Raw genomic sequence first — 57,431 nt, 5'->3', positions numbered from 1 at the left:
GCGCTATCCCTGTAGGAGCTGGCGAAGCCTGCGATCTTTTGATTTTTATCAGAAGTGGAACTTCACCAGGAAGCTCGTAGTGCTCTGATTGGTCTTGAACGCGCCGGTATCGTCGATGCCGTACTTGTCTTTCCAGTAGTCGTATTCCACACCGACATACAACTGTTTCTCGCCGAAACTCAGCGCCTTGCCCAAGTCATATTTGATCTGTGGGTTGAAGTGCAGGTTGGCGTGGTAATCGCCTTTGGAGTTGGAGTCGTTGTCGGTGACCCAGTCCATGAAGCCGTCGATCAGGATGTCCGACTTGCCAACCGGGATGGTGTACGACCAGACCGGGGTGATCTGCCAGACGTTGTCGCCGGCGCGAGCACCTTGGGTGTGGCGCTGGTAGAAGTTCAACTGGAAGTAGTCGAAGCCCGGGATCGCCAGGTCGAAGCCTGGACCGATCAGGTACGACTCGGTGTCGCCTTCGCCGAACTCGTAAGTCATCGCCAACAGGACATCTTTGATCGGACCGAACTCGATCTTCTGGTCGAGCACCTTGCCCAGCGAGATGCGCGGGCTGAACTCGCCGTAGTAGGTATTAGGGCCGTTGCTGAAGTCCTTGCCACCGTTGTAGAAGATTTTGTCGAGGAAGAAGAAGTTGTCCCCGTACTTCCATGCATCGGCGTGTTCGAAGGTGACGGTCTGCTGGATGCGCGGGTTGACCTGGAAGTCCTTGCCATACAGGTAGGTCAGGCTGTTGTTCTGCCATTGCAGCAGGCCCTCGGCCATGGCCTGGCCGCCGGCCAACATCGATCCCGCGAGCATCAGGCTGGTGCACATACGTTTCATTCGGTTGCTCCCAAAGTAGGTGTTCCACGTTATTTTTTTAAGATCGGCGCTCTGGTGTGGCGCCTTTTTTCGTTACTGCAAAAACTCATCCGATCGGTCAGCTTCGTTGCTGTTAGCAAGAGCTGAGCCAAGGCTTTCGAAAAGCAAAAAAACACCCGCTCGGCTGCTGAAAAACAGTCGATTGAGTGTGTTTTCGGGATGCCTCGGTACTGACCGGGGCCGGGATAAGTTGGCTTTTCGGTCAGGAATTAAATCCGGGCTTTTTTTTAGACCGAATTCAGAAGGCCGCGGAGAATACTGACTCCTCGGCCCGCTCTCAAGTGCCCCGCAAAAGAGCACCGACGACAGGCATGGGGCACGGTTGCGGGCCATCCTAGAAATGCACCTTTACCAGCAGGCTGGCGGTGTTCTGATGGGTGTCGAAGTTGTGCGTGTTTTCGACGCCGTATTTATTTTTCCAATAGCTGTACTCGGTACCGACATACAGCTGTTTGTGGCTCCAGCCCAAGGCTTTGCCCAGGTCGTATTTGATCTGCGGATTGATATGCAAATTGGCGTGGTAGGTGCCGCGCGAGTTCTCATCGTTGTCGACCACCCAGTCGAGGTAGCCGTCGATCAGCACATCGGAATTGCCCAAGGGAAAGCTGTAGGACCAGGCGGGCGTGATCTGCCAGACGCCGTCGCCGGGACGCGGGCCTTCGGTGTGGCGGCGGAAGATGTTCAGGGTGACGTAGTTGAAGCCCGGCACCTTGAGGTCGAAGCCGGGGCCGATCAGGTAGGCCTCGCTGTCGCCTTCGCCGTACTCGTAAGTCATGGCCAGCAGGACGTCTTTGATCGGGCCAAACTCGAGTTTCTGGTCGAAGATCTTGCCGAACGAGAAACGCGGGGTGAATTCACCGTAGAACGCGTGCGGGCCTTTGTTCGCGTCTTCCTTGCCGTTGTAGAAGATCTTGTCGACGAACAGGAAGTTGTCGCCGTACTTCCACTTGTCGGCGTGCTCGAAGGTCAGCGTTTGCTGGATCGATGGGTTGATCGCGAAGTTCTTGCCGTACAGGTAGCTGAGGCTGTTGGTCTGCCACAGCAGCAAATCGCCGGCCATGGCCTGACTCGCGGCCAGCAGGCCGCCACTCAACAGAACGTTGGTTTGCGTGCGAATCATCTGTTGCTCCCTCTTGTTTTTATTTTTAAGGCGCAGAGCTGTTGCTTGCCCCCTGTGGGAGCGAGCCTGCTCGCGAAGAGGGCGTGTCAGTCGCCATCACTATTGAATGACACAGCGCTTTCGCGAGCAGGCTCGCTCCCACATGGGAATATCGTGTTGTCAGTGCTGGTGTGCGTGGCAGTCGTTGATCGCTGCGCGCTCTTTGCCGCCGAGAATGTTGAACAACAGGTTCAGCGTCAGTGCGCTGAGTGTGGCCATGGCGATGCCGCTGTGGGTGATCGGGCTCATCCACAGCGGCAGGTGCGCGAAGAACTCCGGACGCACCACCGGGATCAGGCCCATGCCGATGCTCACCGCCACCAGCAATTGGTTGCGACGGTCACCGATGTCGGCTTCCTGGAGAATCTTGATCCCGGTCGCGGCGACCATGCCGAACATCGCAATCGCTGCGCCGCCCAATACGGCCGGTGGAATCGACGCCACCAGAAACGCCGCTTTCGGCAGCAGGCTCAGGACGATCAACAAGCCACCGGCAACGATGGTCACCGAGCGGCAGCGCACGCCGGTCATCTGCACCAGACCGATGTTCTGCGCGAAAGAAGAGTGGGTGAATGTGTTGAAGAAACCCGCCACAAACGAGGCGCCGGCATCACACAGCAGGCCACGGCGCAGCATGCGCGGGCAGACTTCCTGGCCGGTGATTTTGCCCAGGGCGAGGAACATCCCGGTGGACTCTACGAAGATGATCACCACCACCAGACACATCGACAGGATCGGTGCCAGATCGAATTTCGGCATGCCGAAATGCAGCGGGGTGACGAACTGAACCCATGGCGCGTTGGCCATGCCGCTCAGATCGACCATGCCGATCGCACCGCACAGCAAGTAGCCAAAGCACATGCCGATCAGCACGGAGATATTGACCCAGAAACCGCGCATGAAGCGGTGAACCAACAGAATGGTGCCCAGCACCAGAGCGGCGATGGCCAGATAAATCGGTGAGCCGAATTGTGCAGCAGCGGCGCCGCCACCGGCCCAGTTCACGGCCACGGGGAACAGCGACAAACCGATCGAGGTGATGACCGTGCCCGTCACCAGCGGCGGGAAGAAGCGCACGACCTTGGACATGAACGGCGCGATGAGCATGCCGAAGAAACCGGCGGCAATCGTTGCGCCGAAGATGCCTTGCAGGCCGATACCGGGCATGCCGGCCATGGCGACCATGCTGCCGACGGCAGCAAAACTGGCGCCCATCATCACCGGCATGCGGATGCCCATCGGGCCTATGCCCATGGACTGCACGATGGTGGCGATGCCGGCGACCAGCAGGTCGGCGTTGATCAGGAAGGCAATTTCTTCACGACTCAGGCCAGCGGCCTGTCCAATGATCAGCGGTACCGCGATGGCACCACCGTACATCAGCAGAACATGTTGCAAACCGACCAGGATCAGTTGCAAAAGGGGCAATCGCTGAATGGCGGGTGCGTCGGGGATGCGCGCTTTGGAAAGCTCGGACATGCAACACCTCGGATCTTTTTTATTCTTGTGATTGAACAGCTGTCGGGTTGCTCACAGCTGTTTCTTTGCATCAGGTAAACCGCGTTGCGGTCAATCGCTGGCAAGCCAGCTCCCACACAGGCCGTACAAAACCCTGTGGGAGCTGGCTTGCCAGCGATGCTTTTACGGCTTAGTTGGTCTGTGCTCCCTGGGCGATCCATGCACCGATCAGGTCACGTTCCTGCTGGGTCATCTGCGTGATGTTGCCCAGTGGCATGATCTGCGTGGTGATGGCTTGCGCCTGGATGCGTGCCGCGTTCTGACGGATCTGCTCTGGGGTATCGAGCATCACACCCGCCGGAGCTGCGCTGAACAACGGGCTGGTCGGTTTGGCCGAGTGGCAAACCGCGCAACGTTCTTGAATCACGTTGTGCACTTTGTCGAAGGCCGGACCTGCATTGGAGGCTTGCGCCGGTGCTGCTGCGGGTTCGGCAGGGGCTGCCGGTGCCGCTTCAGCCGGTTTCGCGCCACCGCCCAGTGCCGTTTCCGGCAGCGGTTGGTACTCGATTTTGGCGGGTGCCTTGGCCACTTCCGGCGCGGTCGACATCGGCATCGGGCCGGTGACGTACGCCAGACTGATCATGCCCACCGCCGCAACCGGCAGGGTCCAGGCAAACTTGTGGCTGTCGTGGCGGGTGTTGAAGTAGTGACGCACCAACACCGCCAACACCGCGATCCCGGCCAGGATCAACCAGTTGTACTGGCTGCCATAGGTGCTCGGGAAGTGGTTGCTGATCATGATGAACAGCACCGGCAGGGTGAAGTAGTTGTTGTGACGCGAACGCAGCAAGCCTTTGGCTGGCAGCGCCGGATCCGGCGTGCGGTTCTCGGCAATCGCGGCAACCAGTGCACGCTGCGCCGGCATGATGATGCGGAACACGTTGCCGACCATGATGGTGCCGATGATCGCGCCGACATGCAGGTACGCACCACGACCGCTGAACACTTTGCTGAAGCCATACGCTGCGCCGATGATCAGCACGAACAGAATGAAACCGAGCAGAGCAGGGCGTTTGCCCAGGGCCGAGTCGCACAGGAAGGAGTAGATGAACCAGCCGATAAATAGCGAGCCGATACCGATGGCCACGCCTTCAGGGCCGCTCAGGGTGCTGCCCGGAGCCAGCAGGTAGAGCGTTGGATTGGAGTAGAACACCACGCACAGCAGCGCGATACCCGACATCCAGGTGAAGTAGGCTTCCCATTTGAACCAGTGCAGGTTTTCCGGCATCGCCGGCGGGGCCAGTTTGTATTTTTCCAGGTGATAGATACCGCCACCGTGGATCGCCCACAGGTCACCGGCCAGACCGGTTTTCGGGTTGACGCGGTTGAGGTTGTTCTCCAGCCAGACGAAGTAGAACGACGCGCCGATCCAGGCCACGCCAGTGATCATGTGAACCCAGCGCACGCTCAGGTTCAGCCATTCCAACAGATGTGCTTCCACAGTCTTTACCTCTCGCCTGTCACTCTTGTTGTCGAGTGATCAGACCTTCTCTTATTGGTGGGGGGCGAGGATCAAACGCTCATCCTCTTTGAAAAAATGCTCATCGCAGTTATTGCCTGTGCCACTGCGATCAACCACCAGGAAGTCATCCCGCTTTTCGATCGTCAGCACCGGGTGGTGCCAGACGCCGCGATGGTAATTAATGCCCTGCCTGCCGTTGGTGACGAAGGCGCGGACCAAGCCTGATACAGGTTCATCGCCAACTGGCGCGACCACGATCAGAAAGGGGTTGCCGAGCAGCGGAATGAAAGCCTGGCTGCCCAGCGGATGGCGTTCCAGCATGCAAACGGTCAGCGGCATGTCCTGCGCGTCGGCGCGGAATATGCTGATGATCGCGTTGTCCTCAGGCTGAGCGGTTTCGACCGTCGCCAGTTTATGGAAGCGCATGGTCGAACCGTTGTTGATCATGAAGTGATCGCTGCCGTCGGTTTCGATCACGTCACCGAAAGGGGCGAAGGCTTCTTTGGTCAGCGGTTCAATCTGTAGTGTGCGCATGCTGTTCTTCTTATCCGAATTCGTTGTCTGTTCACTGCATTTCCCTGTAGGAGCTGGCGAAGCCTGCGATCTTTTGACTTTGTTTTTAAGATCAAAAGATCGCAGCCTGCGGCAGCTCCTACAGGCTCAGCATTATTTAGCGACCTTGCCCAGAACGCGCAGGCGGCTCACACCACCATCCGGGAACACATTCAGGCGGATGTGGGTGATCGGGCCCAGTGCCTTGATCTGCTCGACGAAGGTGTGTTCGGCGTGCATTTCCAGCTTCTGGCTCGGCAGCAGTTCACGCCAGAACAGCGACTGGGTTTCGATCTGGCTGTCAGTACCGCCTTTCACGAACGCGCCCTGGATCGAGCAGGTGTCCGGGTAGTTGCCTTTGAAGTGCAGGGTGTCGACGACGATCTTCTCGATCTCGCCCGGATGACCCAACGCGACGATCACCCAGTCATTGCCCGGCGTGCGACGACGTGCGGTTTCCCAGCCGTCGCCCATGTTGATGCCACGGCCCGGGTTGAGGATGTTGCTCATGCGGCCGAAGTGTTCGTCGGAGCAGGCGAGGGCGCGGCCACCGTTCAGGGCTGCTGCCAGATCGACTTGCTCGTTGTCACCCACAGCGGACCAGTCGCGGAACGGAATGCCGTACACGCGCAGACGGGCGACACCACCGTCCGGGTAGATGTTGAAGCGCAGGTGGCTGAACGCCTGGTCGTTGCTGATTTCGTGGTAGTGGTGGCTGTTGCCCTGCAACTCGACGGCCGACAGCACTTCAGTCCACTGGGTGTTTTCATCAGGCTCGCCCGAGGCCAGGAAGCACGCTTCCAGAGAGGCCGATGGCGGGAAGTTGCCGGTGAAGAATGAAGTGTCGATGTCCACGCCTTTGATCGAGCCCGGTACGCCCAGACGGATCACTGCGCTGTCGAAGCCTTCGAAGCGCTTGCGGCGCGATTCCCAGCCGTCCATCCACTTGCCGTTATCATCGAACACGCCCTCCTTCCATACGGCCGGGGTCGGTTGGAACAGACGATTGGCGTCTGCGAACCAGTCATCGGTGACCGAAATGATTTTGGTGCCCAGACGGGCATCGGCCAGGTTGACGAATTTTTCGAAAGGTACGGCGTAAGCTTTCATTCTTCTTGTCTGCCTTTAATAAGTTGGCTGGGGATGCTTGCAAGACCCTGGGTGCTCTCCGCGTCTGATGCACTCGGGTCAGGCTTCGCTAAAGAGTCAGTAAACGGAACAGGGCGATCTTGTTGATCTCCGCCAGCGCGCATTTGAACTCGGTGTCGACCGAATTGTGAATACGCGTTTCGAACGCCGCGAGGATCTGATGCCGGTTGCTGCCTTTTACCGCCATGATGAAGGGAAACTTGAACTTGGCTTTGTAGGCGTCGTTCAGCTCGGTGAAGCGCTGGAACTCTTCGGCCGTGCATTGGTGGATACCGGCGCCCGCCTGTTCATTGGTGCTGGCTTCGGTCAGTTGGCCCTGGACGGCGGCTTTGCCGGCCAGGTCCGGGTGAGCGTTGATCAGCGCCAGCTGGCTGGCATGATCGGCGCTCAACAGGATGTCGCTCATGCGCTGGTGCAGGGTTTCGATCTCGTCGATCGAGGCATCTGCGCCCAGGTCGTAGGCCTTCTCGGCCACCCATGGCGAATGTTCGTAGATGTCGGCGAAGGCGTTGACGAAAGCGTCTCGGCTCAGGCTCGACGGTTGCAGGGTTTGAAAGCGGCTCATTGGGCGGCCCCTTGGTACGGGTGGGTTTCGTGCCAGTGACGCGCGATGTCGACGCGACGGCTGAACCACACCTGTTCATGACTTTTGGCGTATTCGATAAAGCGTTTGAGCGAAGCGAGACGGCCCGGACGACCGATCAGGCGGCAGTGCAGACCGATCGAGAGCATTTTCGGCGCTTCGGCACCTTCGGCGTAGAGCACGTCGAAGGCGTCTTTGAGGTATTCGAAGAAATCGTCACCCTTGTTGAAACCCTGCACCTGGGTGAAGCGCATGTCGTTGGTGTCGAGGGTGTACGGGATCACCAGATGCGGCTTGCCGGTCGGGTTGTTCGGTTCCCAGTAGGGCAGGTCGTCGTCGTAGGTGTCGCAGTCGTAGAGGAAACCACCTTCTTCCATCACCAGACGACGGGTGTTCGGGCCAGTGCGGCCGGTGTACCAGCCCAGTGGGCGCTCGCCGGTGATTTCGGTGAGGACGCGGATCGCTTCGAGCATGTGCTCGCGTTCCTGCGCTTCGTCCATGTACTGATAGTCGATCCAGCGGTAGCCGTGGCTGCAGATCTCGTGGCCGGCATCGACCATCGCACGGATTACATCCGGGTGGCGCTGAGCGGCCATGGCGACGGCGAAAATGGTCAGCGGAATGTCGAATTCCTTGAACAGTTTCAGGATCCGCCAGACGCCGGCGCGGCTGCCATACTCGTAAAGCGATTCCATACTCATGTTGCGCGCGCCTTGCAGCGGCTGAGCGGCAACCATTTCGGAGAGGAAAGCTTCGGACTCTTTGTCGCCGTGCAGGATATTGCGCTCGCCGCCTTCTTCGTAATTGAGCACGAACGACAGGGCGATGCGGGCATTGCCCGGCCAATGTGGGTGAGGAGGGTTACTGCCGTAACCGATCAGGTCGCGTGGGTAGTCAGCGCTCACTGCAGTCTTCCTTCTTGTTCATGACTGTTTCAAAGTCGGGATTTTGTGGCGGCCTGGCGGTGAGTTAACAGGCTGGCGTCACAGCGATGGGCTGATTGTATACAACTTTATTCGCAATTTGTAAGCCTGAATTTTCGCATTTTTCACCGACTGTCATCTTTTGCTGCTATTGGCGTGAGCCTGCAAGAAACCTGCCTGACCAGTCAGCTAATGGATGGGACGTGCAATGAATAGGCGTGTTGCTGACAGAACGCGAGGAAACCCCCGAATGGCGGGGGTGATATGAAAAATGTCGTTTTTATTGTGTACAATTTTTTTGAAAAGTGTCTTAATCAGTCGCTCGCCGCAGCTTTTCGTGCTCCGAATCGGTGCGGTCTCCTTTTTATCTGACTTCGGGAGGCGCGAGGTCTGACTGCTTCCAACGCAGGCAGGCGCGCAGAATCAATGGGACGTTTGACAACACACGTTTTGGACGCTGCACACGGTTGCCCGGGCAGTTCGATCAAGGTCGAGCTGTACCGCGTTGAAGGATCGCAGCTGGAATTGGTCGCCAGTGCGATCACCAACAGCGATGGCCGTGTCGATGCGCCACTGCTGCAAGGTGATGATTATCGTACCGGTGTTTATCAGGTGCAGTTCCACGCCGGCGATTACTACCGCGCCCGCGGCGTGCAGTTGCCGGAGCCGGCATTCCTCGACGTGGTGGTGCTGCGCTTCGGCATCTCTGCCGAACAGGATCACTACCACGTGCCATTGCTGATTTCGCCTTACAGCTATTCCACCTACCGGGGCAGCTGACCCCCAAGCAGCTGCCCCCACCGGGAAGCGACTGCGCATATAGCTTCTTTGGTCTTTCGCCCGCTCACACTGCGGGCTTTTTTTATGCCAGGCGCTCAGCTGCCTGCCGTCCGGGGGCACGAGATCTGTTGATCGCCAAGGTGTCGGGCGAAGCAGGGCGGACTGTGGTCCTGGTGGGTTTGGTCATTGAAGTGTCTCTAAGCGGTTCATGTTTTTTGCTTCGCTGTCCTGCGCGGTCATTGGTCTTTGAAAATGAACAGCGTTGTCTGTCCCAGAACATCTGTTTGGGTGCCGCCGAGCAGGTAGCTGAGCTTCTTTTCTGTGCGGTAAGTCGACAGAGGTTTTGGTTCGCTGCCGGATGTTTGCAGCACGACTTCACTGTGCTCAAAACGCTCAAGCCGAAATCGCTGCAGGCGCCCGTCGATAAGCGGCGGCAGTTTCAGCACGAATGCGTGATCGATTTTCTTGCGGTGAAACAACAGTTCGTTTTCCGCAAGCATGCTTGTCGGGTTGCTCACGACGTAACCGTCATCCTCCAGAACCTGCCTGAACAGCCTTCGCAGATTGGCCGCAGTGGGCGTTGTGGCGTACTCGTTCCAGTGGCGAGAGAAGCGCCCGGGATCAAAATCCAGGCGCATCAGGCCTTCACCCAGCGAAGAGGGAATGGCCAGGGTTTGTTCCGGTCCGGACGCCGGGCGCAACATGAGTAGCGGGTCGGCCAGCTCTCGATTCGGTGCTCTGCGCCGATCTCTGTTGGCCCAGTAACGAAACACCTGGTTCATCAGCGCCAGACCGGGAGCAATGATGATTTCCGATCGGTTCGCCTGATTGAACATGGCCCGAGCGAGTGAGTTGACCGATTGATCCGACAAGTATTTGAAGGTTCTGGCGATGTACTGAGTGATCGGCATTTCGAAAGGCACGACATTGTCCATTACCGTCCATTGGTTGTTTCGTTTAACCGCCCACTTGGGCTGTAGCGACGGGTTGTCCCGCAGCATGTATTCGAAGGCGTCATACAGGGCGGGTGAGAACAACGGATGCTGCAGGTAAACCAGGCGCGGGTTGGCATTCAGGCCTTGTTGCATCACCCGGTAATACTGCCCGTCGATCTCGATATGCTGGCCCAGCGCTGGTCGGACACTGTGTCCCCAGTTTCGCCATAAGCCGAAGCTCAAGTTGATCGCGTCGGGGTTGTCCGAGAGCAGGCTTTCAGTCAGTGCCTGGGTGGCGTCTGTTCCTTCTTCCTGATGCAGGCGCTTGCTGTCGCGGGCCCTGGAGTCCGATATCTCGGTCGAGGCTTTGCGTTTTTCCTGCGGTGATCGTTGCGCTGCAGAATCGGTTTGTCCGGTCTTGCGGCGCCACAGCCGCGTCCCGGGAATTTGTTCGAACAATAGAGTAGATACTTCGCGCGCCGTCGCGGAGGTCTGCTGGTACTCACCGTTGGCGTTTTTACGCACCATGACGGTTCCTTCTGCAGTATCGATATAGGTTTTGCGGTGCTTGTCGTAGCGAACGCCATCCGGTGTCTGCAGGCGCGGGGAGAGCAGGGCGGCTACATCGGGGGCGAGGTAGATCGGCTGTTCCCCGGGAAGACGCTCAGCGGCTGCAGTTGCCCCGTCATTGTCTGGGTTGTGCGCCAGCCAACTGGGTCGTTCGAAGATCCAGACGGGCTGGCGCTCGGTTTTGATCAGGAAAGGACCCGCCAGATGCGGAGTGAAGTTGAAGGGAATCTGGTAGCGGCCATCGTGATGGATTTCGACCAGCAGATGCCCTTCGTTTTCAACGTGGGCGTACAGCTTTCCATCCGGACTGGTGAACAATCCGCTGTCGGGATCCAGCCGTTTTAACAGGTGTACTTGATCGGCAGGCCAGGTGATTGAACGCAGAGCGGCCTCTACCGACAAGGGGTGGACGACGGATGCGTTGTGAATCTGCACTGACGGTTGATGCCCGGAAGTGCTCGGCAGGTCTGCAAAGGATTGCGTGTTTTCGCCCAGCATTCTGGGGGAAGTGCCAGCGGTATTTGTACGTGTATCAGGCGCAGTAACACCGGCCACACGCTTGGGTGGTTTGACCATTAACTGAATCTCGTAATTTGAATTGTGGGGTGTGCAGGTGTTCGGACTTGCGCCGCACCGTTCAGGCGTTCGGCAGCGGCTCAGCCCTCTCTCACAATGAACAGCGTCGGGTTATCAGCGGATAAATGTTGTATCCCCCCCACCAGATAGATGACTTCGGTATGAGCCAGCTGGCTCTCCAGCAACTGTTTTTGCGGCACGCTGAGCCTGGTCAGATAGGTGGGGTCGGTGAGTTCGGTCCCTGCGGGGGTGGTGCGAGGAACCTGATTGCCAGCGATGCGTGGCAGCTTCAATACGAATACAGCGGCAACGCCCGGGCGGTGAAAGAACAATGCGCCTTCACTGAGTCGGCGCGTGCTCGGATTAATGCTGTAGCCGTTGTGTTGCAGGAGGGTCACCAGCAATCCCCGCAGGTTTCCTGGTGTAGGCGCCGCTGCATAGTGGGCCCATTCCTGAGGAAACCGTTGTGGATCGAAATCCAGGCGCTGCAGCACGGCTGAGTTGTAAGCAGGCAACGTGAGCAAACCGCCGCCGGCGAGATGCCCGGGCGGCGTCGGCAGTATTGGCAGCATGACCAGAGGATCCGACAGGCTATGCAGAGGGGGCTCGTTATTCACCCTGTCCAGCCAGTGGCGGAAGGTCAGCGCCATCGCCGAAAGTCCATGAGCGTTGATGCCCTGAGGCAGTGAAACCCGATCGAATACCGCCCGCGCGAGGTTGCTGGTCGACTGCTCAGACAAGTAGTTGTAGGCGGCGGAAACATACTGGGTGGTGGACATTTCGAACGGTGGAGCGTTGTCCACAACCTTCCATTGGCCTTGGCGTTTAAGTGCCCATTTCGGTTGACGCGAAGGCTCATGACGCAGCATGGTTTCGAACGCGTCATAGCGGTCCGGTGAAAATCCCGGGTGTTGCAAATAGACCAGTTCGGTGGTGTCACTGACGCCTTGGGCGACAATCCGAAAGTATTGCCCGTCGATTTCTATCGACTCGCCGGAACCGGGTTTTGCGGCTTTTCCCCAGTTTCTCCATTGCCTGGCGGAAAGATCCAGAGCACCGCTCGGCTGGGCCAACAGATGTTCGATCAACGTGCTGGCACCGGTCGCGACATGAGTCTGTTCGTCCAGGCGTCGGCTCGGGCCGGGTACGGCATCGGTCGCTTCGGTGGGCAGTGGATTGATTTCGACCGGGTGGCCTTGCTGTGGCGCGTCGATTTCACGCCAGAGTTTTGTCCCCGGAATCTGTGCAACCCTTTGTCCCGTCGGTGTTGATTCCCCGGCATATGTCTGACGCCAGCCTTCTGCTGTTTTACTCACCATGACCATGCCGCCGAGCATTTCGACATAGGTTTTTTTGCGCTTGTCGTAGCGGAAGCCTTCTGCGGTTCCAGGCTGCAGCTTCAGATGGTTTGCCGACTCGGGGTTGATATAGACCGGATGCGAGGGTCTTTCGCTGCTGTAAGTACCGGACAGCGGAGACGGCCCGGCTTCGCTGGATTGCTGCCTCACCCAATCAGCGGTTCGCGCTTCGCTCAATTGGCGTTCCCGGGGGAGCGGGCGACTGACGATAACGCTGGGGCGGTCGGCGGGCGCTTCCGACAACGCGTCTGAGCGCGGATTGACGGTCATCATGCCCGGATCGGAGTAACCCGGTTCAACGGGAAGTGTTGCGAGTGAAGCAGGTAGAGGATTGGCGTCTGGGCCTGACGCCTCCGGTGACGCCTTGCGAGGAATTTTCCTGGGTGGTTTTGCCATTGACTTGCTCCGATGAATCGCTGATCAGTGGTGCGGCCGGATATTCGGGAAGCGGATTCGATGTGCAATTTCGCAGCATCGTGCTTGCCTGGCCCATTGGCTTCAAAGGAGTGATGTTCGGCAAAAAAACGCCACGGTGTGCGGTATATATGTATTGCGATGAGGGTAAATGCTGCAGGGTGTTGCGAGACTTACGAGGGCAATGCCAACTCGCGCTGGCAGGGCCGGCGCGAGTTGTAGCGGGCTCTCAGCGTTCCCTGATCACGAACACCGAATCCGGAGTCGACTCAACCTTCAATACGCCTCCGATGAGCCAGACCACTTTGTTTTCCAGGGTCGCGGTGGTCAGGGCGTGAAACGCCTCGTTGCCTATCCTGGCCGGCAAGCCGGGGTCTGCCAGTTCATTGCCCGGGGTATGGGACAGGCCGACATGATCCACCGCACCCAGTTTCATAAAATAAATCCGCTCACTGGTTCCGCGCCTGAATACCAGCGTTGGCATGCGGTGTTCGTATGTCAGGGGAAATATGTCATAGCCGCTGCGAACCAATAGTGCGCCCAGCAGGCGTCTGAGGTTCAGATCGGTCGGGTAGGTTTTGTAGTGGGTCCACTCGACGGGAAAATGCTTGGGATCGAAGCTGAGCCGTTGCAGTTCGCCGTCGACCTGGGAGGGCATGCGGATGAGTTTTTTTCCCTTGAAATCGATGGCGGGTGCCACTGCCAGCATGTTCAGCGGGTCGGCGTACGCAGGTGACGTGGGAAATGGCCTTTGTTTCCACTGATGCAGGACTGCCTGAATGTTGACCAGCCCGGTGCCGGTAATCATCGGTGAGTTGTCCGCGAGTTCGAACAGCCTTCTGGCGACGGCCCGTGCAGTGTCGTCAGAGAAGTCGGGAAACGTCTTCGCAACCGAGTGCGATATCGGTTCATCAAAAAAGCGTTTTCCGGGGTGTATTTCGCCCGGATCGTTACCGATGCGGAAGGTTGCAACAGGCTGTATCGAGGGCGCCGTATGGAGCATTTGTTCAAACGCATCGAAGTGTGTCGGCACAAAGTCAGGATGTTGCACAAAGTAGACTTTGGGGGTGGGGGTGGAGCCAGTCGGCACAATTGGATAGTGAAGCCAGCCGAGCTGCACCGACTCCACCAGTGGTGGTTTGTTCAGATGGCCCCAGGGTAGCCAGAAAAACGGTGTTTGCTCGGCTGGAGCGCTGGTGTCCGGGGTTCTGGGGGGTAGTGGTTGCTCGGGGGCGTTGATCCGCGCGCGTTTGCTTGGGCCAGGTTGTGGGTCGTCTGCTTCGGCAATTGGCCGGGATCTGCCTGCTGCAGGATGTTCGGGGATTGGCAAGTGCGGATGCTTGCGGCGCCAGAGTACCGTTCCTGGAATCTGCTCAAAAAATACATCGGGCAAGTCTCTGCTGGTTGCCGAGGTCAGTTGATATTCACCTTGCTGGTTTTTCCGAACCATGACTGTGCCGTCTGCGGTATCGACGAACGTATGTTTGAGTTTGTTGTATCGGATTCCACCCGATGAGAGTTCTGCTCTGGTCAGCGTTTTTGCGTCATCGGGCGCCAGGTAAGAGAGGGACGGCGGCGTGGCAGGGGTGCCGGGTCGAGACTGGGTTGATTGCCAGCCGGGGCGCTGGATGTGCCAACTGGCCTGACCTTCAATCCTGATCAGTACCGGGCCGGGAACACCGGGTGCAAAGGTCAGCGGAACGTAGTAGTTGCCTTGCAGATCCCGTTCGACAACGAACCGGCCTTCGTTGCCGATTTGCGCATAGGTTCGCTGGTCCGGACCCGTGAACAACCCCGTGTTTTCTCCGCTGGGTGTCAGCTCGCTCAATCGATCCTGTGGCCAGGCGATTGCACTGCGGGCGGCGCGGTAGGTATCGGGCATATCACTGACGATGACGGCGGGCGGGCGAGTGGTGGAGGTGCCGGGGGCTGAGGATCCCGTGGTCGAGTCGACGCCAGACAGCGCTGGGTCAGGCATGTTGGCAGTGACGCGAGTACCCGAGCCTGACTGTGCAGGTCTTGTTGTAACAGTGGTATCCGCTGCCGCCGTCACGGGAATTTTTTTGGGTGGTTTGGCCATGTGAAGTTACTCGTTGAGTGGTGATGCGCAGGCACGGAAGTGCCTCAGCGCATTTTTCAGGCGCACTCGTCCGCCTCCCGATGGAGATGTTCGGCGACTGCAACTTCGGAGTGCGCACGTGGTTATCGGTTTTCGACTGGCGTGTGGCGCGTCAAGCCGCAGGTGCGCTTATCAACGGAGGTGGCGCAAAGAGGGTGAGGTCTTGATGGCTGCAACGATTGATCACGTGCAGTGCTGAGTATTCAACACGAGATTTGTCGCTGCGCAGAATCCAGCCGTACGCAGGAAAGTTGTAACTAAGCGCCCCGGGACGGTTGTCGGCGAGGACGATGTTGCTCGCTTTGATCTCTTTATTGGCCATCGATGCAAAGACTTCTGGCAAGGCTTTCGCCGGGTCGGGTTCTTCAAAGAACCGTGCATCCAGACCGTCCTGGTAAATCCTGTCGAAGGAAAGATCGACGGTATGGACGACACCTTGCTCGGTAATCACGCGTACCTGATCGATCAGGTCTTCGCTTTCGTATTCGGGCAGATGAATAATGCAGGTGCCGACGAGCAACTGGTTGTTTTCCAGCTTGATCTCGACTTTGCCAAGTTTTGTCGCATCGAGGTCCCAAGTGGAGGAGTAGGGCAGTCTGGCAGGGGCGTTTGCAAGTGCTCCCGGGGTAGACAATCTGATCGCTATATCGGCAACCAGATGAATCAGGTAGGTGGAGCCAGTACCTTCAAGATTCTGGATCGAGGTTTGCTCGGGGTAGGAAAAAAGCGAACCACATCCTGCTCTGTCGAATTTGAAGGGTTTGGTGTCAGGTAATTCAAAGGGGGTCTGGTCTGTGCGACGTCGCAGCGGCAGTGAAAGCTGCGTTGTCCAACGATCAAAGCCATACCGATTATGTTTTGTAAGGGGGCAAACATCAGTTTCTGGTGTTAGTCGTGCATTGACGGTGACGCCGCCCTTGAAAATGAGCACGACTCTGTAGTTGGGACGGACGGCCATGGTTCTCAAGATCCTGGTCATGTTTCTGGGATCAATTCCACCCTCCGCATAGGCGAATTCTTTAAGCTTCACTGTGTTTTGGCCAAAGTGATAAAGCAGATTACATCCAACGAAGAATTCTCGATTTTCTTTCCACTCGCCTGAGCCAAAGTGCGCCTCAACTTTTGTCAGTTCGTTGATGTCGTAATCCAGATGCAAACGAATGACCGCCTCGGTACGTTTCACCGCCCAGAGTGTCGTGTCTTTCCTGGATCTTGGCAGGTAGTAACTCACCTCGCGCTGATGATTGATCGAACACTCGGGTGCGTGAAGGATAAGAGGTCTTTCTGGTGTTCCTTTTTTTACAACGACGACTTCGATTTCGAGGTTGTGGCCATTTTCGAGACTGTCGGGCAGGTCAGGCGCGTCAGGCAGTTTTAACGAGTAACCGTCGCCGGTCATGAACAGGAAATTATTATTCTGCAATACGAAGTTGTTTGCGTTTTTCTTATACAGGCCTTGAATGATCACTACGCTTTTCGGGTTGTCCGCGAATGCGAAGCGGGAACTGATGATCAGCGCGCCATTCTCGATCGTCCAGCTTTCGATCAGTTCGTATTTCCAGTTGAGCAAAACAATACTGTCATCTGCGCCGTCTTCGATGATGGCGATTCGGCCTCGTTTGTGGCCGATGATATATTCGTCAATGCCTGCCTCACCCGAGGCTGTTGCGCCGGGATACGACAGATGGATCTGATCATTCCCCGGCCCCGCATTGATGGTGTCTTCGCCGCGCGAATAAATGATGTTGCGTTGATCCGAACCGGTCACAACACTACTCGCCCCGCTGACCGTTTCAACATTCTCGATACCTTCGAGGAGGCTATGGAGGGTATATTTTTCGCCCTCTTCGGCCGATGGGTCGGTTGCGATTATCTGCAGGGTTTGTGCGAGCAGATCAACGTCATAACCTTTTTTATCGGTACGGCCTGTGTAATTGCTGCCCGCCAGAACAAGGGTGTCGGTGCCCGCGCCGCCTTTTAGTGTCGAGTACTCGGAAACCTGAATATCCTGTTCAAGAAGATCTCCAGCCGCCTCAAACACGAAACGGTCGTCTTTTTTACCTCCGGTCAGCTGTTTTTTCCCTGTCCGAAAATGAAAGCTGTTGGGTTTGTTTTCAACGCCCACGATTGAGTCCTGACCTTCGCTGATGAACCACAGAATGCCTTTGTTTTCGCCCGCTGTTCCCAATTCCGCGCCGGGCGTGTCCTTGGTAACTCCGTTGCGAGCGTCAATGACGTCGTCGCCTCCTTTAATCTGGGGGACTTGTATCGTTTCCCAGTAATCCTGTTTGGTCCACCAATTGCGCTTAAATACGCGGGTAGGTTTGAGGTGGACTTCGAACTTGCCATTAACGATGGCTTCGGTTGTGTCCTTTAATTGCCCAGTCAACAGTTTTCTGGCTGTTTCTTTCAATTGTTTAGTGTTTTGGAATCTGGTTTTCGCCAGCAAATAGCGGTTTTGCACAGCTTGATCAGGTTCCATCATGCAGAATGAAAACCAGCCTGTGCGCCAGCGCTCGTCCAGCGTCAGTTCGATGTAGTCATCAATGTCGTCGACCACGCGCACTGCGCCATAGACTTGCGATCCGATGGCCAGGATCGCTCCAGCCGCAAGCCCGACGGGACCTGCGAATGAAAAGCCTGCCAACGCTGCCGCGCCGAGGATGACCGTCATGGCGGCGCTGGTAATACTCAATCCAGCGCTCACGTAGTGATCCATGGCTTCTTTTCCGACGGTATTGTCAGCGGCATTGATCGATCTGACCGCAGTGAAGATATCGAACGGCAATGTCAGCGCACCGCCGATCAAACCGCCGGAGCGACCCAGCCTCAGTGCAAACCGGGTTTTGGCAAAATCCATCAGAGCACCTTGCCCGGCCGAGAGCATATTCGACGCAATTTTGCTGACGGCGATGTCCACAACGATGGACCCCACTTCCGTACCAATGCCCACGCTGTTGATTACAACCTCGGTGGTGTTGTTTGCTTTGATAGCATCCACCACACCGCGCAAACCCATGAATATGCCGAAACCCTGAATGCCGACACTCGAACCAAGCGCGGCGTAACTTTTTGTCAGTGACACCCAGCGAGGGTTATGTTTGGGCAGATTCGCGTGATACAGGTCCAGTTTTTGTGCGGAGCCCAGTAGTTTTACCAACTTGCTAAGGTAGTTACCTTCGTCTGTCGCGGCTGGCGAACTGTCTCTTATCAGATGGGGTGATGTCAGCGGGCGTTCGCTGGCCATTTCAAACAGTAGTGCCGGCAACAAGTAACGGTCCTGCCCCGTTGACGATTTCATGTGGTGTTCAATAGCGACAGCGTCGAATTGCAGCGAGTTGATAAACGATCGCTTGGGTACCCGCAAGTAAGTGTTCCTGCCGTTTAGCGGCTGCCCCTCAAGCGTTGCGCCCAAGGCATCGAGGGAAACTCGTGTGATTGAAATGCTGCCGATCTGCAGCGGGCCGAACACCGAGTCGGCGATTTGCAACTGATCTGTTTTGCTTTTGCTTTTTGGACTTGTTGTTTCATCGGTGATGCGTTTGAGGTCAATGGTCGAGGCATGATGCTCATTGCTTTCAAAACGCATGTCTGTAATGACGACAGCGTCGGTGATTTCCGCAGTTTCCAATAACGCGTTGCTTATCATGGTGGCCATCTGAACTTCCTTGTTCTGGCAGGTTTTGTTGATGCAAGTTGTGATAGTACGGTCGCTTTTCTAACGATGTACATCAACGGGTTGTTGCTGTGTATTGCGCGTCAGAGAGGCAATTGTTATGGCGGGGATATGTAACGAGCAACACGCAAGGTTGCCGGGAATGCCATCCTCGACTTGAGTTTCTCAAGTCAGGATGGCGACAGATAGACAATAAAAGCTGACTCGGTGATTCAGGTGTTTTAGTGGCTGCTGAGCAACGATGCCGCGCCCGCGCCACCGAACAAACCGGCACTGATGCGGTTGAACCAGCTCTGTCCTTTGCCGCTGCGTAAATAACGCGCTGCGCCGTGGGCGCCGAGTCCGTAGGCCAGTTTGCACAGCAGATCCAACAAGGTCCAAGTGGCGATCATCACCAGCAATTGCGGTAGGAAAGGCTGTTCGGCGCTGAGGAATTGCGGCAGGAAAGCGGCAAAAAACAGGATGTCTTTCGGGTTGCTGGCGCCCAGTACAAAGGCGCGTCCGAACAACGCGCGAAACCGTGGAACGGCGGCCGCTTGTGGCACGACGGCGCCCACCGATGGCTGACGCGATTGCTGCCAGCTCTGCCAGGCCAGGTAGAACAGGTACAACCCGCCGACGATTTTCAGGGCACTGAACAGTTGCTCCGATGCCAGCAACAAGGCGCCCAGCCCCAGCGCCGAAGCACTGAGCAGGCAGATCGAGGCGAATACACCACCGAGAAATGCCGGATAAGAACGGCGCAACCCATAGTTCAGACTGTTGCTGATCATCAACAACGACAGTGGCCCCGGAATCAGGATCACCACCAATGCAGCGCCGCTGAACAGCAGCCAGGTTTCCAGACTCATCACTTTCCTCCTTTTTTGTTGTACTCAAGAATGCGCAAAAGCCCCACCCGATCGGGTGAGGCCGTGTTGAAGCCAGAACCGCGTGACGCTTACAAGAAGATGAACTTGGCGATGAAGATCGCGCAGAGCACCCACAGGCTCACGGAAATTTCCCTGTACTTGCCGGTACCGGCCTTCAACGCCACGTAGGTGATGAAGCCCAGCGCGATGCCGTCGGCGACCGAGAAGGTCAGTGGCATCATGATCGCAGTCACGATCGCCGGGATGGCGTCAGTGGCTTCGTCCCATTCGATGTGGGCCATGCCGCCCATCATCAGCATCGCAACGTAGATCAGTGCACCGGCGGTGGCGTAAGCGGGAATCATGCCGGCCAGCGGTGCGAAAAACATTGCCGCTATAAATAGCACACCTACGGTGACTGCGGTAAGACCAGTCCGACCGCCAGCGGCTACGCCAGCGGCACTTTCTACATAGCTTGTTACGGGAGGAACGCCGACCACAGCGCCGAAGACGCTGGAGGCACTGTCGGCTTTCATCGCGCGGGAGAGGTTTTCGATGCGGCCGTCAGCGTTGACCAGATTGGCGCGCTGGGCGACGCCCATCAGGGTGCCGGCGGTGTCGAACATGTGTACAAAGAGGAAGGCGAGGACCACGCTGATCATGCTGACGTTAAACACGCCGGCGACGTTCATGGCCATGAAGGTCGGGGCCAGACTCGGTGGAGTCGACATGATCCCTTCGTAGTGCACGATGTCCAGCCCCCAACCGGCCAGGGTCACGGTGATGATGCTGATGAGGATTGCGCCGAACACGCGGTGATAGCTGAGGATCGCGATCATCAGAAAGCAGATGGCCGCGAGCAGCGGGCCAGGTTCGCGCAGGGAGCCGAGTTTGATCAGGGTCGCTGGACTGTCGACGACGATGCCCGCGGTTTTCAGGCCGATCAGGCCGAGGAACAGACCCACACCCGCACCCATCGCAAAGCGCAGACTGACCGGAATACTGTTGAGCAGCCATTCACGAATCCGCGAGAAGGTCAGGATCATGAACAGCACACCGGAGACGAACACCGCACCCAGCGCCGTTTCCCAGTTGTAGCCCATGGTGCCGACCACGGTGTAGGTGAAGAAGGCGTTGAGGCCCATGCCCGGTGCCAGGCCCACCGGCCAGTTGGCGTACAGGCCCATCAACAGGCAGCCGAGTGCGGCGGCGATACAGGTGGCGACGAAGGCTGCACCATGGTCAATCCCGGCATCGGCCATGATGTTCGGGTTGACGAAGATGATGTAAGCCATGGTGATGAAGGTTGTCAGACCGGCAATCAGCTCGGTCTTCACCGTGGTGCCGTGCAAGCTGAGTTTAAACAGACGTTCCAGCAGGCCACTGCGTAATGGTGGCGAGAGGTCTAGCGTCGATGCTTCGGATTTGCGGCTTTCCACAGCGAGTACTCCTCAAGAGTTTTATTGTTATTTCCAGGGCCGGACCCATGAGGGGTGGCAGCGACCCTTTGAGGTATACGCGAATTTGTTGACCATAAGGTCAGGAACTCGCACGCTGTGGATTATGCTTTTGTGTACAAATAAAGCAAATATTGTTTTTGATTTTGTTTACGAAAGTTCCGTCGATAGGGATATATCGCCCTTGATGGCCCCGATCTCTGGTGTCCACAAAACCTGTGGGAGCTGGCTTGCCAGCGATGAGGCCCGAACAATCAATCAATAACTGTCTGGGTATTCCCCAGAGCCAAATTCACCGCCAACCAGCCATTCACCGCCGCCTCGCCAGCCTCGGCAAACACCCGCTCCAGTAACTTCACCTGTTCACGCCGCAGCGCCTGTTCAAACTTCGCGCCTTCGGCCGTCAGCTCCAGCAGACGCTTTCGCTTGTCGGCCTCCGACGCGACGCTGTCGACCAGATGCATTTCCTGTAACTGCCGCAACGGCATGTTTAAGGCCTGCTTGCTCACGCCAAGCAATCCCAGCAATTCCTTCACGCTCAAGTTCGGGTATCGGGCGATGAAAAACACAATGCGCTGATGCACCCGCGACAGCCCACGGCGCTCGAGCATTTCATCAGCCTTGGCGGTAAACGCCTGGTAGCCGAAGAAAAACGCTTCCATCGCCTGTTGTTGGCTAGCGGGGTTTTTAAGGTCAAGCATATTGACGTACTCGCTCAAGCTGTCGTAATTTCAGTCAACCAGTTTGACTCATTTTTCCCATGCCTTGCTACCGGTGACTTCCATGGCTTTTTCCGAACGTGTCGCGCGCCTTAAAAGTTCTTTGATCCGTGAAATCCTTGCCGCCGCCCAACGTCCGGAGGTCATGTCGTTCGCGGGCGGCTTGCCGGCCGAAGCCATGCTGCCGAAGGTCGAGTGGGCCGACATGCCACTGTCGCTTGGCCAATACGGCATGAGCGAAGGTGAGCCGGCATTGCGCGAAGCGTTGGCAGCGGAGGCGAGGGCGCTTGGCCTGGCGTGCACGGCGAGTCAGGTGCTGGTGGTCAGCGGCTCGCAGCAAACCCTCGATCTGGCGGCCAAGCTGTACATCGACAAGGGCACGGAAATTTTGCTTGAAGCGCCGACCTATCTCGCCGCACTGCAAATTTTCCAGCTGTTCGGCGCCGATTGCCTGACTGTGCCGCAAGAGGCCGACGGCCCGAACCTGGCGCAATTGCGCAGTCGTCTTGAACAGCACCGGCCAGCATTCATCTACCTGATCCCGACGTTCCAGAATCCGTCCGCCGTGCGCTACAGCGAAGCCAAGCGTGCAGCCGTAGCGGCATTGCTCGATGAATTCGGTGTCACCCTGACCGAAGATGAACCCTACCGCGAACTGACATTCGATGGCGATAGCGCGAAACCGATTGCCGGGCGTCTGCAGAGGGCGAGCTGGATCTACACCGGCACCGTGTCGAAAACCTTGCTGCCCGGTTTACGCGTCGGCTACTTGATCGCCAGTCCGGACCTGTTCCCGCATTTGCTAAAGCTCAAGCAATCGGCAGATCTGCACACCAACCGCATCGGTCAGTGGCAGGCGTTGCAGTGGATCGGCAGCGACAAGTATCAGCAGCATCTGAGCGAGTTGCGCGCCTTCTATCGACAGCGGCGCGATGCCTTTCAGGCGGCGCTGGAAACACACTTTTCTGATCTGGCCGACTGGAACATGCCACAGGGCGGGCTGTTTTTCTGGCTGACGTTGAAGCAGCCGCTGGACACGCGAACGTTGCTCAATGAAGCGTTGGCCAATGATGTGGCGTTCATGCCGGGGGAGCCGTTCTTTCCGGAACCGGATAACAACCTTGGGCATTTGCGCTTGAACTTCAGCCACATCGATCCGGCGCGACTGGATGAAGGATTGAAGCGATTGGCGGCGGTGGTGCGCCAGGCGCAGCTAGAGAAAGCGGCCTGAAAAAATAAACCGGCTCACAGGCCGGTTTATTTTTGACTGGGATTTGCCGTGGCTGAGAGGGCCTCATCACTGGCAAGCCAGCTCCCACAGTGATCCGTGGCGTTCACAAAACCTGTGGGAGCTGGCTTGCCAGCGATGAGGCCATCAGCATCACCACATAATCATCAGACCGTCGCGAAGCGCTTATCCAGATAATCAATAATAACCTTGGACTCATACATCCACGTCGTCTGACCATTCTCTTCAATGCGCAGGCAAGGTACCTTGATCCGGCCGCCCTGATCCAGCAGTGTCTGACGATCCTGCTCGTTGTTCTTCGCATCCTTGAGCGCTACCGGCACATTCAAACGGCGTAGCGTGCGGCGGGTTTTCACGCAGAACGGGCACGCATGGAACTGATACAGGGTCAGGCCTTTCGCGGCGGCATTGACCTGCGCCTGAGTTTCGGCAGGGCGCTGTTTCTTGCCCGGTCGAGTGATGAAGTCGATGAAGATAACCAGTTGGCCGAGGCCGACACGAAGCGCTTTGACGAACACGTTTAAAGCCTCACGGTGCAATTGAGAAAGGCGCGCAGCTTACCCGATTTTTCTCGGGCGAAAAAAACCGGCGATGAATGCCGGTTTTCTTCACAGCGCAAATTACTTGATGAGGCTGAGGAATTCGCTGCGGGTCGCTGCGTTTTCACGGAACTCACCGAGCATCACCGAAGTGATCATCGACGAATTCTGCTTCTCGACACCGCGCATCATCATGCACATGTGCTTGGCCTCGATCACCACGGCTACGCCCAGCGCGCCGGTGACTTGCATCACCGCATCGGCGATTTGACGGCTGAGGTTTTCCTGGATCTGCAGACGGCGGGCGTACATGTCGACGATCCGTGCGACCTTCGACAGGCCCAGCACTTTGCCGCTCGGGATGTACGCAACATGCGCCTTGCCGATGAACGGCAGCAGATGGTGTTCGCACAACGAGTACAACTCGATGTCCTTGACCAGCACCATTTCGCTGTTGTCGGAGCTGAACAGGGCACCGTTGGTGACCTCTTCAAGCGTCTGTTCATAACCGCGGCAGAGGTACTGCATGGCTTTGGCGGCACGCTTCGGCGTGTCGAGCAGGCCCTCGCGGGACACGTCCTCGCCCAATTGGCCGAGAATCGCGGTGTAATTCTGTTCCAGGGACATGAAACTACCTGTGGGGGATTTTCGCAAAGGGCAAGGGTACGGTGGCGGACACAACCCTGCAAGTTCGGTGTAACGCGATTATTCGTCGCGGCCTTCCATCATGGTGCGTTTGAGCATCACGTAAACCGCGCCGGCGCCGCCGTGTTTTGCTTGGCACGAGCAGAAGCCCAGCACTTGGGCGTGCTGGCGCAACCAGGTGTTGACGTGGCTTTTGATCATTGGCCGCTTGCCGTCCAGGCGTACAGCCTTGCCGTGGGTGACGCGCACGCAGCGGATTTCGAATCTGGTCGCTTCGGCGAGAAATGCCCAGAGCGTTTCCCGGGCCTTTTCCACGCTCATGCCATGCAGGTCGAGGCTGCCTTCGAACGGAATCTGGCCGACCTTGAGCTTGCGCATCTGACTTTCCTGCACGCCGTCGCGTGACCACATCAACTCGTCTTCCGGGCCGACGTCGATTACGAACTGATCAGACAGACCATCCACGGTAGCGGTGTCGGTGCGCACGGTGGCGGACTGGCGCAGCTTGGCGATCTGTGCGCGGTCAGCCTTGGGTTTGCCGGTGTCGGCGCGGTCGTGCTTGATCGGCTTGACGCCTTGGATCGCACTTTTGAACAGGGAAAAATCGTCGTCTTGCATGTCAGCCTCCGCGAAGGGCGGCCAGTTTACCCAAGTCGAAACAAAACGGCCCGGCAAAAAGCCAGGCCGGTGATTCAGTCGTGTTTTTTCATCAGGTGCGGGGACATGTTCAGCTCCCGCGATTGCCGGGCGCGCCGGCGGCAGCGACGCCACAGGGCGACACCGAAATACAGAAACAGCAAGCCGACCGCCAGAATGATCGCCGACCCCATCGGCGTGGCATTCAAATCACCGAGCGCCGGCGGGCGCCCGAGCAGGCTGGCGGCCCCGGCCATCGCCAGCAGCACGCCGAACGTCGCCAGAATGGCGGCGATCGCCGCGCCGAAGCGAAAACGCCAGTTGCTTTGGCCTTTGGGCCGCAAGCGGCGTGCGTCAAATCCATCGGATAACTTCATTCCGACCTTCCTCAATGGGTATCGGCCCTTCGACCGGGAGTTGACCGGGTTGTTCCTGAGGCTATGGCATTTGCGGCAAATGAGAGGATTTTGCAGATGAGCGGCGCCGTGAGCCGCTCATCAGGGCAGATCAGATCAGGTCTTGAGTCAGCGCGAGGGTGGCGAAGTTGTCCGCCATGATCGCCATTTCGGCTTCCTGCACTACGGCGGCGCTGAGCACGCGGCCCTTGAACGGCAGGTCGCGGGTGGCGCAGGCGTCTTCGACCAGGGTGCAACGGAAGCCCAGATTCTTTGCCGCACGTACGGTGGTGCTGACGCTGGAGTGGCTCATGAAACCGCAGACGATCAGGTCCAGCGAGCCGAGGTTTTGCAAACGGTCCAACAACTCGGTGCCGTGGAACGCGCTCGGCAGCAGTTTGCCGATAATGGTTTCATCGCCCTGTGGCTCGAGGCCGGGGATGAATTCGCCGCGTTCGCCCTGCGGGTCGAACAGGCCGCCGACGGTGCCGAGGTGACGCACGTGCACGATCGGCCGACCGGCTGCACGGGCTGCGGCAACCACTTGCTTGATGTTCGCGACGGCCGCGTCCATGCCGCTCAGGGCCAGCGGGCCACTGAGATATTCTTTCTGGGCATCGATGATGACCACGGTGGCATGGCTCAGTGTGGCCGCTGCGTAACCGCGACCGCTGAGTTGAAACATCGTTTTTGGAACGGACATTCTGGGGCTCCTTGGGGTGGGGCTTTTGCGACATTGTCCTCTGGCTGAGCGGTTCTGTGAATCGCTACCATCGTAAGCACCGTCGTTATTGGCCTGCAGCCTTGTCAAGTTACACGTTCTGTTCAATAGCTGATGCAAAAAACAGAAAACTCCTACCGTTGCCGCGATGTTTTTCCTGCGTCGTCGTCGCGCGTTTTGGCTGCTAGAATCGCCAGTCGTTTTTTCTGGAGTTCTGCCCCGTGATCACTTCCCGACTTCGTACCCTGCGCGACCACATTCGTTGGGCCGTCAGCCGCTTCCATGGGGAGGATCTGTTTTTCGGCCATGGCACCGACAATGCCTGGGACGAAGCCCGTCAACTCGTGCTCGGTGCATTGCACCTGCCATGGGAAATCGCCGACAGCTACCTCGATTGCGCGCTGGAAGACGACGAGCTGGTCAATTTGCAGCGTTTGCTCAAGCGCCGTATCGAAGAGCGCATTCCGACCGCTTACCTGTTGGGTGAGGCGTGGTTCTGCGGCATGTCGTTCATCGTCGATGAGCGTGTGTTGATCCCGCGTTCGCCGATTGGCGAGCTGATCGAAAACCGCTTTGCTCCGTGGATCGGCAACGAACCTGCTCGAATTCTCGACCTGTGCACCGGTTCCGGTTGCATCGGTATCGCCTGTGCTTACGAGTTCCAGAACGCCGAAGTGGTGCTGGCCGATCTGTCGTTCGAAGCGCTGGAAGTGGCCAACCAGAACATCGAGCGGCATGGCGTCGATGAGCGCGTCTACACCGTGCAGGGCGATGGTTTTGATGGCCTGCCGGGCCAGCGTTTCGACCTGATCGTGTCGAACCCGCCTTATGTGGATGCGGAAGATTTCGCTGACATGCCGGACGAATATCAGCATGAACCGGAGCTGGGCCTGGCCTGTGGCGACGATGGTTTGAACCTGGTGCGACGCATGCTCGCTGAAGCGGCCGATCATCTGACCGAGAAGGGGTTGTTGATTGTCGAGGTGGGCAACAGTCAGGTACACGTTGACGCGTTGTACCCGGAAGTCGATTTCGCCTGGCTGGAATTCGAGCGCGGCGGGCATGGTGTGTTCATGCTGACGGCCGAGCAGTGCCGCAACCATCAGGCGCTGTTCGCTTCCCGCGTCTAAAGCCTAAAAGCAAAGATCGCAGCCTTCGGCAGCTCCTATAGGGTGTACACCAATCCCATGTAGGAGCTGCCGAAGGCTGCGATCTTTTGATCTACCGGTGCGTAGCAATCCAGATCAGAAGCCCCGCCTGAAACACTGCAAACGCCACCAGACAGGTAATGGTGAAACGCAATCCGGCGTCTTCACGCTTGAACTTGCTGACCTTCTCTTCCTGCTTCTTCAGCTTCACTTCCTGCTCGGCCAGATTCTGTTCGGCCTGCTGAAGCATCTGCGCCGCTTCAAGAATCTCGACGATCTGCAGCTTCTCGCTGTTCCAGTCGCCGAGCAAATCGCCTACCAGCACATCCTTGACGCTGCCTTTCAAATGCTGGGCATCGGCGTACGCCACATCAAAACCATGCACCCGCAGGAAATGATCGCGACGCAGGCGCGTGTCTTCGTTCAGCGCGTCCTTGTTGTTCAAGTCCATGCCGTCGACGGTGTAGGTCGGCCAGCGTTTTTTCGCCCAGTTGATGCCTTGCGCGGCCATGTATCGGCCGATGCCACGGTTCATGGGTTCGATCTGCAAGCCGCTGTCGGGGCCGAAGTGCACACGCTTGCTGGCGTGATCGGCCCAGACATCCAGATGATTCTGTTCTTTGCGCACCCGCTGGCCGGGCAGTTTGATCGCCATACGCAGCAGGCTTTTTTCTTTGCTGTTGCGCTCGGCATAGCCGAATTCAACGAAGCGCAAAGGGCGGCCGCCAGTGTTGCGATCGGTCTGCAGCGGGGCCAGGCGGAGCATCTTGTGGTGCTCGACGTGGACATCCGCCCACGGCAGCTCGACCGCTGGCGGTGCGTCTTTTTCAGCGGTGGTGTCGGGTGAAGTCTGGGTATCAGTCATAACGGCGAGATCCTGTCCAAGCCCTGCTTGTCGCCAGTCGTTGCGCTGGCGACAAAGGCTTATCGGCCGTTTTTTGCAGGACTGGAGGGTAAAACGCGCTTAACTGGAGCGAAGTCCGTCAATAAACTCGATGATCTTCGCGCCAAGTTCTGCGGCCAGCGGCAAATTTGGATCCTTGTACGAAGCCAATTGCCGCTTCATATCGTTGTGGACGATTCGCATGACGTGGTTCATGCCGTCGATCACTACAAGTTCGGCGTCCGGTTTGGCAACCTTGAGCATCTTCGCGTCTTCGGTACCGACCTGGATGTCGTTGCTGCCCTGAACGATCAGTGCCGGCATCTTCAATTGCGCAAAGGCTTTCGCTGGATCCTGACGGAACAGCGAAATCAGATACGGCTGCACGCTCGGGCGGAAAATCACCTGCAACGGTTGCGGCACATTTTCATCAGTGTGGCCGGCCTTGAGGCTGTCGAGCAGTTCATTACTGCGCAACATCAGCGGTGGTGGCAGGCTGCGGGCCAGTTGCTCGCGGATCACTTGATCGACCGGTCGGGCGCTGCCGGACAGGGAAATCACCGCTGCGGCATCGACTTTCGGTGCAGCGAGGCTGGCAATCAACGCGCCTTCACTGTGGCCGAGCAGGATCAGCTTGCCGAAACGCGGGTCGGCCTTGAGCTTTTGCCCCCATGCCACCGCGTCCGCCGCATAGGCCTCGACCGACAAATTGCGCTCATCCGGCGTCGCCGCGAGGCTCGCCGCAACACCGCGTTTGTCGTAACGCACGCTGGCGATGTTGTGTTTGGCCAGCACCCACGCCAGCCGTTTCAAGCTGTCGTTGCGCCCGCCGTCAGGGTTGTTTCCGTCGCGATCCGTAGGGCCGGAACCAGAAATGATCAGGACAACCGGCACCGGACTGTCGGACTTTGGCAGCAGCAGCGAGCCGAAAAGCTCGCCAGTGCCGGTATCCAGAGTTACCGGGCGTTGTAGGACCGTCGCTTGGGCAAAGCCCGTAAACAGGGTAAGACTCAAGATCAAAACTCGCAGCATCATCACGCCATCATTCGCCAAGGTGCCGGTTGGACTCGCCAGCACCACTAAGGTTCGAGGATGAACTACTCGGTTAGCCTGCGTATACTGGCGCGCATCACGAATTTGGGTTTGATTTCACGGAGCGTCCTGCATGTCCGGCAATACCTACGGCAAGTTGTTCACTGTCACCACCGCTGGCGAGAGCCATGGTCCGGCGTTGGTCGCCATTGTCGACGGCTGCCCGCCGGGCCTGGAGATCTCCCTCGAAGACCTGCAGCGCGACCTTGATCGCCGCAAGCCCGGCACCAGCCGCCACACCACCCAGCGTCAGGAAGCCGACGAAGTCGAAATCCTCTCCGGCGTGTTTGAAGGCCGTACCACTGGCTGCTCGATCGGCCTGTTGATCCGCAACACCGACCAGAAGTCCAAGGACTACTCGGCGATCAAGGATCTGTTCCGCCCGGCCCACGCCGACTACACCTACCACCACAAATACGGTGAGCGCGACTACCGTGGCGGCGGCCGCAGCTCGGCGCGCGAAACCGCGATGCGGGTGGCGGCGGGTGCGATTGCCAAGAAATACCTGGCAACCCAAGGCATCGTCATTCGTGGCTACATGAGCCAGCTCGGCCCGATCGAAATTCCGTTCAAGACCTGGGATTCGGTGGAAGAGAACGCCTTTTTCAGCCCGGACCCGGACAAGGTGCCGGAGCTGGAAGCCTATATGGATCAGTTGCGTCGCGATCAGGACTCGGTCGGGGCGAAGATCACCGTGGTCGCCGAGGGCGTCATGCCGGGTCTGGGCGAGCCGATTTTCGACCGTCTCGACGCCGAACTGGCCCATGCGCTGATGAGCATCAACGCGGTCAAAGGCGTGGAAATCGGCGCCGGTTTCGCCTCGGTTGCCCAGCGCGGCACCGAGCACCGCGATGAAATGACCCCGCAAGGTTTCCTCAGCAACAACGCGGGCGGCATCCTCGGTGGCATCTCGTCCGGTCAGCCGATCGTTGCCCATCTGGCCTTGAAACCAACGTCGAGCATCACCACCCCGGGCCGTTCGATCGACATCCACGGCAACCCGGTCGATGTGATCACCAAGGGCCGTCACGATCCGTGTGTCGGTATCCGCGCCACGCCGATTGCCGAAGCGATGATGGCGATCGTGCTGATGGACCACCTGCTGCGTCACCGTGGCCAGAACGCCGATGTGCGCGTGAGCACGCCGGTGCTGGGTCAGCTTTGATGGTTGATCGCAAAGCCGTCGCGGCATAACCGGCGTGGCGGCGCTCCCTTACTGGCGGCTGTCCAGTTTCTATCTGTTCTATTTCGCCTTGCTCGGTTCGACAGCGCCGTTTCTGGCGCTGTACTTCGACCACCTCGGCTTCAGTCCGGCGCGGATTGGTGAACTGGTCGCGATCCCGATGCTGATGCGCTGCGTGGCGCCAAACATCTGGGGCTGGCTCGGTGATTACACCGGCAAACGCCTGGCCATCGTGCGTTTCGGCGCGGTGTGCACGCTGCTGACTTTTTCGTTGATCTTCGTCAGCAAGACCTACGCCTGGCTGGCGATGGTCATGGCGCTGCACGCGTTCTTCTGGCATGCAGTGCTGCCGCAGTTCGAAGTCATCACCCTGGCGCATTTACAAGGCCAGACCTCACGTTACAGCCAGATCCGCTTGTGGGGCTCGATCGGCTTCATCATCACCGTGGTTGCACTGGGGCGGCTGTTCGAATGGCTGAGCCTCGACATCTATCCGGCGGCGCTGGTGCTGATCATGGCCGGCATCGTCCTCAGCAGTCTGTGGGTGCCAAACGCGCAACCGCCGCAAGGCAATCGGCCAGGCGGGGAGGGCTTCCTCAAACAACTGCGCAATCCCGGCGTGCTGGCGTTTTATGGCTGCGTCGCGCTGATGCAGCTGAGCCATGGGCCTTATTACACCTTTCTGACCCTGCACCTTGAACGGCTCGGTTACAGCCGTGGCGTGATCGGCATGCTCTGGGCCGTGGGTGTCGTTGCCGAAGTGTTGATGTTCATGGCGATGAGCCGGATTCTCGCGCGGTTTTCGTTGCGTCGGGTGCTGATGGCGAGTTTTCTCCTGGCGGCGCTGCGCTGGGTCCTGCTAGGTTCGTTCGCCGAATTCCTGTGGGTGCTGTTGTTCGCGCAGGTCTTGCACGCGGCGACCTTCGGCAGTTTTCACGCCGCTGCCATCGCGTTCGTGCAACGTAGCTTCGGCGCGCGTCAGCAAGGGCAGGGCCAGGCGCTTTACGCCGCGCTGGCCGGCACTGGCGGTGCGCTCGGCGCGTTGTATGCCGGTTACAGCTGGAATGCCCTTGGCGCGACATTGACCTTTAGTATTGCCAGCCTCGCGGCGCTCGCTGCTGCCGTTATCATTGCCACACGTATGCAAGAGGACAGGCCATGAGCCTCGCTGCTGATCGAGGCCTTTGAATTTCTGTTTGAATGCGAGTTGAAAACCCGCAGCGCCATGAACCGCCAAGGCTGACTTCACCAGAAGCAGCACCTTTGCCTGATGAAATGCTGTGCCCGACCGGTCTGCAAGAGCCGGAAGGCAAGGCCGATACCGAGGAATTTCCCCAATGAGCAGCCTGTCCGTCTATCACGTCTCAAGTCCCGAGATTCCCAACAAGGTCCTGACCCACTTCGAAGACATCGCCTCGACTCTGGCCGAGCAGGGCGTGCGTTTCGACCGCTGGCAAGCGACTGCGAAGATCCAGCCGGGTGCCACCCAGGAAGAAGTGATCAGCGCGTATAAAGAGCAGATCGACACACTGATGACCGAGCGCGGTTACATCACTGTCGACGTGATCAGCCTGAACAGCGATCACCCGCAAAAAGCCGAGCTGCGCGCCAGGTTCCTTGAAGAACATTGCCATGGCGAAGACGAAGTACGCTTTTTCGTCGCCGGCCGTGGCTTGTTTACTCTGCACATCGACGATTACGTCTACGCCGTACTCTGCGAAAAGAACGATCTGATCTCGGTGCCGGCCGGCACCAAACACTGGTTCGACATGGGCGAGCATCCGCACTTCGTGGCGATTCGTCTGTTCAACAACCCGGAAGGCTGGGTCGCCAACTTCACCGGCGAAGACATCGCCGGCCGTTTCCCGCGGCTGGAGGACTGAGCCGGTGTCGATCAAATCGAGGCCGTGCGTCGTGACAGCAATGCGCCGCAAGCCGATTTGATCGGGTTGTTGAAATTCTCTGGAGCTGGATTGAGGAAGATCGCAAAGCCACGTCACTCAAGGCCTTGAAGCCACATGACCGTCGACACCTTCACCGGCATGGAACCGGAAGCCTTTTGATCACACCGATTTAGTGTGGGAGCGAGCCTGCTCCGCGCGGCGTTCCGACGAAAGTGTCCGTTCAGCCAGCCTTTTCAGTGGCTGACACACCCATTTGCGAGCAGGCTCGCTGCCACAAGGTTGTGCGCAAGCCACAAAAAACCGGCCGTGAAGCGAAAGCTCCACGGCCGGTTTTGTTTAAAGCGCTTTAAAAATTACAGCGAGTGATACGTCGGCAGAGCAAAACGCTGCTGGCTCTGCAGCATGGCAATTTGCGGCAACTCGCTGGCTTGTTCAGCCAGGTCGCGGCGAATTGCACTGATCGCCCACGACAGTTGGTCGCCGGCATGCAGTTGCTGGTAGGTCAGTGCGCGTTTAAATACTTTGCCGTCGCTGCTGCGCAGCGTCAGCAGGATCCCGCCATCGGGACGTGGCGCAGTGGTGACGTCGAAGTTGGAGAACAGGGAGGTAAATTTTTCTTGGATCAGGCTCATGTTTTTCAGCTCCGTATGCACTTGAATGGCAAGCATGCAGAGGAGGTTGCAGCGATTGTGCCAGCATTTGAAAATAAAAATATCTTTGTAAATCAACGAGTTAAAAATAATCAAAATTCAGGTCGTCGTGCAAACTGCATGAATGGCCATCGTGCATCCTGCATTTTGCGTGATCGATGTCGAATCGATGGAACCAATCGCTGATCCGCAGATCACCTGCGCTCCGTAAAGATCAGCGGATACAAAACATTGCAAAAACCGCGTGTACAGCCCGAGAAGCGCTGACGTATTTTCGATCTCGACCCGCGCTCCAAGGCGCCGGTTGCTTCAAGCCAAAGCCCGAAAAATAAAAACATCGACCTGCATGCCAAGGTCGAACGGGGAGCTTCCATGAGTCACGCGCCAAGCGACACGATTACCTGGGGCATGATGCTCCGCAAACTGCCGATGATTGCCAAAGCCATCCTGCGGGTGGTCAAGGGCATGAAGGTGGCCAATGTCACGGATCCGACCCAAAGTTGTGGCCTTGGCTGGACATTCGAGCAAGCGACGCTGCGCAATCCCGAGGGGCCGGCGTTACTGCACGGCGATGTGCGATTGAGTTATGCGCAGGTCAACCAGTGGGCCAACCGCATCGCTCACTATCTGAACGGGCAGGGCATCGGCAAGGGCGACGTGGTCGCGGTGTTTATCGAAAACCGCCCTGAATTGCTGGTGACCATTCTGGCGCTGGCCAAGGTCGGCGCGGTCAGTGCGCTGCTCAATACCTCGCAAACCCGCGATACGCTCATCCACAGCGTGAATCTGGTGGCGCCGGTGGCGATCGTCGTGGGCGAAGAACTGTTGGCGGCGTATGCGGCGATTCGTGATCAAGTGGCAATCAGCGCACCACGCACCTGGTTTGTCGCCGATCAGGACACCTACAGCCATCCGGGCATTGCGCCCGACGGCTACGTCAATCTGATCAGCGCCAGCGCCGATGCGTCCAGTGAGAATCCGCCGAGCAGCCAGCAGATCTTCTTCGACGACCCGTGTTTCTACATTTACACCTCCGGCACCACCGGCCTGCCTAAAGCCGGAGTTTTCAAACACGGGCGCTGGATGCGCAGCTCCGCCAGTTTCGGCATGATCGCGCTCAATATGGGCCCCGACGACGTCGTCTACTGCACCTTGCCGCTGTACCACGCCACCGGTCTGTGTGTGTGCTGGGGTTCGGCGGTCAACGGTGCTTCGGGTTTCGCGATCCGGCGCAAATTCAGCGCCAGTCAGTTCTGGAACGATGTGCGCCGCTATCGCGCGACCACCATCGGTTACGTCGGCGAGTTGTGCCGTTATCTGGTCGATCAACCGGCCAGTGCCGATGACAGTCGCCACGGCGTGCGCAAGATGATCGGCAACGGCTTGCGCCCCGGCGCCTGGGCCGAGTTCAAGACGCGTTTCGCGGTCGAACACATCTGTGAGCTGTACGCAGCGAGCGACGGCAACATTGGTTTCACCAATATTCTCAACTTCGACAACACCATCGGTTTTTCCCTGATGGCCTGGGAATTGGTGGCCTACGACCATGACAGTGGCGAACCGATCCGCAGCCCTGACGGATTCCTGCGCAAGGTCGGCAAAGGCGAGCAGGGTCTACTGTTGGCGCGGATCGACGAAAAAGCCCCGCTGGACGGCTACACCGATCCGCAGAAAACCGCCAAGGTTGTGCTGCACGATGTGTTTGCCAAAGGTGATCGTTTTTTCAACACCGGCGACCTGCTGCGTAACATCGGCTTCGGCCACGCCCAATTTGTTGATCGTCTCGGCGACACCTACCGCTGGAAGGGCGAGAACGTCTCGACCACCGAAGTCGAAAACCTGTTGCTGCAGCATCCGCATATCTCCGAGGCGGTGGCCTATGGCGTGGAAATCCGCAATACCAACGGCCGCGCCGGGATGGCGGCGATTACTCCGGCGGAATCCCTCGCGACCCTGGATTTCGCCGAGTTGCTGACCTTCGTCCGGGAACGCATGCCGGCCTATGCGGTGCCGTTGTTTCTGCGAGTCAAAGTGAAAATGGAAACCACCGGCACCTTCAAATACCAGAAAACCCGATTGAAAAATGAAGGCTTCGACCTCGGCCGGACAGGCGATGACCCGATTTACGCCTGGCTGCCCGGCACCCAGACTTACGTTCGCGTCACCGATGAAGTGTTGGCGGAGATTCATCAGGGCAAGCATCGTTATTGAATCCAACTATGAGCTGACTTGAGAAAAAGGGGGTGACAGCCTGCGTCTCGCTCGGGAAACTGTCGGCTTTCCGATTGACCGAAAGTGGAGTTGCCCCATGTCCGACCAAAGCCGCCAGATGACCCCTGAAGAAGCTGCCGAATTCACCGAGCAGGTTTTCAACAAGGCGCGCGAAGGTGATGCCGAGATGCTTGATCGCTTGGTCACGGCCGGTTTGCCGGTGAACCTGAAGAACAGCAAGGGCGACACGTTGTTGATGTTGGCTAGCTATTACGGCCATCTGGATGCGGTGCAGGTGTTGCTTAAACACAAGGCCGACCCGGAAATGCGCAATGGCAACGGCCAGAGTCCGATTGCCGGCGCCGCATTCAAGGGCGATTTGCCGGTGGTCAAGGCGCTGGTTGAAGCGGGCGCCGAGATTGAAGGCTCGTCGTTTGATGGCCGTACGGCGCTGATGATGGCGGCGATGTTCAACCGCGTTGAAATCGTTGATTACCTGATCAGCAAAGGCGCAAATCCGCAAGCCAAGGATGCCAATGGCGTCACGGCGCTGGACGCGGCGCGCACGATGGGTGCAGTCGACACCACCGCGCAGCTGGAAAAACTGTCGGGTTGATAGGATCAATAGGTCGCAGCCTGCGGCAGCTCCTGCACTGATGCGTTCGCCGCCAGTTTCGCGGACGAATGCTGAGTCGGTAGGCGCTGCAGAAGGCTGCGATCTTTTGCTTTGTGCGCTATCCTCCGCGCCCTCGAAATTCACCTTCGCCACAGGATCCGCCCTCATGAAAGCCGCACTCGTCGAACTCATCAGCAAAATCAGCTCCGGCTGCATGGGCGAGGACGAGATCCTGAAAGTGGCCGACGAAGCCGCGCAGGCCTACGCCGATGCCGATGCCTTTCTGGCCGCCAACCCGGATATCAACTTCGACGATACCTTCCCGATTCCGCTGGGCGAGTGGGTAGTGGTCGGCAGTCTGCCGGAAACCGTGTTGTTCCAGGCGGACACCTATGTCGACCTGTTCGCGCAGATCGTTGCCTCGTTCGGTCCGGGCGTGGATTTCAACCTCAAGCCCAAGCAACTGGCCAAGACCGAAGCACTGACTGCCCTTAACCGCATTCAGGTGCAGATGAGCAGCCTGAACAAGGAAAACGGCGGTTACACGCTGATGAACTTCAGCCAGTTGCTCGACGACGAACTGCAGGTGGTGCTGGTCTACGGCAACGACGTGCCACGGGTGCTGGAGCTGTGCGCCGAAGTCGGCATCGCCGCTGCGCCATCGCTTGAAGCGTTGAAGATCGCCGTTCACGTCTGAGCGAGTTCGCAATAAAAGGGAACCCTGCGCGTGACCGTCTATCCTAAAAGTGCATGCCACTATTCTGGAGCGACACCATGGGTTCCACGTTCAACGGTCTGATCGGCCTGATCATCCTCGCCCTCGACATCTGGGCCATCATCAATGTGCTGAAAAGCGGCGCGTCCACCGGGATGAAAATCGTCTGGGTGCTGCTGATCATCCTCCTGCCGGTGCTGGGCCTGATCATCTGGGCGATTGCCGGACCGCGGGGTAACGTGCGGATCTGACCCCGCTCTCATGGACAACCCATAACCTGTGGGAGCTGGCTGATGAGGTGAGGTTCCACTGGTCATCTTCGGCAACGTGCTGCAGGCGATCACCAAGCCAGGCAACGATTAAAAGAACACTGCAAACCCCCTGTGGGAGCGAGCTTGCTCGCGAAATCGGACTGTCAGCCAACATATTTGTTGAATGATAAACCGCCATCGCGAGCAGGCTCGCCCCCACATTTGTCCGGCCAATCTGAAGATGTCGCTTTTTTCATCTTCCCCCGCTGTAATCCTTTTGAACCAACCCCCGGCGTCCAAAGTCGAGATAGGTGTAAGCCCATTTGCGGGTTTGATCGAGGAGGCACTGATGCAAAAGTGGAAAGTCACTTTCGTGGATGATCACGGTGAAATTCTTGATGAAGTCTTCGAACGTGAGGAATGCCCGTCCGATGATGAAGCCGCGCGTCTGATCAAGGAGCGGCTGCTTCCGGTTGCCGCGAAGCTGGATCTGAACGATCTGGAAGGGCGCACCGCCGATGCCGGGGTGAAAAACCTCAAGACTCAGAACGGCATCGAAATCCGCAGCATCACACCTGTCTGAACACTTCCTGTCATCTCGTAAACCAGGCCTTGGCAGCAGCTCTATCTTGGGGCTACTCTGCAAGCGAGATCAGCGAACGGATCGCTAAGGTCTGGTCTTGTCAGCTACATGCTTGTTCCCGCGTGCAACCACGTTGCCGTCGTACTTTGGCCAAAGGCCCGGGGCGGGAATACGGAAAGTCTATCCATCTATGCGAGGGGGACGATTCATGAGCACAGCCTATCAAGAAGACATCAGCAGCAATGTTCTGCGCCGCATGAAAGAAGGCGGTTTCGATTTTTCCCGATTCCATCCCATCGAGTTCTACGCCATTTTCCCGGACGAGGAGCGGGCGCGCAGGGCGGCAGGCAAATTTCGCGGTGAGTCCATCAATGCCCAGGTCAGCCTGCGTGAGGACGGTGCGTGGGCACTGGAATTGAGCAAAGTGATGTACGCGACGTATGACGATATCGGCGACTTCGAGCAGGGTTTTTCGGCCGTGGTCGAACCGTTGGGCGGCATCATCGAAGGCTGGGGCGTCAAGCAGGAGGTGCGCAACCGCCATCGTTTGAACTGATCTCTGTTTTCATTTATCGAGCAACGGCTGACCTTTGGGTCGGCCGTTGTTTTTTAAAGAGCAAAAGATTGCAGCCTCCGGCAGCTCCTACAGGTGATCGGTATAGGAGCTGCCGGAGGCTGCGATCTTTTGCTTTTGCTTTCAAAACATTTCCAAAAGGCAAAAAAAAGCCACCGGAGAGGGTGGCTAAAAGGGAAGACCGATAAGGAGAGGAAACCGGTCAGGGTTACAGCGGGGCGGGCTGCGCGGGCAGTCCGGATCAGTTGAGCTGCTGACTTCATGGCACGCTGGTCGGTGAAGTTTTGCAGCGGATGCGCGGATTATCCTTAGGCAGCGCCGGGCAGTGAAATCAACTCTGACTATGCTGGTGATAGGCGATGCAGTGCGTCGCAATGAAGCGGGGGCAATCCGGTTGGGGCAATTGCCGCACAGGAATGGTGCGGTGCCTGCGGCGTGTATTTCCAACCGATTGAAATCAAAGCGTTTATGCCGATGGCACGGGCCTTGCGAAGGCCTGTATGTCCGGGTGACAAGGAGTACGGCATGATCCGCACCTATTTTGATGAGATGTACGATGCCGGCGGCCAGGTTCGCCCGCATTATCGGGAGTTCGCCCGATGGCTGGCTGACACGCCAGACGAACTGCTGGCCCAGCGGCGACGCGAGGCCGATCTGCTGTTCCATCGCGCCGGGATTACCTTCACGCTCTATGGGGACGAGCAGGGCACCGAGCGCCTGATTCCTTTCGACACCATTCCGCGCAGCATCCCCGCCAGCGAGTGGCGGATCGTCGAGCGCGGCTGCATCCAGCGGGTCAAGGCGCTGAACATGTTCCTCGCCGACCTCTATCACGAGCAGCGCATCATCAAGGCCGGGATCATTCCCGCCGAACAGGTACTGGCCAACGAGCAATATCAGTTGGCGATGCAGGGCCTGGATCTGCACCGCGATATCTATTCGCACATCTCCGGCGTCGATCTGGTACGCGATGGCGACGGCACTTATTACGTGCTCGAAGACAATCTGCGCACACCGAGCGGCGTGAGCTACATGCTCGAAGACCGCAAGATGATGATGCGCCTGTTCCCGGAGCTGTTCGCCGCGCAGCGCATTGCACCGATCGATCACTACCCGAACCTGTTGCTCGACACCCTGAAAAGCTCCAGTCCGATTGATAACCCCAGCGTAGTGGTGCTGACGCCGGGACGCTTCAACAGCGCCTTCTTCGAACACGCGTTCCTGGCCAGGGAAATGGGCGTGGAACTGGTCGAGGGCGCGGATCTGTTCGTGCGTGACGACAAGGTCTTCATGCGCACCACCGACGGCCCGAAAGCGGTGGACGTGATCTACCGCCGCCTCGACGACGCATTCCTCGACCCGCTGGCCTTCAACCCCGACTCGATGCTTGGTGTGCCGGGCCTGCTGTCGTCCTACCGCTCCGGCAACGTAGTGCTGGCCAACGCCATCGGCACTGGCGTGGCGGACGACAAATCGGTGTATCCGTTTGTCACCGACATGATCCGGTTCTACCTCGACGAAGAGCCGATTCTGAAGAACGTACCGACCTGGCAATGCCGCAATCCGTCTGAACTTTCCCATGTGCTGGCCAATCTTCCAGATCTGGTGGTCAAGGAAACCCAAGGTTCCGGCGGTTACGGAATGCTGGTGGGGCCGGCGTCGACGAAGGCGGAAATCGATGCCTTCCGCGAGCGCATCAAAGCCAAACCCCACGCGTACATCGCGCAACCGACGCTGTCGCTGTCGACCTGTCCGACCTTTGTCGAAAACGGCATCGCGCCACGCCATATCGACTTGCGTCCGTTTGTCTTGTCCGGTCGCGAAACCCGGGTGGTGCCTGGCGGTTTGACCCGCGTTGCACTGCGCGAAGGCTCCCTGGTGGTGAATTCCTCCCAGGGCGGCGGAACCAAGGACACCTGGGTGGTCGAGGATTGAAGGAAGCTTGCCATGTTAAGTAGAACTGCCTCGGATCTGTATTGGATGTCGCGTTACCTGGAGCGGGCGGAAAACCTCGCACGGATGCTCGACATCAGTTATTCGCTGTCGCTGATGCCGCAGGATGGTCGCGGCGATGGTTTGCACGAATTGGCCATGCCGTTGCTGATCACCGGCACCCTCGATGATTATCTGGAGCGTCACGGTGCGCTGCATGCCGAACGCCTGTTGCACTTTTTCGCCCTCGATGCCGCCAATCCGGCGAGCATTTACAGTTGCCTCGGCGCGGCGCGTGCCAGTGCGCACGCCGTGCGCGGGCGGATCACGGCGGACATGTGGGAGAACATCAACGCGACGTGGCTGGAGATTCGCGGGATTGCTGAACAGGGCCTCAGCCGCTATGGCATGAGCCGTTTCTGTGAGTGGATCAAGGAGCGTTCACACCTGTTTCGTGGTGCGTCTTACGGCACGATCATGCGTAACGATGCCTTTCGTTTCATTCGCCTCGGTACGTTCATCGAACGCGCGGACAACACCCTGCGATTGCTCGATGCGCGCTATGAAATGGCTGGCGATCAGGCTGAAGCAGTCAGCGACGGTACGGCCCACGCCTATTACCAGTGGAGTGCCTTGCTGCGCGCCTTGTCGTCGTTCGAGGCCTACACCGAAATCTACCGCGATGCGCCCGGTGCCCGGCATGTCGCCGAGTTGCTGTTGTTGCGCGCCGATGTACCGCGTTCGCTACGGGCCTGCACCGAAGAGATCGACCAGATTCTCGCGCAGTTGCCTGGCGCCAATGGCCGGCCGGCACAACGTCTGGCGGCCGAAATGGACGCACGCCTGCGCTACACCGGCATCAACGAAATACTCGAGGAAGGCCTGCACGCCTGGCTGACCGAATTCATCCCGCTGGTGCGCCAGTTGGGTAACGCCATTCACAGTTCCTACCTGGAGGCTGCATGAGACTTTCCATTAGCCACGAGACCACCTATCACTACGAAGATCAGGTGCGGGCGAGCATCCAGTACCTGCGGCTGACCCCACACGACAGCGAACGTCAGCACGTGTTGAGCTGGCAGCTCGACCTGCCGCGCCCGGTGCGTGCGCAACTCGATCCGTTCGGCAATATCCTGCACGTGCTGACCATGGATGAACCGCACGAAGCGATCATCATCGGTGCGCGCGGGCAGGTCGATATCGACGAGCTGCGCGAGGCCGAGCATGAGAGCCAGTCGGCGCTGCCGTTCCTGCGCTTTACCCGGTTGACCGAGGCGGATGAGGCCTTGCGCGCGTTCGCCGAGAAGTCCTGCAAGCAGCGGCGTGATCGTACGGCGCTGATCGATCTGATGCATGGCTTGAATCAACACATGACCTACACGCCGGGGTCCACCGAGGTTGATACCAGCGCCGCTGAGGCCTTTGCCGGGCGTGCGGGTGTCTGCCAGGATCATGCTCATGCGTTTCTGGCTTGCGCGCGTAGTCTCGGGATTCCGTCGCGTTATGTGTCGGGATATCTGTACAGCGAGGATTGTGAGCATCTGGCCAGCCATGCGTGGGCAGAAGCGTGGCTGGATGACGCTTGGTACAGCTTTGACGTGACCAACGAATTGGCGCGGCCGGAGCGGCACTTGAAACTGGCGGTGGGCCTGGATTATCTGGATGCCTGCCCGGTGCGCGGCATGCGCCGTGGCGGCGGATGTGAGCAGATGCATGCAAAAGTGTTCGTGTCGCCGACCCCGATCATCTCGGTCCAGCAACAATAAATTGCTTCATACAAACCCTGTGGGAGCGAGCCTGCTCGCGAAGGCGGTTTATCAGTCACTGATGCAGTGTTCTGACACGCCGCTTTCGCGAGCAGGCTCGCTCCCACAAGGGAAATGGCGTTACGGCTTAACCTTGCGCCCAGCCATGTGTTTCAGATAACCCACCAGCAATTCCAAATCCCCCTCCGGCAACACTTCTGCCGAAAAGCCCGGCATCTTCGCCTGCGGCCACTGACGCAAGCTCTGCGGATCACGAATGTAGCGCTTTAGGAAATCCGCGCCGAAATACTCGGTCGGGTTATACGGAATATTCAGATCCGGCCCGAATTGCGCATCCCCCGCACCGTTCAACCGATGACACGCCAGACAGTTTTTCTGAAACAGCGCAAAGCCTTGGTTCACCGGGTCATCCGCTTTCAATGCAGGATCCGGCAGCAGGGCCGGGAAGCGTTCGCTCACTGGCGCCATACGCTTGATGCTCGCAACTTGAAATGGCCATTGCTCCGGACTGATATTGCCGGCCTGCGGATCGCTCCAGACCAGATAGAACGGCCCGGCGCTGTGCTCGCCTTCCGACAGCGGCGGCCACGGCTGAGCCGGATCTTCGATAGCCAGCCAAGCCCGCGCACCTGTTGTATTGAGCAACGGCGCCGCGGCCAATTCTGCGGCAAAGCCGTCCAGTGCCACCGCTTGCAGGTGATCTTGCGGTTTGATCCCGCTCAGCAGAGCGGCCACGGGCACGGCGCGATAGGTCATGTCCTTCTTGTAGGACACATCGTTTTTGATCGTCAGGGTTTGCACTTGAGGATGCTTGAGCAATTCCTCGGTCTGCCAGGTGCGGCTGTTTGCGCCCAGTTGCAGATCCAACTGTGCGGCAGACAAGGGCATGCTCAGCAGCATGGCCCCCAGAAGAGTGAGCGCTTTCAAATGATCGCCGTCCATGTCGTGGGAGTGCGCCAAGGTTGGCACAGCCACGCTGGCCCGGGTAGCGGGCCAGTCACATTTTCAGTGGCGATGAACAGCACCCGCCGCTCGACTCAACCGATGACCTTGGTCAGATTCGGCAAAATCAACAACAGCGTCGTGGCGAAAAGAATGAGCCCTGCTTGACGAACTTTCGGTTGTTTGAACATGGCTTGACCGCCTTTATTGTTATTTCCTGATGCTTGCCTGCATATCCATGACGGCAAGCGTTGCACTTCCTGTTGAAGAACGTCTGCCTCGGCAAAACCCGACGACACTGACGTACATGTTCTACATTAGGGGCCACGTCACGCTTGGCTTAGATCCATTTCATATGGAGCGCTCGCCAGTTGCTATAAAAAAGGCATGAGGCTTATTGCCAGCTTCTTTGCCGCCCGCTGGCTAGACAACTCGCCGACCTGAACCGGTTCACCCGACAGTTAATGACCGTCCGTCTGAGCGTGTCCGTCAACCGCATTGAGCGCTGTGGTCATTGAATCCATGGCCGCTCGGGCCAAGAGTGGAGGTACAAGCAATCACTCCCCGCACAGGTTCGAGGACGTCATGACCCAAGCTTTGATATTCGATGCGTTACGCACGCCCCGTGGCAAAGGCAAGGCCGATGGTGCCCTGCACAGCGTCAAACCGGTGAATCTGGTGGCCGGTCTGCTGACCGCGCTGCAAGAACGCACCTCGCTGGATACCAGCCAGGTCGATGACGTGGTGCTCGGCTGCGTGACGCCAATTGGCGATCAAGGCTCGGACATCGCCAAAACCGCCGTGCAAGTAGCCGATTGGGACGTCAGCGTCGCGGGCGTGCAGATCAACCGGTTCTGCGCCTCGGGACTGGAAGCGGTCAACCTCGGCGCGATGAAAGTGCGCTCGGGTTTCGAAGACCTCGTAGTGGTCGGCGGCGTCGAGTCAATGTCGCGGGTGCCAATGGGCAGCGACGGTGGTGCCTGGGCGCTGGATCCGCAGACCAACCTGCACAGCCATTTCACCCCGCAAGGCGTCGGTGCCGATCTGATTGCTACGCTGGAAGGCTTCAGTCGTCAGGACGTCGATGCCTATGCGCTGCACTCGCAGCAGAAAGCCGCGCGGGCGCGGGCCGATGGCTCGTTCAACAAGTCGTTGGTGCCGGTGCAGGATCAGAACGGCATCATCCTGCTCGACCACGATGAGTTCATCCGCGCCGAATCGACCCTTGAAGGCTTGGGCAAGCTCAAGCCGAGTTTCGAAATGATCGGCCAGATGGGTTTTGACGCCACGGCGCTGCGGGTCTACAGCCATGTCGAACGAATCAATCACGTGCACACACCGGGTAACAGTTCCGGGATCGTCGACGGTGCGGCAGTGATGCTGATCGGCTCCGAAGCCAAAGGTCGGTCACTGGGCCTGCAACCCCGGGCGCGCATTGTTGCCACGGCAGTCACCAGTACCGATCCGACCATCATGCTCACCGGCCCCGCGCCGGCAACGCGCAAGGCACTGGCCAAGGCCGGGCTGCGCGTTGAAGACATCGACCTGTTCGAGGTCAACGAAGCGTTTGCCTCGGTGGTGCTCAAGTTCATCAAGGACATGGCGGTCGACCCGGACAAGGTCAATGTCAACGGCGGTTCAATCGCCATGGGGCATCCGTTGGGTGCCACCGGTTGCGCGATCCTCGGCACCTTGCTCGATGAACTGGAAGCGCGGCGCCTGCGCTATGGCCTGGCGACGCTGTGCGTCGGCGGCGGCATGGGCATTGCCACCATCATCGAACGCCTCTGAACCCCGAATTCAAGGAACCTTGTTATGAGCGAAGCCATTCGTTACGAAAAAGGCCAGGACGCTATCGTCGTGCTGACCATCGATATGCCGGGCCAGAGCGCCAACACCATGAACGCCGTGTACCGCGAGGCCATGGCCGCCTGCGTCGCCCGGCTGGTAGCTGAAAAAGACAGCATTGCCGGCGTCATCATCACCTCAGCGAAGAAAACTTTTTTCGCCGGTGGCGACCTCAACGAACTGATCAAGGTCGGCAAGCCTGAAGCCAAAGCCTTCTACGACATGGTGCTGACCCTCAAGGCGCAGTTGCGCACTCTGGAAACCCTCGGCAAACCGGTGGTTGCGGCGATCAACGGCGCGGCGCTGGGCGGAGGCTGGGAAATCTGCCTCGCCTGCCACCGCCGGGTGGCGCTGGACGACGCGTCGGTGCAACTCGGCCTGCCGGAAGTGACCCTCGGTCTGCTGCCCGGCGGTGGCGGGGTGGTGCGCATGGTGCGCATGCTCGGTCTCGAGAAAGCGCTGCCGTATCTGCTCGAAGGCAAGAAAGTGCGTCCACAGCAGGCGTTGCAGGCCGGTTTGATTGATGAGCTGGCGGCGGATCGCGACGAATTGCTGGCCAAGGCGCGCGCCTGGATCGTCGCCAATCCGAGCGCAGTGCAGCGTTGGGATGTGAAGGGCTATCAGATTCCCGGCGGCACGCCGTCGAATCCGAAAGTGGCGCAGATGCTGGCGATTGCGCCGTCGATTCTGCGCAGCAAGACCCAAGGCACTCTGCCAGCGCCGGAGAAAATCCTCTGCGCCGCAGTCGAGGGCGCTCAGGTCGATTTCGACACCGCGCACTTGATCGAAACCCGTTACTTCACCGAACTGACCACCGGGCAGATCTCGAAAAACCTGATCGGCACCTTCTGGTTTCAACTCAATGAGATCAACGCCGGCGGTTCGCGGCCGCAGGGTTTTGCACCTTATAAAACGCAGAAAGTCGGCGTGCTAGGTGCCGGAATGATGGGCGCCGGGATTGCTTTTGTCAGTGCATCAGCCGGAATTGAGGTGGTGCTCAAGGACATCAATCTCGCGGCCGCCGAGAAAGGCAAGGCTCACTCGGCAGCGTTACTGGACAAGAAAGTCGCCCGCGGGCAGATGGAGGCGTCGAAGCGTGAGGCAGTGCTGGCGCGGATTCACACTACTGAAAGTGATGCCGATCTGGCGGGTTGCGATCTGATCATCGAAGCGGTGTTTGAGGATCGCGATCTGAAGGCGAAAGTCTCTTCCGCAGCCCAGCAGGTTGTTGGCGCCGAAGCCGTCATCGCCTCCAACACGTCGACGCTGCCGATTACCGGTCTGGCGACTGCTGTTGCGGATCAAAGCAAATTCATCGGCCTGCATTTCTTCAGCCCGGTGGAAAAAATGCCGCTGGTGGAAATCATCAAGGGTGCGCAGACCAGCGATGAAACCCTCGCGCGCGGTTTTGATTTCGTTCTGCAAATCAAGAAGACCCCGATCGTCGTCAACGACAGTCGTGGCTTCTTTACTTCAAGGGTGTTCGGCACCTTCACCAACGAAGGTATCGCCATGCTCGGTGAAGGCGTGAGTGCGCCGATGATCGAGACCGAAGCGCGCAAGGCCGGGATGCCGGTCGGACCTCTGGCGATCTCTGACGAAGTTTCCCTCAGCCTGATGAGCCATATCCGTCAGCAAACCGCCAAGGACCTACAGGCAGAAGGGAAACCGCTGATTGAGCACCCGGCCTTCGCCGTGATTGACTTGCTGCTCAACGAATACAAGCGACCGGGTAAAGCGGCGGGTGGCGGTTTTTACGATTACCCGGCTGGTGGGCAGAAACATCTGTGGCCCGAACTGAAGGCGCGTTTCGAGAAGGCTGACGGGCAGATTTCGCCCAAAGACGTGCGCGATCGGCTGCTGTTTGTACAAGCCATTGAAACCGTCCGTTGTGTGGAGGAGGGCGTGCTGACCTCGACGGCAGATGCCAACGTCGGCTCGATCTTCGGTATTGGTTTTGCGCCGTGGACCGGCGGCGCGTTGCAGTTCATCAACCAATACGGCGTGAAGGATTTCGTCGCCCGCGCGCAGTATCTGGCCGAGCAATATGGCGAGCGTTTTGCGCCGCCTGCGTTGCTGCTGGATAAAGCAGCGAAAGGTGAAATGTTCTAAGGACAACGAGCATTCCGGGGCTTGCCTTGCCTGGGTGTTTCAGGGCAGGCTCTGAGGTGTTCATTATTCCCGTCACGTGTCAGGTATTTTTTATGTCGCTACGCATCTGCATTCTGGAAACCGACATCCTGCGTCCGGAACTGGTCGATCAATATCAGGGTTACGGGCAGATGTTCCAGCGCCTGTTCTCGCAGCAACCGATTGCCGCCGAGTTCACTGTCTACAACGTGATGCAGGGCGAATACCCGAGCGACGACCAGGCCTTCGACGCTTATCTGGTCACCGGCAGCAAGGCCGATTCGTTCGGCACTGACCCGTGGATTCAAACCCTAAAGAAATACCTGCTGAGCCGTTACGAGCGTGGCGACAAACTCCTCGGCGTGTGCTTCGGCCACCAACTGCTGGCGCTGCTGCTCGGTGGCAAGAGCGAGCGTGCGACTCAGGGTTGGGGCGTCGGCACCCACAACTACAAACTCGCGGCGAAGGCGCCGTGGATGAGCCCGGTACGCGAAGAGTTGACGCTGCTGATCAGTCACCAGGATCAGGTCACGGCGCTACCAGAGAATGCCACGGTCATTGCTTCGAGCGATTTTTGCCCGTTTGCAGCGTATCACATCAATGATCAAGTGCTGTGTTTCCAGGGGCATCCAGAATTCATCCACGATTATTCGCGGGCGCTGCTGGATCTGCGACAGGAAGCGCTGGGTTCGCATATCTACAGCAAAGGCGTGGCGAGCCTGGAGCAGGAGCACCATGGCACCACGGTTGCCGAATGGATGATGCGGTTTGTGGCGCACAAGCCAGAAACTGTCTAAGGCCAAAGCTTCGCGAGCAGGCTCGCGAATGTTCCAGACAACTCGGTTTGCTCTACAACCAGCCCGACTTCTTGAAACTTGCCCACAAACTCACACATCCCACGGTAATAAACCCCAACACACCGAAATAGCCGTAGTGCCAGCTCAACTCCGGCATGTTCTGGAAGTTCATCCCGTAAATCCCTGCCACCGCCGTCGGAAACGCCAGAATCGCCGCCCAGGCAGCGAACTTGCGTTGCACCACGCTTTGCCGTGATGCCTCAAGCAACACACCAATCTCGATGGTCTGGCTAGCTATGTCGGCGAGGGTGGTGAGGTCTTCCATTTGCCGTGTGACGTGAATCTGCACATCGCGGAAGTACGGGCGCATGTTCTTGTCGATAAACGGGAAACTCAACTTCTGCAGTTCCTCGCCAATCTCCACCATCGGCGCTGCATACCGACGCAGGCGCACGACATCGCGACGCAAGCCATGCAGCTTCTGAATGTCACGCTCATTCAACGCACTGCACAAAACATTGCGCTCAAGCTCATCGATCTCGGCATGGATCGCTTCGCCGACCGGCTGATAGTTTTCGATGACAAAATCGAGCAACGCATACAGTACGAAATCTTCCCCGTGCTCCAGCAATAGCGGACGCGCCTCACAACGTTGGCGAACATGGGCGTAGGACGCCGAGTGACCGTTACGCGCGGTGATGATGTAGCCCTTGCCCGCGAAGATGTGCGTTTCGATGAATTGCAGAACGCCGTTTTCACGGATGGGCGAGTAGGTGACGATAAACAAGGCGTCGCCAAAGGTTTCCAGCTTCGGTCGACTGTGTTTTTCCAGAGCATCTTCGATGGCCAGTTCGTGCAGGTTGAACTGACGTTGCAGATTGGACAGTTCCTGAGCGTCTGGCTCTTCCAGACCGATCCACACAAAGTGGCCGGTTTTCGCAGCCCAGGCAGCGCCTTCGTCAAGGGTAATATTGGTGACTTTCTTGCCTGCGCTGTACACCGCAGCAGCAACAACTCGACCCATGGTGGTGATTCACTTCTTCTTGGCAGGTGGCAGGGAATACAAGGCTTCAGCTTAGCCGTGTCGATGCTTGAGAGTCAGTGAAATCTGTACAGTTCACCGGGCAAAAGAAAACCCGCACAGGGCGGGTTGTCTTTTCAGGCTGCTTGCAGTTGCCGATCCATCGACTCAATGCACTCGCGCATCTGTTCGCGGCATTGATTGATGAGCATCGGCATGTCATCCATGGTCAATCCGGCTGTAGGAATTGCCGGCAACGAGCGTATAAGGATTTTCCCACTGCGCCAGCGATTCAGGCGCATGTGCTTGATGTAACTGCTGACGCAAACCGGAACGATGGGTACACCGGCAGCAATCGCCATCTGGAACGCACCCTTCTTGAAAGGCAGCAATTCTTCGCCGAGGTTGCGCGTGCCTTCCGGGAACACCCAGATCGAGGTGTCTTCGTTCTGCAAGGTATTGGTGGTGGTCAGCATCGATTGGCGCGCCTTGTGCGCATTGCCACGGTCGATCAACACATTGCCGGCCAGCCAGAACAATTGCCCGAACAGCGGTACCCACTTGAGGCTCTTCTTGCCAATGCACACGGTCCGGCGCGGCACTACGTTGCCGAACACGAACAAGTCATAGTTGGACTGATGGTTGGCGATGATCACGCAGCTGTCAGGTTTGTTCATTAAACCGCTGACATCGGACTTCACCCGTAAACGCAAAATACACATCGCCGGCAGCGCGTAGAGGCGGGCGCACAAACGGCTGTTGTCCGGATTGAACGGGCGGCAGATCCCGAGGATCACCCCGAGCACACCTGCCAGAATAAAGTGCAGGCCCATCAATAACATACGAAACACGAACAGCATTTTCAGGCCCCACCGGGACAAAAGGTGGCGCAGTGTACGGATGTGCACTGTTTTCGGCAATTGCCGCTATAGAGTGCGGAGATAGCCGATGTTTAAGCGCATGTTTCCGAATGGAGGGTCAGACCTGTCCTAGAGCTGTCGCAGCCTTTTAAACCGTGCGCGCAAGAAAAAGCCCGACACGACGGTCGGGCTTATCTTTTGCGCATCGACCGGGCTCAGCCCAGATGCTCCTGATCCTGGATGATCGCGTTATCCAGAGCTTCCAGCAGTGCTTTACGCACCTTCAACTTGGTGTTCTTGTGCGCGAGCATGTTGATCTTCTTCAACTGACGCGCAGCGGCCAGGGCGGCGCCTTGCAGTTCCTCGGCGGTCACCACCTTGTCGAGGAAACCGGCATCCACAGCGCTTTTTGGATCGAACATTTCGCCGTTGATCACCGAGCGGTGGAACGCCGAGCGACGCAGGCGATCGCGAGCCAGCTCGATACCGGCGTGGTGCATGGTCATGCCGATCTGCACCTCATTCAGACCGATGCTGAACGGGCCATCGACACCGATGCGGTAATCAGCAGACAACAGAATGAAGGCTCCCTTGGCCACAGCATGACCTGGGCAGGCGACGATGACCGGGAACGGGTGAGAGAGCAGACGACGCGCCAACGTCGAACCGGCGGTTACCAGCGACACAGCTTCTTTAGGGCCAGCGGTCATGACTTTCAGGTCATAGCCGCCAGACAGAATTCCAGGCTGACCGGTAATGATCACGATGGCGCGATCAGTCACCGCTTGATCCAGCGCCGCGTTGAATGCCGCAATCACGTCCGGAGAAATGGCATTGACCTTGCCGTTACTCAAGGTCAGGGTCGCGATACCGTCTTCGAGGTGGTAGGAAATCAACTCACTCATGACGCTATTCCTTGTAAGAAAGATGGGCAGACGTTACCCACCGCCGCAGGCCAGGTAAAGCGCCGTGACTGACCCGCCGGTCACCGTTTCCCCGCCCACCCGGCGTGGCGAGGCGTTCTGCTTCTATATAGAAGGGCTGCACCCACCGAAGATTGGCCGGTTTGCCATAGCCTGCCTGTGGGCGAAACGATTTTTTCTCTTAACCGCATGAAAATTCTGAAAAAAAGTTTGCCATCGGAAAAGCTTTCGACTACATTAGCGCGCCTCGACAGACAGAACATGTTTGAAGAGATACGGTGAAGTGTCCGAGTGGCTTAAGGAGCACGCCTGGAAAGTGTGTATACAGGAAACTGTATCGAGAGTTCGAATCTCTCCTTCACCGCCACATTTAAAAACGCCTGTAACTTCAACGAGTTACGGGCGTTTTGCATTCTGGGTTGTACTACTCAATTGTACTACTCGTAACGTCCCGCCTTCAGTCGCTCCGATTTAATCCCTTCGCTGTCCCGTTTTCTTCGTTCCGCTCGCCACTACCCTCAATGGCTACCGTTAGTCCGTTTCTGAGTTTCTGCCTATGTGGCATCAAGCTGCGGCGCCCGATAACATCGGGCCACTACACGCCATAGCTGGAGTACATTAGCCATCCAGCCATCCAGCCATCCAGCCATCCAGCCATTTAGAGCCAGCCTGCATGACCGCTCAGACACCACCACCTACGAAAAAAGAATTCTGTATCGCCTATCCCTTGTATGAGGAATTCACCTTTGCTGAGGAGGACGATGAAGCTGGCTGGGACTTATTCTTCTCTAGAGAGCCAATCGACACCTACTGCCCCGGATGTAATGCACAAAGCATTTTCCATCTGCATATCACCGCGGACATCCCTCGTGATCTCGACGCATGGGTCGGGAGTAAGCGTTTAGCCGTCGTGCTTAAATGCTCTAGGGATGCGGCCCATAAATTGTTTTTTCTGTTCAACATTGAGGGCAGGACGGTGCAGAAAATCGGACAGTATCCGTCTCTTGCTGACCTTAATACCTACGATGTGCGTCTGTACTCTGCTGTGCTATCTAAAGGGGACTTCAGGGAGTTCACCAAAGCTATCGGTTTGGCTGCACACGGTGTAGGGGTAGGCTCATTTGTCTACCTGCGGCGAATCTTTGAGAACCTCGTAAATGCTGCTTACCAGATCGCGAAAAACGATAGCGGCTGGGATGATGACGCTTATCAAAATGGGCGGATGGCAGAGCGGATACAACTGCTGGCAGGGCACCTTCCCGAGTTTCTCGTGGAAAATCGTTCGATGTACAAAATTCTTAGCCAAGGCATACACGAGCTGACAGAGAATGAGTGCTTGGCGGCGTTTCCGGTCGTAAAGATGGGAATCGAGCTAGTCCTTGATGAGAAGTTGGCTGCTGCGGCGAAACAACGAAAGCTAGAGCAAGCAGCGAAGGCCATTCACGGCCTGGTCAGCAGAGCAAGCGCTGAGGCTCGCTCCGGTACCGCTGAGTAGATCGCTGATTATTCTTCAGGGCGTTTTCCTCACTAAAACCATCGCCCGCGCTGCGTTGGAGGGCATTGGGTTTTGCTCCTGATTTCTCAGTCAAGCAATAACTACTAAGGGACGCGCAATGAAAGCAGGGTTAGCGGTGGTTGCACTCGCAGGTGTGTTGGGGGGTGGGGTTGCTATGGCAGATGGAGACCTTGTAATAGTGCTCCAGCATGCTGCCAAGGTTGTAGAAAAACTTCCAGATTCAAGTTCTCAAGTTACGGTGGTTGTTAGTGTTGTTGGTGCTGTTGTTGGATTGATTGCACTGACTGTAGCTTGGTCACAGATGAAAATTGCGAGTGCTAAAACCAAGCTTGATTTGTACAATAAGAGATTTGGTGTCTATCTTGCTGCACTTGAGTTCTACCAATGCGCGTACTCTAAAACTAGAGAGGGCCATAATGAAAAAGCGAGTAAACTGACGCACGCTTACAGAGAGTCAAAGTTCTTGTTTGATGCGAAGGATGGGGTTTACGAGACTTTAGGGCGATTCCAAAAAGCAGGTGCCGCCGTTAGGGCATATGATGAGTTTAATAAACACGGCGCTATTTCTGATTCGGATAGGTCAAGAAAGCTGTTTGAGAAGTACTCAGATGCCCTCCTGAATATGGAGACTGATATTCTGAAGTTAGAAGGTCAACTCAAGGCTTACCTCAGCTTCCATAATGTCAGGGGTTGGACGTTCTTCTAATGTCTCCACACTAAAGGAGTAGATAATAATGAGTAAGCCTGCAAAGATTTTCCTCCTTGGTGTGGTGGTGGGTGTGATCGTATTAATGGTGGGCTACGTTCTAGATAAGCGTCAGCAGGATTCACTTGAGTCGTTAGTTGCGAAGTGCAAGACAGAAACGATGGAAGCACCTAAAGGGCCGTGGCAGAAATATCAAGAAGCTCCTCTAGTGTGTGAGCCTTCTGAATTAGTAATTTATCCGGATATCATTGGCGTACAGAAAGAGGTTAGACAGAGCTATTTGGGACGGGGATATTACTTCTTCTGGAGTCAGCTACTTGCTATGGCGCTCCTGGGAGTGTTTGCCCTTCCATATGCTTGGTATTTTCTGTTGAGAAGGGTTAGAGAGTTAGTTAAGGCGATAACTGGAAAATGAAAAAGGACTGGTTGATTCTCGTTTGTTGCGTCGGGCTATTTAGCTCTGGTTTTGTGTTTGCAAGATTGCTGGCACAGTTTGGCTACCTGCCAGCAGTATTTTTTGTTTGGGAAGAAAAGTTAGACATAGGAACCATGTTTAATATTGTGGCCGCTATTGCTACGGCATTGGCTGCTTATGCGGCCTTCAGGTCTGCTGATACTGCAAGGATTGCAGCGATGGATAGCAGGGCATCCACGCGAATTCAGACGTACATCCAGCATCAACAACAGTTCGACAGGCTTCTCGATGAATCTCAAGCGGAGATGGGAATAGCTTTCTTCAGGCGTATTGAGCTCTACGATAAAATGTTCCCAGACAACCGACACGCTGATAAATCATTTTCATTGCTTGCTGATCCCACCGTTATCCTAAATTGGGCAAATCGTTATGATCAGCTCAGGGATATAGCTGAAAGCGAATTGCCACCAATTGAGGAAAGCTTTCCACAGTGGATGATCGGTTGCATGGAGCTCGCCAATAGAATGAACTTTACACACATGGAACCTAAGGAAGGGCAGGTCTATATAAATGGAAGAAACTACTCATATTTTGACAGCGACCCTGCCAAGCCACTTCATAATCTTGCTGAGGTAATACACCGATTAGCAAGGTTTGGTTTGATAGACAGAGCACCAAAGATTTTATTCCATCGTCATATGCCAGCTTTTGTAACGGCGTACAACAGCTTCTACTGGAGTATCCAAGAAGGGAGGACTCCACACAAAATTATTTAATAAGACAACTGCACCAAACCCCCACCATCACTTAATATCATAAGTTAAACCAAATACAAATAAATAGTGTTCAAAACATCCGTTACGGTATTGACAATCATTCTCATTTGTGTCATACTGTTTATATTGGAGTTGACCAGATCACGTCGTCTTTCCAGTGTCCTCGAAAACACTGCGGCACCTTTCAAGCAAACCCTGCCTTCCTTCTCGGTTTGTTGCGTGGTCTGACCCTCCAATTAATCTTTCCTGAAACCAAACCCATGTTTTTTAACTAGGACATGGGTTTGGTTTTGTCTGCCGTAAACAGTTCCAAACACTATTAATCATCTCAAGAGGTAGCATCCTATGCCTATCACCCTTTGCCGTGCCTGCAATAAACCTTTGTTTAACCGACGACCACAAACACGGACATGTAACGCAGCCTGTCGTGCTAAGCACTGGCGTTACTCAAAAGTAACAATGATTCCAGTGTCTATGATGTTGAATCTAACCAATTATGCACTGGTTAAAAAAGCTGCTGAATCTGCTGGCAAGTCAATCAACGACTATGTGCATGGTCGTGTAATTAGTGAGAGTGCATGATGCGAATATCATTAAATGAAAGGGCTGTTCAACAACTTCAGATGATCATGAAAGCAACGGGATATACAAATCATACGCATTGCATTCAGACAATGCTGACCCAAGTGAATAGCAAGCTACAACTTTCTAATGAAAAGAAAGCAGCAAAGAAAGCTTCAAGCATCTAACCCACCATTCAATCTAAATACTATCAACCTACACAGTAGAGGATAGAACATATCGCATAGAGGAAAAGCAAATGAGCAACTACATTGTCGTACACAAACCATCACAACTCATTCAGACCGTTGTAACCAGTTCATTGCCACCGACACCAAATGGTGATCATGCATTCCATGCTGCTTCTGAGATAGTGCTAACCAAGTACTACAGGCTCAAATCTAAGGCTAACCGTCAAGGTGTACTTGTATCAGTTGGTGATCTAGCAGCAGTATCACCTTCGTTCTTGGAATCACTGATGGCATTAAAGCGTAAGCGTTAAGCCGATTTCATTGGCCCAAACCGATTAAATATGCGTACTCCTGGCTACCCTACAGGGTACGTTGGTTGTCATGTCCACACCCCTTGTAAGCCGGGCATCTAAAATGCCCAAAACACCTTATCTCAGGTGTCTTTCAAAAAAACAATCTAAGGAATAAAAATGAGTATGAAGTTTGATTATTTCTATCGTGGAATCACGAGGGCAGAGCGACGACGTGCAATGCAGCAACAAGCAAAGCATTACACTCAAACTACACAGCAGATTGATACCAGTGTCGTAAGTGCTACAACTGCCAAGCAGTCAGACAAAAAACTTAATGATCAAGTATACAAAGAATCTTTGTTGAGCAAGATGAGAGAGCGGCTTGCACAAATTAAAGCAGATGATAAAAACAAACCAACCAATCATAAGGAATAATTTAATGACCAATACAGCTACCAATCCACGAACACGCATTTCAATCAAGGGTGCACCTCGGAAGTATGATGCTAACGAACTGCTACAACGCCAGCAGGGTTATCACTCTATGTATCGCTCAACTGACCAGAATTGTGAGATGGTGCGGGGAGAGCTTCCATATCTCTTTCTAACCAAGGTAATTGAGAAGGTCAGTGAGGGGTACATCTTGACTGATCGTTATCCTATGACCATGAGTAACATGAACTATCACTGTCACATGATCAAGCCGGAGCGTTTGCAAACTGCCGACTTGGCGATCATTGATGAGAAAGTAAAGCAAGACTACATTGCTGAGTTGGAAACAGAGCTTGCCCAATACCGAGAACTCCTCACCCAGCAATTGTTGGAGAAAGCGGAACTGGCTGAGCAGAAAAAGCTGGCCGATAAACGAGCAAAGTTGCTTGCTGAGGTTGAACGTGAAGTCAACGATGTTTGGGGAGAGCGCGTAGTGATTGCGTAACCCAACACAGCTGCTCATGGTGATCCTTGCCAGAAGCTCGCATAACGCGATTACAGACCGTTCCTCATGAAACCCTACCCATCATTGCCCCGACAGCTTACCAAAGGCTGTGCGGGGCTTTTGTTTGCGTGTAGGAAAGGTGGTGAACTGATCCACTTTTCTAAACGAGACTGATCACCAAATGAGAATAGGTCTTGACAAAACGCGATTTGACGTGTAGAATAGGGCTTATCCGCCGAGCGTAGCGAGGTGGGTAAGATCAAAAGCTTTATATTAAAGATCAAGAGCTTGTTATATAGAAGAATATTATATAATTATAGGGTGATAATCCTATAGTATTTATTAAAGAACATTAGAAAGAAAGAGGTAGGAGTAAACCTACCTACAAAGAGTATTATATTTAAAGAATAATATTATCAGCTATAGCTGATAGAAGTAATTACCTAAAGAATAACTATTCTGTCGTTACGACAGGTAATCACCTATTCTGTTTCACAGAAGACAAATCAAAAGCTGGTGGGCTATCGCTATTTCCACCTATTGAAGAGCATTCGCCTATCGGCTCACCTTGCGATCATGTCTTGGTATGTAGAGTTGACAAACTCTAGAAGTCATTTCCTGATTGTACAATCAGATATCCAACAATCTCTGTGTAAACATACACAGAATACAGTTGGTGAACATTCAGGAAAGGTAGACACGAAGTGGAACCAAACACAGGTATTCACCTACCACCGTTACGGTGAATACAAAATTCTCATCAATCATACTTTGGTGGTTTACCATCGTTATTTGATGATAGCTGTAACACTCCATAGTCACGCCTGAGAGCCTTTACGCTCAATCCAATACCAGTCCAAACCTTTCGGCCTCTGACTGCTCACACAGCGTCAGTGGCTTTTTTGTGGGCGATAATATGTTGAAACTACAATCAGTTATCAGGCGACATATCAGGGTTACCACTACACCCCTTATATACAAGCTTGTACACCAATACCGCTACAGGACTGATTGCACCTGGCCTTCAGCCGTTTTCGGTTAAGCACACGTTTCACTTTCTCCTCATTTCATTTCTCATGCTAGCAATTCGATTGAAATGAGGGAGAGACCTTGATCATTCCTGCGCATCACTCCAGCGTTTCCCTCTTTAGTGACGCCAACGCAATTCCTAAGTCATCCCAAGGACGCGATCCTTGACCGGCGTATCTACAGCCTGCAAGGTGTTCGAATATCACAGCCTTATCGGCCTCCTTCTGTGATGCTCCGCATGTCTTGCAATACACGGTGCTGTCCTTCAGTCGCCAGCGGCTGTTCCATGTGATCAGGTGATCTGTTGCGGACATCACTATCGTTCCCAAGCAAAATTTCTGTACAAGATTATAGGTTTTGTAAGGGATTTAATTGTGAAGTTCCGTTGCTTACGAATCGAGCTGCGGTGCAAGAGTGATGCGACTAATCGACTCTCATGACACCTAGGAAAACTGCCATGTCAAACAACATCGCCATCGCCATCGCTGACGCTTTGACCCTTCTGCTGCACAACCAGCACGGGCTTGCCGCTGCCATTGAAGAAGTCGCTTTATGGGCAAAGTCTTCAGGCTCACCCGACGTGCATGAGAGCGTCATATCCGCCTTGGAAACCATCGACGGAAACGCATCGGCCATCACTGACGCAATCAACCAAATACGGCAAGCCTGATCGTATTCAATTGGGTACACCCTTAAGACCGCTTATCGGTGAATACGAAAACCGTATTCAATAGAGTTGATTTCTCATAATGAACACGACTACCATCCTAGCCTCTAGAGGCAAATGAATACATTGGTGGGCATTATGGCAAGCATCGGCTACATCAGGGTTTCATCGGCAGACCAGAACACAGCCCGCCAGTTGGATGTTGTAGCGCTGGATGAAGTGTTCACGGACAAAGTTTCAGCAGCCACAACAGACCGTCCAGAGTTACAGGCAATGCTTCGTCACATCCGCAAGGGCGATGTGCTCCACGTCCACAGCATCGACCGTCTGGCTCGTTCACTGGAAGACTTGCTTTCTTTGGTCAAAGGCTTGATTGCAAGAGGTGTAGCGGTGCAGTTCCATAAGGAGGGCCTTCACTTCACTGGCGAAGCCAATCCAATGCAGGAGCTGAT

At 56.5% G+C, this 57,431-nt stretch carries 54 protein-coding genes, 1 tRNA gene and 1 pseudogene (1 of these 56 only partly in view); 29 read left to right on the top strand and 27 right to left on the bottom strand.

Going from position 1 to position 57,431, the window contains the following annotated elements:
* Positions 1-48: 48 nt before the first annotated feature.
* The 8 genes from QZR14_RS22705 to puuE all read right to left on the bottom strand — a co-directional run bounded on the left by QZR14_RS22705 (position 49) and on the right by puuE (position 8,201).
* The gene (locus QZR14_RS22705) at positions 49-834 is read right to left on the bottom strand and encodes an outer membrane protein OmpK (protein ID WP_250603869.1); all 786 of its coding nucleotides are present in this window, start codon (positions 832-834) and stop codon (positions 49-51) included.
* A gap of 373 nt (positions 835-1,207) precedes the next feature.
* Complete coding sequence (locus QZR14_RS22700; RefSeq protein WP_311997800.1) at positions 1,208-1,993, bottom strand: outer membrane protein OmpK; 786 nt, start codon at positions 1,991-1,993, stop codon at positions 1,208-1,210.
* A 159-nt stretch (positions 1,994-2,152) separates the two neighbouring features.
* Positions 2,153-3,511, bottom strand: a complete 1,359-nt coding sequence (locus QZR14_RS22695; RefSeq protein WP_311997799.1) for a nucleobase:cation symporter-2 family protein — start codon at positions 3,509-3,511, stop codon at positions 2,153-2,155.
* A 169-nt stretch (positions 3,512-3,680) separates the two neighbouring features.
* On the bottom strand, positions 3,681-4,991 hold the full coding sequence (locus QZR14_RS22690) for a urate hydroxylase PuuD (protein ID WP_095050914.1): 1,311 nt from the start codon (positions 4,989-4,991) through the stop codon (positions 3,681-3,683).
* Between the two features lie 51 nt (positions 4,992-5,042).
* A complete protein-coding gene (locus QZR14_RS22685) occupies positions 5,043-5,546 on the bottom strand; it encodes an ureidoglycolate lyase (protein WP_250603877.1) in 504 nt (167 codons plus the stop codon).
* Between the two features lie 132 nt (positions 5,547-5,678).
* Entirely contained in the window at positions 5,679-6,674 is a 996-nt protein-coding gene (gene alc / locus QZR14_RS22680) for an allantoicase (protein WP_007913974.1), read from the bottom strand.
* Between the two features lie 88 nt (positions 6,675-6,762).
* Positions 6,763-7,278, bottom strand: a complete 516-nt coding sequence (gene uraD / locus QZR14_RS22675; RefSeq protein WP_123449582.1) for a 2-oxo-4-hydroxy-4-carboxy-5-ureidoimidazoline decarboxylase — start codon at positions 7,276-7,278, stop codon at positions 6,763-6,765.
* The gene (puuE, locus tag QZR14_RS22670; RefSeq protein ID WP_250603881.1) at positions 7,275-8,201 is read right to left on the bottom strand and encodes an allantoinase PuuE; all 927 of its coding nucleotides are present in this window, start codon (positions 8,199-8,201) and stop codon (positions 7,275-7,277) included. Before puuE ends, uraD begins: the two co-directional genes overlap by 4 nt.
* 444 nt (positions 8,202-8,645) lie before the next feature.
* Here puuE and uraH point away from each other — a divergent pair, with 444 nt between their 5' ends.
* Positions 8,646-8,999, top strand: a complete 354-nt coding sequence (uraH, locus tag QZR14_RS22665; protein WP_008031462.1) for a hydroxyisourate hydrolase — start codon at positions 8,646-8,648, stop codon at positions 8,997-8,999.
* A gap of 236 nt (positions 9,000-9,235) precedes the next feature.
* Here uraH and QZR14_RS22660 read toward each other — a convergent pair whose 3' ends face one another.
* From QZR14_RS22660 to QZR14_RS22630, 7 genes are all read right to left on the bottom strand, one after another.
* The gene (locus tag QZR14_RS22660; RefSeq protein ID WP_311997798.1) at positions 9,236-11,080 is read right to left on the bottom strand and encodes a hypothetical protein; all 1,845 of its coding nucleotides are present in this window, start codon (positions 11,078-11,080) and stop codon (positions 9,236-9,238) included.
* Between the two features lie 80 nt (positions 11,081-11,160).
* Positions 11,161-12,834, bottom strand: coding sequence for a hypothetical protein (locus QZR14_RS22655; protein WP_311997797.1), 1,674 nt, complete (start codon positions 12,832-12,834; stop codon positions 11,161-11,163).
* Between the two features lie 247 nt (positions 12,835-13,081).
* A complete protein-coding gene (locus QZR14_RS22650; protein ID WP_311997796.1) occupies positions 13,082-14,932 on the bottom strand; it encodes a hypothetical protein in 1,851 nt (616 codons plus the stop codon).
* 151 nt (positions 14,933-15,083) lie between these two features.
* Complete coding sequence (locus tag QZR14_RS22645; protein WP_311997795.1) at positions 15,084-18,629, bottom strand: calcium-binding protein; 3,546 nt, start codon at positions 18,627-18,629, stop codon at positions 15,084-15,086.
* Positions 18,630-18,868: 239 nt separating this feature from the next.
* Positions 18,869-19,498 (bottom strand): LysE family translocator, encoded by a 630-nt coding sequence (locus QZR14_RS22640; RefSeq protein ID WP_038366975.1) that lies wholly within the window; start codon positions 19,496-19,498, stop codon positions 18,869-18,871.
* 89 nt (positions 19,499-19,587) lie between these two features.
* On the bottom strand, positions 19,588-20,937 hold the full coding sequence (locus QZR14_RS22635; protein ID WP_311997794.1) for an NCS2 family permease: 1,350 nt from the start codon (positions 20,935-20,937) through the stop codon (positions 19,588-19,590).
* Between the two features lie 272 nt (positions 20,938-21,209).
* The gene (locus QZR14_RS22630) at positions 21,210-21,656 is read right to left on the bottom strand and encodes a MarR family winged helix-turn-helix transcriptional regulator (RefSeq protein ID WP_150794457.1); all 447 of its coding nucleotides are present in this window, start codon (positions 21,654-21,656) and stop codon (positions 21,210-21,212) included.
* 82 nt (positions 21,657-21,738) lie between these two features.
* On the opposite strand from QZR14_RS22630, the gene QZR14_RS22625 reads away from it, so the two are divergent.
* Entirely contained in the window at positions 21,739-22,905 is a 1,167-nt protein-coding gene (locus QZR14_RS22625) for an aminotransferase-like domain-containing protein (protein WP_311997793.1), read from the top strand.
* Between the two features lie 164 nt (positions 22,906-23,069).
* Here QZR14_RS22625 and QZR14_RS22620 read toward each other — a convergent pair whose 3' ends face one another.
* From QZR14_RS22620 to QZR14_RS22600, 5 genes are all read right to left on the bottom strand, one after another.
* Positions 23,070-23,441 (bottom strand): glutathione S-transferase N-terminal domain-containing protein, encoded by a 372-nt coding sequence (locus tag QZR14_RS22620; protein ID WP_250603900.1) that lies wholly within the window; start codon positions 23,439-23,441, stop codon positions 23,070-23,072.
* 102 nt (positions 23,442-23,543) lie between these two features.
* On the bottom strand, positions 23,544-24,089 hold the full coding sequence (gene folE / locus QZR14_RS22615; RefSeq protein ID WP_003442011.1) for a GTP cyclohydrolase I FolE: 546 nt from the start codon (positions 24,087-24,089) through the stop codon (positions 23,544-23,546).
* Between the two features lie 78 nt (positions 24,090-24,167).
* Positions 24,168-24,725, bottom strand: coding sequence for a Smr/MutS family protein (locus QZR14_RS22610; protein WP_250603902.1), 558 nt, complete (start codon positions 24,723-24,725; stop codon positions 24,168-24,170).
* A 74-nt stretch (positions 24,726-24,799) separates the two neighbouring features.
* A complete protein-coding gene (locus QZR14_RS22605) occupies positions 24,800-25,120 on the bottom strand; it encodes a hypothetical protein (protein WP_007914024.1) in 321 nt (106 codons plus the stop codon).
* Positions 25,121-25,250: 130 nt separating this feature from the next.
* Positions 25,251-25,841, bottom strand: a complete 591-nt coding sequence (locus QZR14_RS22600; protein WP_007914026.1) for a cysteine hydrolase family protein — start codon at positions 25,839-25,841, stop codon at positions 25,251-25,253.
* Between the two features lie 239 nt (positions 25,842-26,080).
* Here QZR14_RS22600 and prmB point away from each other — a divergent pair, with 239 nt between their 5' ends.
* Positions 26,081-26,989: a 50S ribosomal protein L3 N(5)-glutamine methyltransferase gene (gene prmB / locus QZR14_RS22595; RefSeq protein WP_103303798.1), complete on the top strand. Its 909-nt coding sequence runs from the start codon at positions 26,081-26,083 to the stop codon at positions 26,987-26,989.
* A gap of 91 nt (positions 26,990-27,080) precedes the next feature.
* Here the strand turns inward: prmB and QZR14_RS22590 are convergent, their stop codons facing one another.
* Both QZR14_RS22590 and QZR14_RS22585 read right to left on the bottom strand, forming a co-directional pair.
* Entirely contained in the window at positions 27,081-27,872 is a 792-nt protein-coding gene (locus QZR14_RS22590; protein WP_250603906.1) for a hypothetical protein, read from the bottom strand.
* A gap of 99 nt (positions 27,873-27,971) precedes the next feature.
* Entirely contained in the window at positions 27,972-28,925 is a 954-nt protein-coding gene (locus QZR14_RS22585; protein WP_311997792.1) for an alpha/beta hydrolase, read from the bottom strand.
* Between the two features lie 130 nt (positions 28,926-29,055).
* On the opposite strand from QZR14_RS22585, the gene aroC reads away from it, so the two are divergent.
* The 4 genes and pseudogenes from aroC to QZR14_RS22565 all read left to right on the top strand — a co-directional run.
* Positions 29,056-30,147: a chorismate synthase gene (gene aroC / locus QZR14_RS22580; RefSeq protein WP_064118641.1), complete on the top strand. Its 1,092-nt coding sequence runs from the start codon at positions 29,056-29,058 to the stop codon at positions 30,145-30,147.
* Positions 30,148-30,181: 34 nt separating this feature from the next.
* Positions 30,182-31,327 (top strand): MFS transporter, encoded by a 1,146-nt coding sequence (locus QZR14_RS22575; protein ID WP_250603908.1) that lies wholly within the window; start codon positions 30,182-30,184, stop codon positions 31,325-31,327.
* 175 nt (positions 31,328-31,502) lie between these two features.
* Positions 31,503-32,048, top strand: coding sequence for a 1,2-dihydroxy-3-keto-5-methylthiopentene dioxygenase (locus tag QZR14_RS22570; protein ID WP_311997791.1), 546 nt, complete (start codon positions 31,503-31,505; stop codon positions 32,046-32,048).
* A gap of 12 nt (positions 32,049-32,060) precedes the next feature.
* Positions 32,061-32,179: pseudogene (locus tag QZR14_RS22565) on the top strand (acireductone synthase); the annotation flags it as partial.
* Between the two features lie 243 nt (positions 32,180-32,422).
* Here the strand turns inward: QZR14_RS22565 and QZR14_RS22560 are convergent.
* On the bottom strand, positions 32,423-32,701 hold the full coding sequence (locus QZR14_RS22560) for a DUF3509 domain-containing protein (protein WP_008080936.1): 279 nt from the start codon (positions 32,699-32,701) through the stop codon (positions 32,423-32,425).
* Between the two features lie 390 nt (positions 32,702-33,091).
* On the opposite strand from QZR14_RS22560, the gene QZR14_RS22555 reads away from it, so the two are divergent.
* From QZR14_RS22555 to QZR14_RS22515, 9 genes are all read left to right on the top strand, one after another.
* Positions 33,092-34,930, top strand: a complete 1,839-nt coding sequence (locus QZR14_RS22555) for a long-chain-acyl-CoA synthetase (protein WP_311997790.1) — start codon at positions 33,092-33,094, stop codon at positions 34,928-34,930.
* A 97-nt stretch (positions 34,931-35,027) separates the two neighbouring features.
* A complete protein-coding gene (locus QZR14_RS22550) occupies positions 35,028-35,546 on the top strand; it encodes an ankyrin repeat domain-containing protein (protein WP_250603914.1) in 519 nt (172 codons plus the stop codon).
* A gap of 166 nt (positions 35,547-35,712) precedes the next feature.
* Complete coding sequence (locus QZR14_RS22545) at positions 35,713-36,243, top strand: hypothetical protein (protein ID WP_311997789.1); 531 nt, start codon at positions 35,713-35,715, stop codon at positions 36,241-36,243.
* Between the two features lie 77 nt (positions 36,244-36,320).
* Entirely contained in the window at positions 36,321-36,512 is a 192-nt protein-coding gene (locus tag QZR14_RS22540; protein ID WP_016773784.1) for a PLDc N-terminal domain-containing protein, read from the top strand.
* A gap of 349 nt (positions 36,513-36,861) precedes the next feature.
* Positions 36,862-37,095 (top strand): hypothetical protein, encoded by a 234-nt coding sequence (locus QZR14_RS22535; RefSeq protein WP_123449605.1) that lies wholly within the window; start codon positions 36,862-36,864, stop codon positions 37,093-37,095.
* A gap of 208 nt (positions 37,096-37,303) precedes the next feature.
* Positions 37,304-37,651: a ribonuclease E inhibitor RraB gene (locus QZR14_RS22530; protein ID WP_311997788.1), complete on the top strand. Its 348-nt coding sequence runs from the start codon at positions 37,304-37,306 to the stop codon at positions 37,649-37,651.
* Between the two features lie 543 nt (positions 37,652-38,194).
* A complete protein-coding gene (locus tag QZR14_RS22525) occupies positions 38,195-39,604 on the top strand; it encodes a circularly permuted type 2 ATP-grasp protein (RefSeq protein ID WP_150601308.1) in 1,410 nt (469 codons plus the stop codon).
* Between the two features lie 12 nt (positions 39,605-39,616).
* Positions 39,617-40,567, top strand: a complete 951-nt coding sequence (locus QZR14_RS22520; protein ID WP_007914063.1) for an alpha-E domain-containing protein — start codon at positions 39,617-39,619, stop codon at positions 40,565-40,567.
* Entirely contained in the window at positions 40,564-41,367 is an 804-nt protein-coding gene (locus QZR14_RS22515) for a transglutaminase family protein (RefSeq protein WP_007914065.1), read from the top strand. The genes QZR14_RS22520 and QZR14_RS22515 overlap by 4 nt, the downstream gene beginning before the upstream one ends.
* A gap of 120 nt (positions 41,368-41,487) precedes the next feature.
* On the opposite strand, the gene QZR14_RS22510 is transcribed toward QZR14_RS22515, so the two are convergent.
* Positions 41,488-42,309 (bottom strand): c-type cytochrome, encoded by an 822-nt coding sequence (locus tag QZR14_RS22510; protein ID WP_311997811.1) that lies wholly within the window; start codon positions 42,307-42,309, stop codon positions 41,488-41,490.
* A 585-nt stretch (positions 42,310-42,894) separates the two neighbouring features.
* Here QZR14_RS22510 and QZR14_RS22505 point away from each other — a divergent pair.
* From QZR14_RS22505 to QZR14_RS22495, 3 genes are all read left to right on the top strand, one after another.
* On the top strand, positions 42,895-44,100 hold the full coding sequence (locus QZR14_RS22505) for an acetyl-CoA C-acetyltransferase (RefSeq protein WP_311997787.1): 1,206 nt from the start codon (positions 42,895-42,897) through the stop codon (positions 44,098-44,100).
* 24 nt (positions 44,101-44,124) lie between these two features.
* Positions 44,125-46,269, top strand: coding sequence for a 3-hydroxyacyl-CoA dehydrogenase NAD-binding domain-containing protein (locus tag QZR14_RS22500; RefSeq protein WP_311997786.1), 2,145 nt, complete (start codon positions 44,125-44,127; stop codon positions 46,267-46,269).
* Positions 46,270-46,361: 92 nt separating this feature from the next.
* Complete coding sequence (locus tag QZR14_RS22495) at positions 46,362-47,084, top strand: amidotransferase (RefSeq protein WP_250603922.1); 723 nt, start codon at positions 46,362-46,364, stop codon at positions 47,082-47,084.
* A gap of 52 nt (positions 47,085-47,136) precedes the next feature.
* Here QZR14_RS22495 and QZR14_RS22490 read toward each other — a convergent pair whose 3' ends face one another.
* The 3 genes from QZR14_RS22490 to QZR14_RS22480 form a co-directional block, all read right to left on the bottom strand.
* The gene (locus tag QZR14_RS22490) at positions 47,137-48,108 is read right to left on the bottom strand and encodes a magnesium and cobalt transport protein CorA (protein WP_250603924.1); all 972 of its coding nucleotides are present in this window, start codon (positions 48,106-48,108) and stop codon (positions 47,137-47,139) included.
* Between the two features lie 134 nt (positions 48,109-48,242).
* Complete coding sequence (locus QZR14_RS22485) at positions 48,243-48,965, bottom strand: lysophospholipid acyltransferase family protein (RefSeq protein ID WP_116032837.1); 723 nt, start codon at positions 48,963-48,965, stop codon at positions 48,243-48,245.
* A 215-nt stretch (positions 48,966-49,180) separates the two neighbouring features.
* The gene (locus QZR14_RS22480; RefSeq protein ID WP_311997785.1) at positions 49,181-49,870 is read right to left on the bottom strand and encodes a crotonase/enoyl-CoA hydratase family protein; all 690 of its coding nucleotides are present in this window, start codon (positions 49,868-49,870) and stop codon (positions 49,181-49,183) included.
* Between the two features lie 295 nt (positions 49,871-50,165).
* Here QZR14_RS22480 and QZR14_RS22475 point away from each other — a divergent pair.
* From QZR14_RS22475 to QZR14_RS22430, 10 genes are all read left to right on the top strand, one after another.
* A tRNA-Ser gene (locus tag QZR14_RS22475) sits at positions 50,166-50,255 on the top strand.
* A 306-nt stretch (positions 50,256-50,561) separates the two neighbouring features.
* Positions 50,562-51,383: a short-chain dehydrogenase gene (locus tag QZR14_RS22470; protein WP_311997784.1), complete on the top strand. Its 822-nt coding sequence runs from the start codon at positions 50,562-50,564 to the stop codon at positions 51,381-51,383.
* Between the two features lie 118 nt (positions 51,384-51,501).
* On the top strand, positions 51,502-52,110 hold the full coding sequence (locus QZR14_RS22465; RefSeq protein ID WP_311997783.1) for a hypothetical protein: 609 nt from the start codon (positions 51,502-51,504) through the stop codon (positions 52,108-52,110).
* A gap of 28 nt (positions 52,111-52,138) precedes the next feature.
* The gene (locus tag QZR14_RS22460) at positions 52,139-52,525 is read left to right on the top strand and encodes a hypothetical protein (RefSeq protein ID WP_311997782.1); all 387 of its coding nucleotides are present in this window, start codon (positions 52,139-52,141) and stop codon (positions 52,523-52,525) included.
* The gene (locus QZR14_RS22455; RefSeq protein ID WP_311997781.1) at positions 52,522-53,301 is read left to right on the top strand and encodes a hypothetical protein; all 780 of its coding nucleotides are present in this window, start codon (positions 52,522-52,524) and stop codon (positions 53,299-53,301) included. Before QZR14_RS22460 ends, QZR14_RS22455 begins: the two co-directional genes overlap by 4 nt.
* Before the next feature lie 820 nt (positions 53,302-54,121).
* Positions 54,122-54,364, top strand: a complete 243-nt coding sequence (locus QZR14_RS22450; protein ID WP_311997780.1) for a hypothetical protein — start codon at positions 54,122-54,124, stop codon at positions 54,362-54,364.
* A 159-nt stretch (positions 54,365-54,523) separates the two neighbouring features.
* Positions 54,524-54,781, top strand: coding sequence for a hypothetical protein (locus tag QZR14_RS22445; RefSeq protein WP_311997779.1), 258 nt, complete (start codon positions 54,524-54,526; stop codon positions 54,779-54,781).
* A gap of 4 nt (positions 54,782-54,785) precedes the next feature.
* Positions 54,786-55,283, top strand: coding sequence for a hypothetical protein (locus tag QZR14_RS22440; RefSeq protein WP_311997778.1), 498 nt, complete (start codon positions 54,786-54,788; stop codon positions 55,281-55,283).
* Between the two features lie 1,486 nt (positions 55,284-56,769).
* The gene (locus QZR14_RS22435) at positions 56,770-56,982 is read left to right on the top strand and encodes a hypothetical protein (RefSeq protein ID WP_311997777.1); all 213 of its coding nucleotides are present in this window, start codon (positions 56,770-56,772) and stop codon (positions 56,980-56,982) included.
* A gap of 114 nt (positions 56,983-57,096) precedes the next feature.
* Positions 57,097-57,431: the 5' portion of a recombinase family protein gene (locus QZR14_RS22430; RefSeq protein WP_311997776.1), read on the top strand. It continues 229 nt past the right edge of the window; 335 of the gene's 564 nt are visible here — the first part of the coding sequence; it begins with the start codon at positions 57,097-57,099; the stop codon falls past the right edge of the window.

It is taken from the genome of Pseudomonas sp. rhizo66 (assembly GCF_031931925.1).
Lineage (GTDB): Bacteria > Pseudomonadota > Gammaproteobacteria > Pseudomonadales > Pseudomonadaceae > Aquipseudomonas.
Note: the sequence above shows the minus strand (reverse complement) of the source record. Positions and strands in the feature narration are given on the sequence as shown.

Excerpts from the sequence above, each read along its gene's own strand:
- QZR14_RS22705 (WP_250603869.1), bottom strand. The coding sequence starts at position 834 with ATGAAACGTATGTGCACCAGCCTGATGCTCGCGGGATCGATGTTGGCC.
- QZR14_RS22700 (WP_311997800.1), bottom strand. The coding sequence starts at position 1,993 with ATGATTCGCACGCAAACCAACGTTCTGTTGAGTGGCGGCCTGCTGGCC.
- QZR14_RS22695 (WP_311997799.1), bottom strand. The coding sequence starts at position 3,511 with ATGTCCGAGCTTTCCAAAGCGCGCATCCCCGACGCACCCGCCATTCAG.
- QZR14_RS22685 (WP_250603877.1), bottom strand. The coding sequence starts at position 5,546 with ATGCGCACACTACAGATTGAACCGCTGACCAAAGAAGCCTTCGCCCCT.
- alc (WP_007913974.1), bottom strand. The coding sequence starts at position 6,674 with ATGAAAGCTTACGCCGTACCTTTCGAAAAATTCGTCAACCTGGCCGAT.
- uraD (WP_123449582.1), bottom strand. The coding sequence starts at position 7,278 with ATGAGCCGCTTTCAAACCCTGCAACCGTCGAGCCTGAGCCGAGACGCT.
- uraH (WP_008031462.1), top strand. The coding sequence starts at position 8,646 with ATGGGACGTTTGACAACACACGTTTTGGACGCTGCACACGGTTGCCCG.
- QZR14_RS22660 (WP_311997798.1), bottom strand. The coding sequence starts at position 11,080 with ATGGTCAAACCACCCAAGCGTGTGGCCGGTGTTACTGCGCCTGATACA.
- QZR14_RS22655 (WP_311997797.1), bottom strand. The coding sequence starts at position 12,834 with ATGGCAAAACCACCCAGGAAAATTCCTCGCAAGGCGTCACCGGAGGCG.
- QZR14_RS22650 (WP_311997796.1), bottom strand. The coding sequence starts at position 14,932 with ATGGCCAAACCACCCAAAAAAATTCCCGTGACGGCGGCAGCGGATACC.
- QZR14_RS22645 (WP_311997795.1), bottom strand. The coding sequence starts at position 18,629 with ATGGCCACCATGATAAGCAACGCGTTATTGGAAACTGCGGAAATCACC.
- QZR14_RS22640 (WP_038366975.1), bottom strand. The coding sequence starts at position 19,498 with ATGAGTCTGGAAACCTGGCTGCTGTTCAGCGGCGCTGCATTGGTGGTG.
- QZR14_RS22630 (WP_150794457.1), bottom strand. The coding sequence starts at position 21,656 with ATGCTTGACCTTAAAAACCCCGCTAGCCAACAACAGGCGATGGAAGCG.
- QZR14_RS22625 (WP_311997793.1), top strand. The coding sequence starts at position 21,739 with ATGGCTTTTTCCGAACGTGTCGCGCGCCTTAAAAGTTCTTTGATCCGT.
- folE (WP_003442011.1), bottom strand. The coding sequence starts at position 24,089 with ATGTCCCTGGAACAGAATTACACCGCGATTCTCGGCCAATTGGGCGAG.
- QZR14_RS22610 (WP_250603902.1), bottom strand. The coding sequence starts at position 24,725 with ATGCAAGACGACGATTTTTCCCTGTTCAAAAGTGCGATCCAAGGCGTC.
- QZR14_RS22605 (WP_007914024.1), bottom strand. The coding sequence starts at position 25,120 with ATGAAGTTATCCGATGGATTTGACGCACGCCGCTTGCGGCCCAAAGGC.
- QZR14_RS22600 (WP_007914026.1), bottom strand. The coding sequence starts at position 25,841 with ATGTCCGTTCCAAAAACGATGTTTCAACTCAGCGGTCGCGGTTACGCA.
- QZR14_RS22590 (WP_250603906.1), bottom strand. The coding sequence starts at position 27,872 with ATGACTGATACCCAGACTTCACCCGACACCACCGCTGAAAAAGACGCA.
- QZR14_RS22585 (WP_311997792.1), bottom strand. The coding sequence starts at position 28,925 with ATGATGCTGCGAGTTTTGATCTTGAGTCTTACCCTGTTTACGGGCTTT.
- aroC (WP_064118641.1), top strand. The coding sequence starts at position 29,056 with ATGTCCGGCAATACCTACGGCAAGTTGTTCACTGTCACCACCGCTGGC.
- QZR14_RS22570 (WP_311997791.1), top strand. The coding sequence starts at position 31,503 with ATGAGCAGCCTGTCCGTCTATCACGTCTCAAGTCCCGAGATTCCCAAC.
- QZR14_RS22560 (WP_008080936.1), bottom strand. The coding sequence starts at position 32,701 with ATGAGCCTGATCCAAGAAAAATTTACCTCCCTGTTCTCCAACTTCGAC.
- QZR14_RS22555 (WP_311997790.1), top strand. The coding sequence starts at position 33,092 with ATGAGTCACGCGCCAAGCGACACGATTACCTGGGGCATGATGCTCCGC.
- QZR14_RS22550 (WP_250603914.1), top strand. The coding sequence starts at position 35,028 with ATGTCCGACCAAAGCCGCCAGATGACCCCTGAAGAAGCTGCCGAATTC.
- QZR14_RS22545 (WP_311997789.1), top strand. The coding sequence starts at position 35,713 with ATGAAAGCCGCACTCGTCGAACTCATCAGCAAAATCAGCTCCGGCTGC.
- QZR14_RS22540 (WP_016773784.1), top strand. The coding sequence starts at position 36,321 with ATGGGTTCCACGTTCAACGGTCTGATCGGCCTGATCATCCTCGCCCTC.
- QZR14_RS22535 (WP_123449605.1), top strand. The coding sequence starts at position 36,862 with ATGCAAAAGTGGAAAGTCACTTTCGTGGATGATCACGGTGAAATTCTT.
- QZR14_RS22530 (WP_311997788.1), top strand. The coding sequence starts at position 37,304 with ATGAGCACAGCCTATCAAGAAGACATCAGCAGCAATGTTCTGCGCCGC.
- QZR14_RS22525 (WP_150601308.1), top strand. The coding sequence starts at position 38,195 with ATGATCCGCACCTATTTTGATGAGATGTACGATGCCGGCGGCCAGGTT.
- QZR14_RS22520 (WP_007914063.1), top strand. The coding sequence starts at position 39,617 with ATGTTAAGTAGAACTGCCTCGGATCTGTATTGGATGTCGCGTTACCTG.
- QZR14_RS22515 (WP_007914065.1), top strand. The coding sequence starts at position 40,564 with ATGAGACTTTCCATTAGCCACGAGACCACCTATCACTACGAAGATCAG.
- QZR14_RS22510 (WP_311997811.1), bottom strand. The coding sequence starts at position 42,309 with ATGGACGGCGATCATTTGAAAGCGCTCACTCTTCTGGGGGCCATGCTG.
- QZR14_RS22505 (WP_311997787.1), top strand. The coding sequence starts at position 42,895 with ATGACCCAAGCTTTGATATTCGATGCGTTACGCACGCCCCGTGGCAAA.
- QZR14_RS22500 (WP_311997786.1), top strand. The coding sequence starts at position 44,125 with ATGAGCGAAGCCATTCGTTACGAAAAAGGCCAGGACGCTATCGTCGTG.
- QZR14_RS22495 (WP_250603922.1), top strand. The coding sequence starts at position 46,362 with ATGTCGCTACGCATCTGCATTCTGGAAACCGACATCCTGCGTCCGGAA.
- QZR14_RS22490 (WP_250603924.1), bottom strand. The coding sequence starts at position 48,108 with ATGGGTCGAGTTGTTGCTGCTGCGGTGTACAGCGCAGGCAAGAAAGTC.
- QZR14_RS22485 (WP_116032837.1), bottom strand. The coding sequence starts at position 48,965 with ATGCTGTTCGTGTTTCGTATGTTATTGATGGGCCTGCACTTTATTCTG.
- QZR14_RS22480 (WP_311997785.1), bottom strand. The coding sequence starts at position 49,870 with ATGAGTGAGTTGATTTCCTACCACCTCGAAGACGGTATCGCGACCCTG.
- QZR14_RS22470 (WP_311997784.1), top strand. The coding sequence starts at position 50,562 with ATGACCGCTCAGACACCACCACCTACGAAAAAAGAATTCTGTATCGCC.
- QZR14_RS22465 (WP_311997783.1), top strand. The coding sequence starts at position 51,502 with ATGAAAGCAGGGTTAGCGGTGGTTGCACTCGCAGGTGTGTTGGGGGGT.
- QZR14_RS22460 (WP_311997782.1), top strand. The coding sequence starts at position 52,139 with ATGAGTAAGCCTGCAAAGATTTTCCTCCTTGGTGTGGTGGTGGGTGTG.
- QZR14_RS22455 (WP_311997781.1), top strand. The coding sequence starts at position 52,522 with ATGAAAAAGGACTGGTTGATTCTCGTTTGTTGCGTCGGGCTATTTAGC.
- QZR14_RS22450 (WP_311997780.1), top strand. The coding sequence starts at position 54,122 with ATGAGCAACTACATTGTCGTACACAAACCATCACAACTCATTCAGACC.
- QZR14_RS22445 (WP_311997779.1), top strand. The coding sequence starts at position 54,524 with ATGAGTATGAAGTTTGATTATTTCTATCGTGGAATCACGAGGGCAGAG.
- QZR14_RS22440 (WP_311997778.1), top strand. The coding sequence starts at position 54,786 with ATGACCAATACAGCTACCAATCCACGAACACGCATTTCAATCAAGGGT.
- QZR14_RS22435 (WP_311997777.1), top strand. The coding sequence starts at position 56,770 with ATGTCAAACAACATCGCCATCGCCATCGCTGACGCTTTGACCCTTCTG.